This is a genomic window from Streptomyces sp. ID05-39B (genome assembly GCF_033794725.1).
GTDB classification, from domain to species: domain Bacteria; phylum Actinomycetota; class Actinomycetes; order Streptomycetales; family Streptomycetaceae; genus Streptomyces; species Streptomyces bobili.
This window is the reverse complement of record NZ_JARGEF010000035.1, coordinates 1-46,655: the sequence shown is the minus strand read 5'-3', so window position 1 is coordinate 46,655 and position 46,655 is coordinate 1. Positions and strand designations below refer to the sequence as shown.

The following is a 46,655-nucleotide window of genomic DNA, read 5'->3' as shown; positions in this document are numbered from 1 at the left end:
GCCCCAGCCCCAGCAGCCGCAGCGGCAGGCCCCGGAGCCCCGTCAGCCGCGCGAGCCGAGGCAGCGCAGCGCCAACCCGATGAAGATCCCCGGGCTCGGCTGCCTCAAGGGCTGTCTGTTCACGGTCGTCATCCTGGTCGTGGCCGGCTGGCTGATCTGGGAGCTGACCCCGCTCCAGGACTGGATCGGCACGGGCAAGGGCTACTGGGAGCAGCTCGGCGACTGGGTCGACACCGTGAGCGGCTGGGTCGGCAAGCTCGGCGATCTCGGCGGGGGCTCCGGCGGCGGGGCCTGAGCGGAGCGGTCGGCCCGTCCCGCGGGACCCGACCGCGAGTTTGGGGATTTGTCGACTCCTGACGGGTGATTTCCGTCTCCGTGGTGAGGATCGCCTCGGGGGGCGCGTAGTTTTGTCGGCCGGGGGCTGGGGGCCGGCTCCCGGATGGCGCAGCGTCGGCATCACGCGCCGGCATCCCGCGCCGGCATCACGCGTCTGTAGGAGCAGCCTTGGCACGGAAGATCGGCAGCCGGTACACCGCCCACCAGATCCTGGGACGCGGCAGCGCCGGCACGGTGTGGCTGGGCGAGGGGCCGGACGGCCCTGTCGCCGTCAAGCTGCTGCGCGAGGACCTCGCCTCCGACGAGGAGCTGGTGGGCCGCTTCGTGCAGGAGCGCACCGCCCTGCTCGGTCTGGAACACCCCAACGTGGTCTCCGTCCGTGACCTCGTCGTCGACGGCAACGACCTGGCGCTCGTCATGGACCTGGTCCGCGGCACCGACCTGCGGACCCGCCTCGACCGGGACCGCCGGCTCGCGCCCGAGGCCGCCGTGGCGATCGTCGCGGACGTCGCCGACGGGCTCGCCGCCGCGCACGCGGCCGGCATCGTCCACCGGGACGTCAAACCGGAGAACATCCTCCTCGACATGCAGGGCCCGCTCGGCCCCGGCGGCTCGCACCGCGCGCTGCTCACCGACTTCGGCGTCGCGAAGCTCATCGACACCCCCAAGCGGACCCGCGCCACGAAGATCATCGGCACGCCGGACTACCTCGCCCCCGAGATAGTCGAAGGCCTCCCCCCGCGCGCCTCGGTGGACATCTACGCGCTGGCCACCGTCCTGTACGAGCTGCTCGCGGGCTTCACGCCGTTCGGCGGCGGGCATCCCGGCGCGGTGCTGCGCCGGCACGTCACCGAGTCCGTCGCCCCGCTGCCCGGCATCCCCGACGAACTGTGGCAGCTGCTCGTGCAGTGCCTGGCCAAGGCCCCGGCCTCCCGGCTGCGGGCCTCGGAGGTGGCCGCCCGGCTGCGCGAGCAGCTGCCGACGCTGGCCGGGATGCCACCGCTGGACGTCGACGAGCCGGACGGCGAGGCGGCGGAGGACGAGACGCAGGGCGCCCGGACGGCCGGGCGAGGCGAGGCATCCGAGGAGCCGGCTCCCGCCGGGAGCGACGGGCGGGGGCGCCGGGGATCCGTGTCCCTGGTCCCCGGCGCCAAGCCGGACTCCAACCGCGACACCCACACGTCGATGCGGGTACCGGCACCGGACGAGCTGGCGGGCGGGGCCCACGGGACCGCACGGGTCCCCCGTGCGGCGGGCGCGCCGCGGCCGGGGTCGGCGCGCAATCGCACTCTTACGCGACGGCGTCGGCTGGTCACCGGTGCGGCCGTGGTGGCCCTCGCAGCTGCGGTCGGCGTGGGCACCTGGCTCGCCACGTCGGGTGACGACGCAGGAGCCAACCCCCAGGAGACGACGAGCACGTCTGCCCCGGCTGAGCCCTAGAGGCGCTGCCTGGAACGCCCCGAGCGGGTACACCGACGGGAATGGCCCGAGCGGGGTACGCCGATGCCCGGGGGCAGCAGGGTGCAGCGGCGGGGTCTCCGTGTTTGCCGCAACCGGTATCCGCTGCACTGCGCATCATCTGGGGGAGGCTCCTGTCACGCGCGGTGAAGTTCCGGGGGCGACGTATCCGGTGCGGGTGACAGGCGCGGACGGCCGAGTTGGCATCGGCGGAGACCGGGGCGTGCCAGTGGCGGGAAAGCGCTGATGCGATGAAGACCAAGGACGGTCTGCACTCCACGACGGCCGTGAGGAGAGCAGCCTGCCGGTCATGTCTTCACAGGTCATGTAGGTGCCACAGGCATCAGTACCTGCGACCCCGTGGCGGCATCGGTCCTTCTCTCGTTTCGCCCGCCGGGCCTCGGCTCACCTGATTGATCAAAACTGGCTGATTCATAGCACCAGGTGAGCAGGGGCTTTTGCGTGGCGTTGGGGCAATCAGGGGCTGTTGCGCTGAGTGGCATGTCCTTGACGGAAAGCGAGGGCAGTCATTGACTGTGGGCGATTTTTGAAGATCGTGTGACCTGGGGGCGGGGGTTCGGTGTCGATGGGGCGGGACAGCGACGGAACCGCAGGGCGTCGCAGACGCGACTGGCGCAGGGGGACGGGAGCCACGACAGCCTCCTTTGCCGTGCTGCTCGCGATGCTGGCGGTGCCGGTCCAGCAAGGGGCGGCGTTCGCCACCGAGGCGAACCCCGCCGTATCCGGATCCGAGGCACGGGACGCGCTGGCCGAGGCTCAGGAATCCGGCCGACGAGTGGAGGTGGCAGGGGAACGCTCGGAGCGGACGACGACTTACGCCAACCCGGACGGCTTCACCTTCACGCTTGAGGAGTCGGCTGTCCCTGTCCGGGTCAGCAGGCCGGGCGGTGGCTGGCAGGCGCCGGACGCGACTCTGGTGAAACGTTCCGACGGCTCGGTGGGGCCGAAGGCCGCCGCCGTGTCGATCGCGTTCTCGGCGGGTGGAAACAAGGCGCCGCTGGCCTCGATCGAGGACCAGGGCAAGTCGCTCGAACTGACGTGGGCCGGGGCGCTCCCGACCCCGCAGCTGGACGGCCCGAGCGCGCTGTACCCGGAGGTGCTCGCGGGCGTTGACCTGAAGGTGACCGCGACACCGGAGAGCTTCCAGCCCGTGTTCGTGGTGAAGACGCCTGAGGCCGCGGCGAACGACGAGTTGCACAAGCTCACCTTCGGACTCAAGGCCCAGGGCCTGGACGTCCGCGAAGGAGCGTCCGGCAACCTCGCGGCCGTCGACGACAGCGGACGTACGGTGTTCAAGGCGCCGCCCGCGCGGATGTGGGACTCGGCCGGCGAAGCCGCCTCGACGCAGACTCAGTTGGTGACGGCTGATACGCCGGGCACCGCTGAGGTCGAGCCGTCCGACCCGTCGGAGAGCGCGCCGTCGGGGTTAGGTCTGGAGCCTGGGCAGGGCGACGCCGTGGCCCGCATGGATGTGGCCGTCACGAAGGACTCGCTGTCGGTGGTGCCGGACGCGAAGATGCTCTCCACGACCGAGGAGTCGGCGTTCCCGCTCTTCATCGACCCGACCGTTTCGTGGGGCGAGTCGGAGCGGACCCTGCTGCGCAGCGACGGTTACGAGTCGTACGGCTGGTCCAACGGCGACGACGACCAGGGCAAGGGTGTCGGCAAGTGCGGTAGCTGGAAGGGCTACTACTGCGGTCCGGGCTACGTGCAGAAGCTGTACTTCGAGTTCTCCCCGGCCAGTCTGAAGGGCAAGCACATCCTGGATGCCACGTTCCGGGTGACCGAACCGTGGGCGTTCCAGTGCGACCCGCGCTGGGTGGACCTGGTCCGCACCAACAACATCTCCTCCGCCACCACGTGGTCGTCGCGGCCGGCCGAGCTGGATCTGATGGTGGACCGCCACATCTCGGCAGGACGCGGCTCGTTGTGCGACCCCGACTCGCCTGACGCGCCGGTCGAGTTCAACGACAACGCAGCGGAGACGAACGAGAACCTGACCCCGACCGTGCGCGACTTCGCTGCGGGCAAGTTCTCCCGTCTGACCCTCGAGATCAAGGCCCACGACGAGGGTGACACCGCTGCGTGGAAGCGGTTCAAGAACGATGCCACGCTCGCGGTGAAGTACGTGGGTCTGCCGGACACCCCCACCGAGGTAGGTGTGGTCGCAGGCTCGTCCTACGTCTGCGCGACCAACTCGGCTGTCCCGAACATCGTGTCCGACCCGACACCACTGGTTCAGGGCAAGCCGCGCACGGCAGCCGGTGGTTCCGTCGGCGCCAGCCTGAGGATTCGGTGGCGGACGGAGAAGTACGACGCCTCCACCTCGACATGGGTACTCGCCCACACCGACCTCGACAGCCCGACCTCCGGATACGTCGGCAACCTGGTCAGGCAGGCCAAAACTCTGCCCACCCTCACAGAAGGCGTGCTGTACCGACTGAAGGCACTGACTCTGTCCTCCTACGAGGACGGCACGAACCGGCTGAACTCCGGTTACAGCGCGCCTTGTTACTTCAAGGTCGACCCGACTGCGCCGAAGGCGCCACAGGTGGGCTTCGGCTCGCCGTACACGCAATGCACGACCAACGCCTGCGTGGCCGGTGGAGGGCCGGGTACCCCTGGCGCCTTCAGCTTCGCGCCCGCGGTGGGGGACACGAATATTGCTGCCTACCAGTACAAGCTCTCCTTGAACGCTGCGTGGTCGGCAGATCAGACCGGTTCGACCAAGACGGTCACGATCACTCCCGACAGCGCGGGGACTTACCGCCTGTACGTACGGGCCAAGGACAACGTCGGTCGCTACGGCGCGGAGTCCGTGGTCGATTTCCTGGTCGCCACGGGGCCGGGGCCGATCGGCCGGTGGAACTTCAGTGAGGCAAGCGGCGCCGCGCTGGACTCGGCGACGTCCGACGGTCAGGACAACGCCACGCTGGGCGGAGGAGCCGTGCGGGATGACAGGGGGCGCCGTGGGCTGATCAATCGTGACCCTCAGGGGCTTCCCCTGGAGACGCCGATCACTGATGCGGGGTTATCGCTGAACGGGTCCACTGCCTACGCGCAGACGGCTGCCCCGGCTCTTGAGACCCGCTCGGCCTTCACTCTTTCCGCTTGGGTTCGGCTGGAACGCAACGACCGCAATGCCGCCGTGCTCTCGACGAAGGACAGTGTCAGCAGTCCGTTCCTCCTGGAGTACGCGGTCGATAAGAAGACCTGGTTCTTCGGAATTCGTCAGCCGGGCCAGAGCGACTGGTACTTCGGCCAGTACGCGGCCTACCCTGCACAGGTCGGTGTATGGACGCACCTGACTGGCACTTATGATCCGGCGACCGACAAACTCATGCTTTATGTGGACGGCCGCAGCCAGTACCAAGGCCAGACCGTGGATGGCTCGTACTCGTCGACCGCGCCACTGGATTTCGGCCGCCACCAGCTCAGCACAGGACCCGGTTACTACTTCCAGGGTTCCATCGATGAGGTTGCTGTCTGGCAGCAGGCGCTGAGTGCTCAGCAGGTCGCCGAAGAAGCTGAGTTGCTTACCTCTGATGGATACGCCGGTGTGGAATTGATGGCGGACTGGAGTGCGGACCGTGGGAGCAACGGAACCGTCGACGATACGACGTCGGGCTACGGCAAACGCCTGACACTGTCGGGCGGGGCGTCGCTGGAAGACGGCGACATCGTGCTTGACGGTGTCGACGGCTCAGCAAGCACGCCGGGACCGTTGGTGTCGGAGCATGCGTCGTTCACGGTGACGACGTTGGTCCAATTGGACACCGCGAAGCTTCTGCCGAAGGACATCGGCTATGTGGGACAGGTGTTGGGCCAACCCGCTGCGGACGGTTCGTCATGGGGTTTCTGGTACGAACTGACCGGCAAGCAGACCGGGCTCAACGAAGACACCGGTGAGGAGAGCACTGTGCCGGTCGGCAAGTGGCACTTCGGCCGACTGGACAGTGCCGGCAACTTCACATCGGTGATCTCGGACAAGGATGTGGCGTTGGACAGCCAGGTGCGGCTGACCGGCATCTACAACTCTCTGAACGGGACGATCAGTCTCTACCTCGGTTACAACCAGAACGGTGACGCCCGGGCGTTCACTGTGAAGCTCGGCAGCGGTGACTTCGCCATCGGGGCGGAATCTACGGGTACCACGTGGCGGCATCACCTGCCTGCCCGCGTTCGGGAAGTTCGGCTCTGGGCCGGGGCAATGGCCAGCAGCGCACAGATCGAGGAAACCGTAGGCGACTGACCGGTAAATGAGTGACGGAGGTCGTACTGGGTGAGTTGGCGTTCGCCCAGTACGACTCGACAGGCGCCGTACTTCGGTTTGGCGATGAATTTCTCGACTTTCTTACGAGACCGGGTGGGGCGGACAGCGATGCGCTTTGGCATAGGCACCTCAAGACGAAATGGTGGCGGTGACCAGCACCGTCGGAGACGGTTGCTGGCGCAGTCACTGACTCTGGCACTGGTGGTGCCTCTGGGGGTGGCGCAGGTAGCCCAAGCCGCCGGTCCCGGTGGTCTGGGGCGGCCCGACGTGCCCGAGTCCCGGGTGAGTAAAGTCAAGGCGTTCGACGACCCTGGCGCGAAGAAGGCCAGGCAGCGGGTTTCCGAGGACAAGAAGGCGAATACAGAGCAAGCCGAGCGTGCCCAGTCGCAGCAGAAGTCCGCATGGCCGGCAAAGGGCGAGGCGGAGCTCGCCCTCACAGGCGGCAAGGCGGGGAAGGCGGACCCGGCCGGTATTCCGGTGACGATAGCGCCGCCATCCAGTGGCGGGGTCCCGGCCAGCGGCACCGCACGAGTGAAGCTGCTGGACCAAGGGGCTGCCCGCAAGGCAGGCGTTGTCGGCATTCTGCTGACTGCTGAGGCGGACACCTCGGGCACCGCTGAAATGAGTGTGGACTACAGCGGCTTCGCGGCGGCCATCGGCGGAGGCTGGGCCCAGCGGTTGCGTCTGGTGCAACTGCCGAGCTGTGCGCTGACCACCCCCCAGAGGACCGAGTGCCGCGCGCAGCGGCCGCTTTCGTCGGACAACGACATCGTCCACCAGTCCGTATCGGCCGACGTCCGCCTGGCTGGATCCGCGAGCGGCGCGTCTACGCAGCTTCTTCGAGCCACGGGAAGCACTTCGGGCGCCACCGTCCTGGCACTCACCGCTGCCAGCACCGGAACCGGCGCGTCACCCAAGGGGGCCGGAGACTATTCGGCCACACCTCTGTCGGAATCCTCGTCGTGGCAGGCGGGCGGCAGCTCTGGCGCGTTCACCTGGTCGTATGACTTCACGATGCCTCCCGCGGCAGCGGGCCCGGTACCGCCGCTGTCGTTGTCGTACGACTCGGGCAGCGTCGACGGCCGCACCGCCACCACCAACAACCAGGCGACGGCGGTCGGTGAGGGTTTCGGACTCACCGAGTCCTTCATCGAGCGCACCTACGGCTCCTGCGACGACGACGGCCACACGGACGTCTTCGACCAGTGCTGGAAGTACGACAACGCCCGACTGGTGCTGAACGGCAAGGCCAGCCGACTGGTCAGGAACGACGGCAGCGGCCAATGGCGGCTGGAGAACGACGACGCCTCCAAGGTCACCCGCGCCACGGGCGCCGACAACGGCGACGACAACGGCGAGTACTGGACCGTCGTCACCGGCGACGGCACCAAGTACGTCTTCGGTCTGGACAAGCTGACCGGCGCCGACACCCAGCGCACCCACTCCGCCTGGACCGCGCCGGTCTTCGGTGACGACTCGGGTGAGCCCGGCTACTCCGCGGGCGACGCCTTCGCCGACCGCGCCCTGACGCAGGCCTGGCGATGGAACCTCGACTACGTCGAGGACACCAGCGGCAACGCCTCCACCTACTGGTACGCCAAGGAATCGAACCACTACAAGAAGAACAAGGCGACCACGGCGAACGCCGCCTACACGCGCGGCGGCTACCTCACCCGCGTCGAGTACGGCCTGCGCGCCGGCGCTCTGTTCACCGACAAGGCAGACGCCAAGGTCACCTTCTCCCACGCCGAGCGCTGCACCGCCACGGACTGCTCCAGCCTGACCAAGGACACCGCGGACAACTGGCCGGACGTACCCTTCGACGCGATCTGTACAAGCGGCGACACCGAGTGCAACTCGGCCGGAACATCCTTCTTCTCCCGCAAGCGCCTGACCGGAATCGACACCTTCTCCTACAACGCCACCACGGTCGCCTACGACCCCGTGGACTCCTGGGACCTGACCCAGCAGTACCTCGACGGCGGAGACATCGGCGACAGCTCCGACCAGGTACTTACCCTGAAGTCCCTGAAGCGGACGGGCAAGGCCGGCGCCACACCGATCGCCCTCAATCCGATCTCATTCACTTACCAGATGCGCCCCAACCGGGTCGACGCCACCGACGACATCCTGCCGCTGACCCGGCCCCGCGTTTCCACCGTCACGTCGGAAACCGGCGCGATCACCACGGTGACTTTGTCGGGCGAGGAGTGCGTACGCGGCGAGGTACTGGGCGCGACTCCGGACTCCAACAGCCGTTCCTGCTATCCCCAGTTCTGGCACATCAACGGCGCCGAAGACGCCGCGATCGACTGGTTCCACAAGTACCGCGTCCTGGCCGTGACCGCCTCCGACGCCGCCACCGCCGGTGAGACGGTCGAGCACGCCTACTCCTACAGCGGCGCGGCCTGGCACCACAGCAACGAGCCGTTCACCCCGGCGGAGGAGCGCACCTGGTCGGACTGGCGCGGCTATCGCCACGTCACCGTCTGGTCCGGCGCCACGGACGCCACCCGATCCCGTACGGTCTCCCTCTACTTGCAGGGCATGCACGGTGACAAGAACAAGGACGGCACCACCAAGTCCGTCTCCGTCGCCCCACTCGCTTCCCCAACTCTTGGTGCCGCCTCCTTCACCGACAGCAACCAGTACGCAGGCCAACTCCGCCAGCAGGTCACCTACGACGGCACCACAGCGATCTCGGCGACGATCACCGACCCCTGGTCGCAGGAGACCGCCCGGCAGACGGTGCCCGGCGCCGGCGACCACGTGGCTCGCTTCGTCCGCACCCAGAAAACACGCAGCTACACCTACCTGACCGTCTCCCAGACCTGGCGAGAGCGCCAGAGCACCACGTCCTACGACAGCTACGGCATGCCCGTCACGGTCGAGGACTCAGGTCAAGTCGGCAAGGCCTCCGACGAGACCTGCACCCGCACGTGGTACGCCCGCAACACCGACCTCGGAATCACCAGCCTGACCTCGCGCACCCGCACAGTGGCCCGCACCTGCGCGACCGCGGACACCGACCTGAATCTGCCGGTGAACAGAAGCACGCGCGGCGACGTCCTGACCGACACCGCCATGCTCTACGACAACCCCAGCGCCGCTACCTGGTCCGCTGCCCAGAAGCCCACCAAGGGTCAGCCGACCTGGACGGGCCGCGCCACGGGTTACGTCACCACCCTCGACCTCAACGGCGAAAGAATCCCCGCCGGCTGGCAAACGGCTGCCACGACCACGTATGACAGCCTCGGGCGTCCGCAGAGCATTGCGAACGCAGCCGGCAAGACCAGCACCACGACGTACCTGCCCACGGACGCCGGGCCGCTGACGAGGACGGTCACCGCCGACCCCAAGGGGTTCAAAACGACCAGCTACCTGGATCCACGCCGTGGCCAGGCCCTGCGGGTCTACGACGTGAACCTCAAGAAGACCGAAAGCTCCTACGACGCCCTCGGACGCATGACCGCGGTGTGGCAGCCCAACCGGAGCAGCGGCGCAGGCGACGCGGCCAGCGTGACCTTCACGTACCACCTCGACAACACCAAGCCGTCATGGGTGTCGACCTCAGCCCTGAAGAAGGACGGCAAGACCTACAACACCACCTACACGCTCTACGACGCGCTCCTGCGCCCCCTGCAGACCCAGTCGCCCACGCCCCAAGGCGGCCGCCTCCTGACGGACACGCGCTACGACACGCGCGGCCTGGCCTACGAGACGTACGCGGACATCTTCGACACCAGTAGCTCACCCAACGGCACCTACACCCGTGCCGAGTACGGTGAGGCCCCTGCTCAGACCCAGACGGTGTTCGACGGAGCGGGCCGTCCCAGAACAAGTTCCCTCCACGTCTTCGGCGTCAAGAAGTGGACCACGTGCACGAATTACACCGGTGACTCCGTCGCCACGACCGCTCTGGAGGGCGGCTCGGCCCAGCGCACCATCACCGACGTCCGCGGCCAGACCACCGAAACTCGCGCATACGTGGGTGCCATCCCGGCGGACGACTCCTTCGGCACCGGCCCCAGCACCTCGTACAGCACCACGCGCTTCACCTACACGCTGGACGGAAAGCAGAAGACGGTCACGGGTCCGGACGGAGCCACCTGGTCCTACGACTACGACCTGTACGGCCGTCAGATCAGCGCCCGGGATCCGGACAAGGGGACGACGGGCACCGAATACGACGAGCTCGACCGCGTCATCAAAGCCACGGACGCACGCGGTACCTCCCTCATCACCGGGTACGACGAACTGAACCGGATCACCGCCACGTGGACCGGTTCGCAGACAGAGGCCAATCAGCTCACCGGCTACACCTACGACACGATCCTCAAGGGCCTGCCCTCATCCTCCACACGCTACGTCGGAGGCAAGACGGGCGCGGCGTACACACGGGCCGTCACCGACTACGACAGCTTGAGCCGCCCCACGGCCAGCCAGCTCCAGTTGCCTGCCAGTGATCCATTCGTACAGGCGGGCCAGCCGGCGACGCTTTCCTACGAGTCCTACTACAACCTCGACGGCACCCTGCAGAACAGCCGCGAGCCCGCGATGGGCGGCCTGGGGTCGGAGATCACCGGCTTCACCTATGACGAACTGGGCGACCTGACCGCCATCACCGGGACGACCGGCTACCTCGGCAACGTCTCCTACTCGGCACTTGCCCAGCCACAACAGCTCACCCTGGGCGTTGGTGGCACGGGAAACAAGAACATCTACGTCACCAACACCTACGAGGAGGGCACCGGCCGCCTCACCCGCAGCAGTGTCACCGACCAAACGCACCCGTACATGCTGCAAGACCTCAACTACACGTTCGACCAAGCCGGCAACGTCACCCGAATCAGCGACCCCACCATCCTGGGCGGCACCAGCAGCGCAGACACCCAGTGCTTCGCCTACGACGGCCACCAACGCCTGATCGAAGCCTGGACACCGTCCTCCCAGAAATGCGAAGACGCACGCAGCGCCGCCAGCCTCTCGGGGCCGGGCCCGTACTGGACCAGCTACGGGTACAACGACGCAGGTCAGCGCACCAGTGAAACCACCAACAAGACCAGTGGCGCCACAAAGACGACCTACTGCTACACCAAGCCCGCACAGCCGCACACGCTGACCGGAACCACGACCGGCACCGACTGCACGGCTCCGCAGCGCTCCTACGGCTACGACGTCACCGGCAACACCACCCAGCGTCCCGGAGCCACCGCCGCCCAGAGCCTGCTCTGGTCCGACGAGGGCAAGCTCAGCAAGCTGACCGAGAACGGCCGCGCCACCGACTACCTCTACGACGCAGCCGGCACCCTGCTGATCCGCAACACCCAGAACGGCGAACGCGTCCTGTACGCCGGCGCCACCGAACTCCACCTGCGCGCCGACGGCACCACATGGGCCCAGCGGTACTACTCCGCAGGCGGCATCACAGCAGCCTTCCGCTCCAACGAATCAGGGACCAACAAACTCACCTACCTCACCGGTGACCACCACGGCACATCCTCACTGGCAATCAACCCCGACACGGCACAAAGCTTCACCAAGCGCTACACCACTCCCTTCGGCGCCGACCGCGGCACACCGCTGTACGGCCCCTGGCCCGACGACAAGAGCTTCCTCGGCAAGACCCGGGACACCACCACGGGGCTGACCCATGTCGGTGCCCGCGAATACGACGCCGCCATCGGCCAGTTCATCAGCGTCGACCCCATCTTGGCCACCGACCAGCCGCAGTCCCTCAACGGCTACAGCTATGCCAACAACAACCCTGTCACGGGCAGCGACCCGACCGGCCTCTGGTGCGACAGCTGCAACGGCGGCGCCGGCTGGACCCGCCCCGACGGCGGAACTACGGGAGACCCGAACGGGGGGAAGGACACCGACGGCACCGTACGGGGTACGCCGCACGGCGGAGGCGGTACGGCGTCGGCGGGCGGCGGTGGCAGTTTGGGTAGTCCCGCCTGTGGTGTAGTGCCCCTTGCCCCGTGCGCGAGTCCCCTCGGACCTGTGGTGGGCCCTGCGCCGACCTCTATGCCCTATATTCCGCCAATCCTTGCGTCTCCGGGGTATTTGGAGGCCCGGCAGTGCGCCATGATCCCTGTGCTGGTCACTTGCAATCCCGAGGACGCGGTACTCGGCGGTGGTGACGACGACTTCCGGACGATCGGCCTGAAGTGGGCGGCAGGGCTCCTCGACGGTGCCACCAACTACGGGGAGGACAGCCGTGTCGCACAGCAGGTCGGTATGAGCGACATCACGGCCGCACAGCGTTCCGAGATTTCGCGACTTTGGCGTCAGGGTAAGCTTGAGGGAGACCTTGAGCCGTATTCAATAGGTAAGAAAGGCACCTCGGAAAAGATCGCCCAATTCCTCGCCGATCAGTGGTCAATCGCCACCGGGGATCACAACACGTCAACGGCCGTACTCGGTTCGTACACGTCTCATTACAAGATTCTTCGCGCCAACTCCACTGGTATACAAGCGCGGATAACCATCGAGAACAGCATGACGATGTCTTCATTCGCTCATATCGCGACAGGGTATGGAACAGCAGCTGACCGGGCAGTGCAGCGCCACGATCATGATGGGATCATTGCGAGTCGCCCCTTCACTTCGGGGTCGGCGATGCAATCGCACTACATGTCCATTACTTTCCGTGTGATGATTCCCCACTAACGGAGCGGGCGGACTCGTGAGCAAGGTTTTGACGCAAGCGGGCTCAAGGCGCGGCGGTGTTCCGAGGTGGGTGGTCTCGAGACGGGGTGGTTTGTTGCTCATCGCGACATTCCTCGCATCCGGCTGTTACGCCTCTACCGGATATGACGCGTATCCAAAAGGAAAATTGGTTCACAGTGCTTCTCTTGTGCGTGATTGGGTGGACGAGGAAACCAGGCTGACTTTGAACGCGGACGGGTCCTTCTCAGCTGATCGGCTGAGCTTGGAATACTTCGAGTGTTCCGCAAGCGGCGTGCAGACGATGTCGGGTGCCGGGACATGGAGCACAGTTGAAGGGCGCGAGTCGACCTCCGTACTCCTTGGCTTTAGTAGCGGCTGTTCCGCCACGCTGTGGGCCGGCGAGTCCAGCGGTAAGGCAGTCCTTTGGAGTGCGGACAAGGGTGGACATGAGGGACTGGTCCTTCAGTCCGTTCAGCCGTAGATCGGATCGGTCGCCGTAGTTCACGCACTCGCTGGTCAACGACCCAGCGCACCTTCGGTGCGTGCCCGGGGCGTGGTAAATGCTGGGCGCGCACCGGAGGTGCTTCTGTCTGCCCTGACGTGGGCTGGCCCGAGGGTGCCGGTCAAGTACGCCGCCGCCGTCTGGGATGCCAAAGAGGACGCTGGATCTCCGACGCCGAGATCGCCGAGGTCCGGTCCCCTTCGCCGCGTCACGATGTTCTTGGCACGTACCCCGAGGTCAGGGTCACCGTCGAACGAAGCGGTCGTGCGGAAGTGCCGACGCGGGCGCTCACCACGCTCCACCTCGGCCCACTCGCGCAGCAGCTCTATGGCATCCATCAGCCGGTCCTCCGGCAGAGCATCCAGCAGACAGTGTGCTTTGTCGCGAACGGTCATACCGGCCAGTATGCGGTCCGTCCGCGATGCCGCCCGGGCCCCGGTCTTTCAGGCGCTTCGGCAGCCTCGGAAGAGACGGATTCGGCTGAGGGCGGCACGTGACGGCAACGACCCCACTCACCCACGGACACCCACGGACACCCACGGACTGGTCAGGTCGAGCAGTCCTCAGGCTCGCCTGTCTGCCGGACGGCCACTGGGTTGCACGGTGGCGGTGGCTCCTGATCGGCCACTGCCGGAGCCCGGTGCTTGGCGGAGCCGTTACGCTGGAGGGGTGGCAGTCGTCGATGTATCCGAAGAGCTCAAGTCCCTCTCCTCGACCATGGAGTCGATCGAGGCCGTTCTGGACCTCGACAAGCTGAGGGCAGATATCGCCGTGCTCGAGGAGCAGGCGGCAGCGCCGTCCCTGTGGGACAACCCGGACGAGGCGCAGAAGATCACCAGCAAGCTGTCCCACCTCCAGGCCGAGGTCAGGAAGGCCGACGCGCTGCGCGGCCGGATCGACGATCTCTCCGTCATGTTCGAGATGGCCGAGGAGGAGGACGACCCGGACGCCCGCGCCGAGGCCGAGTCCGAGATGGTCTCCGTCAAGAAGGCGCTGGACGAGCTGGAGGTCCGCACGCTGCTCAGCGGTGAGTACGACTCCCGCGAGGCCCTCGTCAACATCCGCGCCGAGGCCGGTGGCGTCGACGCCGCCGACTTCGCCGAGAAGCTCCAGCGGATGTACCTGCGGTGGGCGGAGCAGAAGGGCTACAAGACCGAGATCTACGAGACCTCGTACGCGGAAGAGGCCGGCATCAAGTCGACCACCTTCGCCGTGCAGATCCCGTACGCCTACGGCCAGCTCTCCGTCGAGCAGGGCACGCACCGGCTCGTGCGTATCTCGCCCTTCGACAACCAGGGGCGCCGCCAGACCTCCTTCGCGGGCGTCGAGATCCTGCCCGTGGTCGAGAAGACCGACCACATCGAGATCGACGAGTCCGAGCTGCGGGTGGACGTCTACCGCTCCTCCGGCCCCGGCGGCCAGGGCGTCAACACCACCGACTCCGCGGTGCGGCTGACCCACCTCCCCACCGGCATCGTCGTCTCCTGTCAGAACGAGCGGTCGCAGATCCAGAACAAGGCCTCCGCGATGAACGTCCTCCAGGCCAAGCTGCTCGAGCGGCGCCGCCAGGAGGAGCAGGAGAAGATGAACGCCCTCAAGGGCGACGGCGGCAACTCCTGGGGCAACCAGATGCGTTCGTACGTCCTGCACCCGTACCAGATGGTCAAGGACCTGCGCACCGACTTCGAGGTCGGTAACCCCGAGGCCGTTTTCAACGGTGAGATCGACGGGTTCCTGGAGGCCGGCATTCGCTGGCGCAAGCAGCAGGAGAAGTAACTTTGTCGACAAGGCAACTGCCCCCGCGATGGGGGTGGTTGCCTTTTCGTTTGCCCGCGACTCCCGGCATGTCTGGGTTTTACATCACACTCACACCTTCAATGCCCGGCAAAGCGTGCCGAGTTGGACATTGCGTGCGCAACGCCCTTGACGTTGCTATGAAAAATGGGAAAGGTGCAGTCTGGCATGCGTATCTCTGGGGCGCATGTGAACCGGGGGCTTCAGCACTTCTGGCTACCCCCGTCGATCACCGCCCTGGGCGCGGCCTCATCGACGAATTCCGGCTACTGGGGGTAGCAACCATATGACCAAGAAGACGCGCGTCCGTATCGCGCGCATCGCCGCGGGCGCAGTGATCGCCGCGGGCGCCTCGCTGACGGTGGCGGGCGTCGCCTCGGCCGCCGGCGACGAGGGCGGCCTGAGCGGGCTTGTCTCGACGGCCGGCGGCCCCGACGTCACCACGCAGGACGGCGAAGACCCGATCTGTGACATCGTCGCCGACCCCGAGTGCGATGACGAGGAGCCCGAGAACCCCGGTGGGGAGAACCCGGGTGGGGAGAACCCGGGTGGGGAGAACCCCGGTGGGGAAAACCCCGGTGGGGAGAACCCGGGTAGCAATGGGGGCTCGGGCAACAACGGTGGCTCGGGGAACAACGGCGGCTCGGGGAACAACGGCGGCTCCAGCACCACCGGCGGCTCCAGCACCACCGGTGGATCCACCTCCGGCGGTTCCACCACGGGTGGCGGTTCCACCTCCGGTGGCTCGACGGCCGGCGGCACCGGCGGTTCCGGTACCACCCCCGACGGCACCGCCGCTCAGGAGGTCGGCAGCTCCGCGCTGACCGACACCTCGGACGCGACCTCGGACAACGCCGCCCAGGGTGGTGGCAAGGAGCTGGCCGAGACCGGCGCCGGGCAGACCACGTTCCTGATCATCGGCGCTGCCACGATGATCGTCGGCGGCATCGGCTTCCGTGTGCTTCCGCGTCTCGCGGAGGGCCGCGGCGGGGCTGCTGCCTGACAGTAGGCAGCCGTACCGGTACGTGACGTACGCGCGAAGGGCCCGGAGCTGGAAAGCTCCGGGCCCTTCGGCGTCGTACGGGGGCTACGCGGTCTGGTGGGCGAGCAGTGCCATCGCTGCCACCAGCACCGCCAGCAGCGCGATCAGCGCCATCGGGTTCAGTCCCGCGAAGAAGTTGTTGTCCTGCTGCAGCCGCTCGCGATTCGCGCGGCAGACCCTGCACCGGCCCTCGTTCACGGGCGCGGCGCAGTTGGCGCACACCAGCCGGTCGTACGTCATGCGCTCGCCCTCCTTGCACCGGTTCCACAGACACAACGCCCGCTGCGACGCAAACGTTCCCCTCCACTGTGCCAGGTTCCGCCGGATTCAGCGCGGGGTCCCGGCGGGAGCTGCCTCACAGGGCAGCGGCCGTACAAAAACGCACAAGCCGCACGCAACCGTGACCGCTGCCTGCGCACGTGTCCCCGGTTCGCGTATGGTCACGCTCATCTACCCCCGGCGACCCGTGGTGCATCCGTGATCCGATTCGACAATGTCTCCAAGGTCTACCCCAAGCAGACCCGCCCCGCACTCAGGGAAGTGTCCCTGGAAGTGGAGAAGGGCGAGTTCGTGTTCCTCGTGGGGTCCTCCGGCTCCGGAAAGTCCACCTTTTTGCGGCTGGTCCTCCGAGAGGAACGGTGCAGCCACGGTCAGGTGCACGTCCTGGGCAAGGACCTCGCGCGCCTGTCCAACTGGAAGGTGCCGCAGATGCGCCGCCAGTTGGGGACGGTCTTCCAGGACTTCCGCCTGCTGCCCAACAAGACGGTCGCCGAGAACGTCGCCTTCGCGCAGGAGGTGATCGGCAAGTCCCGCGGCGAGATCCGCAAGTCCGTGCCGCAGGTGCTCGATCTCGTCGGGCTCGGCGGCAAGGAGGACCGGATGCCCGGTGAGCTGTCCGGTGGTGAGCAGCAGCGGGTGGCGATCGCCCGCGCCTTCGTGAACCGGCCCAAACTGCTGATCGCGGACGAGCCCACCGGCAACCTCGACCCGCAGACCTCCGTCGGCATCATGAAGCTGCTGGACCGGATCAACCGGACCGGTACGACCGTGGTGATGGCGACGCACGACCAGAACATCGTGGACCAGATGCGCAAGCGCGTCATCGAGCTGGAGCAGGGCCGACTCGTCCGCGACCAGGCGCGCGGCGTCTACGGCTACCAGCACTGACCGCGACCGTCCACGGAAAGGCTTGAACAACCCGCCATGCGCGCCCAGTTCGTACTGTCCGAGATCGGTGTCGGTCTCCGTCGCAATCTGACGATGACGTTCGCCGTCGTCGTCTCCGTCGCCCTGTCGCTCGCCCTGTTCGGCGGGTCGCTCCTGATGAGCGACCAGGTCAGCACGATGAAGGGCTACTGGTACGACAAGGTCAACGTCTCGGTCTACCTCTGCAACAAGAGCGACGCCGAGTCGGACCCCAACTGCGCCAAGGGCGCGGTGACCGAGGACCAGAAGAAGCAGATCAAGACCGACCTCGACAAGATGTCGGTCGTCGACTCGGTGACGTACGAGTCGCAGGACGAGGCCTACAAGCACTACAAGGAGCAGTTCGGCGACTCACCACTGGCCGCCTCCCTCACGCCGGACCAGATGCAGGAGTCGTACCGGATCAAGCTCAAGGACCCGGAGAAGTACAAGGTCGTCGCGACCGCCTTCGACGGGCGGGACGGCGTGCAGTCCGTGCAGGACCAGAAGGGCATCCTGGACAACCTCTTCAAGCTGCTGAACGGCATGAACTGGGCCGCCCGCGCGGTGATGGCGCTGATGCTCGTCGTGGCGCTCATGCTGATCGTCAACACCGTGCGCGTCTCGGCGTTCAGCCGGCGGCGCGAGACGGGGATCATGCGCCTGGTCGGCGCCTCGGGCTTCTACATCCAGGCGCCGTTCATCGCGGAGGCCGCCGTCGCCGGACTGATCGGCGGCACGGTCGCCTGCGGATTCCTGGTGCTCGCCCGGTACTTCCTCATCGACCACGGGCTGGCCCTGGCCGACCAGCTGACGCTGATCAACTTCATCGGCTGGGACGCGGTCCTGACGAAGCTTCCGCTGATCCTCGCCACCAGCCTGCTGATGCCCGCGCTTGCCGCGTTCTTCGCGCTGCGCAAGTACCTGAAGGTGTGACACATGCCAAGGGGGTCGTACGGTCAAGCGACCGTACGGCCCCTTCGCGTTCCCCTAGACTCACCGCCATGTCAGGCCGCGAACCGCTCTGTTCGCCCCGCCGCTTCGGCCGCGGGGCGGCTCTGACCTTTATGTTCGCGAGCGTGCTCGTCGCGGGCGCGGCGACCGGCTCGCTGCCCGACAACGGCGGCAGGGCCGCGTCCGGAGCGGCCCGTGCCACCGTTCCCACCAGCCCCCCGGAGGCTGTGACCAGGGCCGCCGAGGAAGCGATGGCCGACGGAAAGTCGCCCCTGGAGGCCGCCGAACGTGCCGTGAGCCGCAGCGGGGACCGCTGGGCGGCGGTGTACTCCGAGGGCGAGTACGAGCAGTTCGCGGAGTCCCTGGACGGGCTGTACACCGGCGTCGGTCTGGAGGCGCGGCGCGAGCGGGACGGCCGGATCGAGGTCACCAGGGTGCAGGCCGGTTCCCCCGCGGACGCCGCCGGGATCCGTGCCGGGGACCGGCTGCGCAGCGTCGACGGAAGCACCGTCGACGGACGGCCGGTCACCGACGTCGTCTCCTTACTGCGCGGTGACGCGACGGACGCGGTCGCCGGTACGACCGTCCGGCTCGGCCTGGAACGCGGCACGCGCGTGTGGACCCGGACACTGCGCCGGGCCCGTCTGTCCACCGACTCGGTCACCGTGCGCACCCTTGCCGGGGGCGTCACCGTCATCAGGATCACCGCGTTCACCAAGGGCGTCGGGGGCGCCGTCCGTACCGCCGTCGACGCGGCCCCGGCCGGCGCCGGGATCGTCCTGGACCTGCGCGGCAACTCCGGCGGTCTGGTCACCGAGGCCGTCTCCACCGCCTCCGTCTTCCTCGACGGCGGCCTCGTCGCCACGTACGACGTCGACGGCGAGCAGCGCGCCCTGCACGCCGACTCCGGCGGCGACACCACGCGCCCCCTGGTGGCGCTGGTCGACGGCGGCACGATGAGCGCGGCCGAGCTGCTCACCGGCGCCCTGCGGGACCGGGGCCGGGCGGTCGTGGTCGGCTCGCGCACCTTCGGCAAGGGCTCGGTCCAGATGCCGAGCCGGCTGCCCGACGGTTCGGTGGCCGAGCTGACCGTCGGCCACTACAGGACCCCCTCCGGCCGGAGCGTCGACGGTACGGGCGTCACCCCCGACCTGGACGCGGACGACGGGGCGCTGGAGCGGGCCGAGACCGTGCTGAGCGGGCTCGGGGACGCTTCGTGAGGGTCCGCTCACGCCCCTCGTAATCGGCTTTCCCTCAAGGGCCCCGCAGGTGCGAAAATGGCCGGACTATGAACAAGGCAATGTACGTACCCAAGGAGTCCCAGCCGAAGCAGGGCAAGCCGGCCGAGGACAAGACCAAGGGCCGGCGCAAGATCGTCGCGCAGAACAAGAAGGCCCGGCACGACTACGCGATCATCGACGTCTACGAGGCCGGGCTCGTGCTCACCGGCACCGAGGTGAAGTCGCTGCGCCAGGGGCGTGCCTCGCTGGCCGACGGCTTCGTGCAGATCGAGGGCGACGAGGCGTGGCTGCACAACGCGCACATCCCTGAGTACAGCCAGGGCAGCTGGACCAACCACTCCGCGCGCCGCAAGCGGAAGCTGCTGCTGCACCGCGAGGAGATCGACAAGCTGTCGTCGAAGTCGGAGGAGACGGGACACACGATCGTGCCGCTCGTCCTGTACTTCAAGGACGGCCGCGCGAAGGCGGAGATCGCCCTCGCGCGAGGCAAGAAGGAGTACGACAAGCGTCAGACCCTGCGGGAGAAGCAGGACCGGCGGGAGTCGGACCGGGTGATCGCGGCGGCCAAGCGGAAGCAGCGGGCGGCCCAGTAGCGGCCCAGTAGCGGGCCGGCGCCGCCGGGGCCCGGCCGGGCGCCGGGAATAGGCTGGCATCGCGGTGCGTTGGTCACGTACGATGGCATCAGTCCTCCGCAGAGGGGACGAGCCGCCCCCTCGGGGGCATTGAAAAATCAACATGGGGATGATCGGTTTCGACAGCGGCTGTTGAAGCAGGGGAAGCGTGTCGAGGAAGCGGCAATGATCTCGTTAACCATATGTCGCAAAAAATAATCGCCAATTCCAAGAGCGATTCCCAGTCCTTCGCCCTCGCTGCCTAATAAGCAGTGAGTGAAGGACCCTTAATGGGTGTCAGCCCGGGAGTGTTCCCGACCCGGATCCTGGCATAATCTAGGGGACTAAACCATTGCGCCCGGTCACGGGGTGCGATGGGAAATCAAACAGTGACTGGGCCCGTCGGCGACTTGTTCGCGTGATCGCCGGGGCCGAGAAAATCGCAGCGAACTGCGCACGGAGAAGCCCTGATTCTGCACCGTTGGACGCGGGTTCGATTCCCGCCATCTCCACCACCCCATGTGAACAGAGAACCCCGCCTCCCTCCCCAGGGAGGCGGGGTTCTCTGCTGTGTGCCGTCCTCAGCCCAGGGCCCGGGGTCCCGTGCTCGCCCGCCGTGTGAGGCGGGGCGGCAGCAGGGTCGCCTCCGGCACCTCCTCGCCGGCCAGCTTCCTCATCAGCAGGTCCACCGCCCGCGCGCCCAGCTCCGCGGCCGGCAGAGCGATGGAGGTGACGGGCACCGGCAGGCCCTCGGCGAGTGCGTCGGGGCAGATCGCGGTGACCGACAGATCGCCGGGGACGCGCAGGCCCAGCCGTGCGAAGGCGTCGACCAGGGGCTCCAGGACCGCCTCGTTGTGGACGACCACGCCGGTCAGCGCGGGCTGGTCGCGCAGCAGCTGTTCGGCGACCCGGCGGGCGGCGGCGGGCGTCGCCTCGCACGGATGCACGGCGGAGGCCAGCCCGGCCCGGTCGGCCGCTCCGGTGAAGCCCTGCACCACCCGCTGCGCGAACGCCGTGCCCCGCACATACACCTCCGGCGGCGACCCGACCAGCGCCACCACCTGGTGTCCCAGCCCCGCGAGATGTTCCACGCAGGCCTCGCCCGCCGCCCGGAAGTCGAGATCGATGCAGGTCAGCCCGGCCGCCTCGGACGGGAACCCGATCATCACGGACGGCCGGCCCAGGGAGCGCAGCAGTGGCAGCCGGGGGTCACGGAGCTGGACGTCCATCAGGATCAGGGCGTCCACCAGGGCGGTGTCCGCGACCCTGCGCAGTCCCTCCTCGCCCTCCTCCTGGGTGAGCAGCAGCACGTCGTGGTCGTGGCCGCGGGCGGCCGTCACCACCGACACCGCGAACCGCATGACGACCGGGACGTCGATGCCGGCCCGCAGCGGCACCACCAGCGCCAGCACGTTGGAGCGGCTGCCGCCCAGGGCGCGGGCGCCCGCGTGCGGGCGGTAACCCAGCTCGCGGACGGCCGCCTCGACGCGCTGCCGGGTCTCCTCGGAGATCGGGCGCTTGCGGCTGAGGGCGTACGACACGGTGCTGGGGGAGACCCCGGCCCGCCGCGCCACATCGGTGATCTTCACCATCGGTCCAGCTCCAGGGTGAGGAACCCGGTGCCCGCCTCGGCGTGCGCCAGCCGGTCTCCGGCCGCCAGCGCCCAGGGGGCGACCGGGTCACCGCAGGAAGCCCGCAGGGTGTCCCCCTCGCGGACGACGGTGAAGGTGACCTCGCCGGCCCGCACGGTCACCCGCGCCCCGCGCTCCAGGCCGTACGTCCGCAGGGTGACCCCGTGGGCGTGCGCGTAGTCGGGGCGGTCGGCGTGGGCGCCCACCGGGAGCACCGCGCCCGGCCGGACCAGCAGCGGCACGCTCATGGCGTCGTGGCGCTCGCGCACCCAGCGCGGCCCGGTCACCGTCCGCCCGGTGACGTAGTGGGTCCAGGTGCCCTCGGGCACGTAGTAGGTGACGTCCCCCTCGTCGCTGAAGACGGGGGCCACCAGCAGGTCGGGGCCGAGCATGTACTGCCGTTCCAGGTGGGCGCAGCCCGGGTCGTCGGGGAACTCCAGGACCATCGCCCGCATGACGGGCGTGCCCTCCTCGTGGGCGACGCGGGCGGCCTCGTACAGGTAGGGCATGAGCCGCAGCTTCAGCCGGGTGAAGTGCCGCAGTACGTCCACGGACTCCTCGTCGAACAGCCACGGCACGCGGTAGGAGGAGCTGCCGTGCAGCCTGCTGTGCGAGGACAGCAGTCCGAAGGCCAGCCACCGCTTGAACAGGGCGGGGGTCGGTGTGCCCTCGAAGCCGCCGATGTCGTGGCTCCAGAAGCCGAACCCGGACATGCCGAGGGACAGTCCGCCGCGCAGCGACTCCGCCATCGAGGCGTAGGTCGCCTCGCTGTCGCCGCCCCAGTGCACCGGGAACTGCTGGCTGCCGGCCGTCGCCGACCGTCCGAACACCACGGCCTCGCCCTCGCCGCGGTGCTTGCGCAGCACCTCGAAGACGGTCCGGTTGTAGAGGTACGTGTAGTGGTTGTGCATCCGCTCCGGGTCGGAGCCGTCGGACCACTCCACGTCGAGGGGCACCCGCTCGCCGAAGTCGGTCTTGAAGCAGTCGACGCCCTGGGCGAGCAGGGCCTCCAGCTTGCCCGCGTACCAGTCGCGGGCGGCGGGGCTGGTGAAGTCGACGAGTGCCATGCCCGGCTGCCACAGGTCCCACTGCCAGACGCCGCCGTCAGGGCGTCTCAGGAGGTGTCCGAGGGCCCTGCCCTCCGCGAACAGCGGGGAGCGCTGGGCGATGTACGGGTTGATCCACACGCTGACGTGCAGGCCCTTCGCCTTCAGTCGGGCCAGCATCCCCGCCGGATCGGGGAACACCCGCGGGTCCCAGGTGAAGTCGCACCACTGGAACTCCCGCATCCAGAAGCAGTCGAAGTGGAAGACGGACAGCGGCAGTTCGCGGTCCCGCATGCCCTCGATGAAGGAGGTGACCGTCTCCTCGTCGTAGGAGGTCGTGAACGAGGTGGACAGCCACAGGCCGAAGGACCAGACGGGCGGCAGGGCGGGGCGGCCGGTGAGGGCGGTGTACCTGCGCAGGATCTCCTTCGGGGTGGGACCGTGGATGACGTAGTACGTCAGCTCCTGGGTCTCGGCGCTGAACTGCACGCGGGACACCGCCTCCGAGCCGACCTCGAAGGAGACCCTGCCGGGGTGGTCGACGAAGACGCCGTAGCCGGCGTCCGTCAGGTAGAACGGCACGTTCTTGTAGGCCTGTTCGGTGGCCGTGCCGCCGTCGGCGTTCCAGATGTCGACACTCTGGCCGTTCTTGACCAGGGGGCCGAACCGCTCGCCGAGGCCGTGGACGGTGGTGCCGACGCCGAGGTCGAGCTGTTCGCGCAGATAGTGGGCGCCGCTCGCGTCGCGCATGATGCCGAGGCCCTTCGGGCCGCTGGAGGTCAGTGAGCGCCCGTGGGCGAGGAACTCGACCCGCCAGGGGCCGGAGCGCGACACCCGCACCGACAGGTCGCCGGAGGTGAGGGTCGCGTGCCGGTCGTCGAGGGAGATCCGCGGGACGGTGTCCGTGCCGGTGAGGCCGAAGGCGGGCTCGCGGGACCGTTCGCCGGTGAGATGGGTCAGGGTGAGGCCGACGACGTCGGGCATCGGGCTGTGCGCCCGGATCGTCAGGACCGGTCCCGTCAGCAGGTCGCCGCGGGAGCGGACCGGGCGGGTCGGGGCGTGGATCTCCAGGACGCCGTCGGACTCGGCGACGTCGAGGACCTCGGCCGGGTGGGCGGCGGTGACGCCCTCGCGCAGGAGCCAGTAGCCATCGGTGAACTTCACGTGGGGGGTCCTTACTTCACGGCTCCGACCGCGCTGCCGCGGGTGAGCGTGCGCCGGAGGACGAGGGTGAGGAGGACGTCGGGGGTGTGGGAGGACGCCGAGGGCCCGGGGCGTGCCGTGGGCCGCGCGTCGTGCCTTCAACACCCTGTGCCTCCGGGGGAGTCGGATGGTTCTCGCGGCAGGGACGCTCGCCACGCGGCCGGACCGGGCGGGCCCGCCGCGTCGCAGCTGTCGTCCGTCGAATCGATTCGATGCCTGATGTCGAAGCGCTTCGACGGGCGAAGGTAGGTGGCTGCTGTGGGCACGTCAATGGCAGGTGCGTGATTCGGCCGGGTCCGGCCGGTCCTGGCCGGGCTTCTCCGGTTGGGCCCGTCGGACGGCCGCCAGGGAGATCAGCAGGGCCGTCGCCGCCGCCAGCACCGGTATGCCGTAGCCGGCTGCCGGGGAGGCGTGGTCGGTGACCCAGCCGCCGGCCGCGCTGCCGCAGGCGATGCCGCCGAGCAGGCCCGTCACCGCCAGGGTCATGCCCTCGTTGAGGCGTCCCTCGGGGGTGCGCTCCTGGACCAGCGCCATCGTGGTGACCATCGTCGGCGCGGTCGCCATCCCGGCCACCAGCAGCGCGCCGGCCAGCAGCGGCAGCGAACCGGCGACGGCCGCCGCGAGCAGCGGCAGGGTCAGCAGGACCGTCATCGCGGCCACGCTCCACGGATGCCGGCGCGCGGCCGGACCCACCGGCCGCAGCGTCCCGAACGCCAGCCCTGCGGCGCACGAGCCGGCCGCCTGGAGCGCGAGCACCACGCCTGCGGCGGCGGCGTGCCCGCGCGCGTCCGCGAACGCGATCGTGACGACCTCCGTCGCCCCGAACACCGCCCCCAGCGCGAGACAGCAGACCAGCAGGGGCAGGACGCCGGGCGCCCGCAGCGGCGGCGGTCCGGCCGCCGCACCGGGACGGGGCGGCGGCTCGGTCGCGCGCTGGGCGGCGAACACCAGGGTCCCGGTCACCAGCAGCACCGCCCCGGTCAGTGTGCCCGCCTCCGGGAAGAAGGTGCCGCACAGGAAGGCCGCGAGGACCGGGCCCAGCATGAAGCACAGCTCGTCGGCGGCCTGTTCGAAGGAGTTCGCGGTGTGCAGGGTGGCCGGGTCGCCCCGCAGGAGGTGGTTCCAGCGGGCCCGGGACATGCCACCGGTGTTGGGCGTGGTCGCGGTCGCGGCGTAGGCGGCGAACAGGGTCCAGTCCGGGGCGCCCCGGCGCACGCACACCACCAGGGCGAGGCTGCCGAGCACCGCGACCAGCGTGGCCGGTACGGCGATCCGGGCCTGCCCGTACCGGTCGACGAGCCGCGCCGTCCAGGGGGCGACCAGCGCGGTGGCGGCGAGCCCGGTCGCGGTGACGGCACCGGCGAGGGCGTACGAGCCGCGGGTGCCGGCGATCATCACCACCGCGCTCACGCTGAACATGCCCATGGGCAGGCGGGCCATGAGGTTCCCGGCGGTGAAGGCGCGGGCGCCGGGGACGGCGAAGAGAGCGCGGTAGGGGTTCGGTGGCGGCATGGGTTCACGGTCGCCCGCGGACGATCATGGGGTCCAACACCTGTTCGGGGCCGATTCACGCACCTGGGTTGTAAGACCGCCCGGCATGGGGAGGGAGCGAGGACGCCTGCCCCATGCCGGGCGGTCTAAATTCACCGGATGCCCGCTCATCTCGACCCCCGCCTGCTGCGCGCCTTCCTCGCCGTCGCCGAGGAACTCCACTTCACCCGCGCCGCGGCCCGTCTCTACGTCGCCCAGCAGGCCCTCAGCCGGGACGTGCGGCGGCTGGAGCGCGAGCTGGGTGCCGAACTGTTCGTGCGGACCACCCGGCAGGTGACGCTCACCGCCGACGGTGAGCGGCTGGTGCCCCACGCGCGCGAGGTGCTCCGCGCGCTGGACGACCTGCTCGCCGCGTTCGGCCCGGCCCGCCCGCTGCTGGTGGACCTCAACTCGCCGGGGCTGGCCACCGGCCGCCTGGTGCTGCACAGGGCCCGTGAACTCGCCCCGGAGCTGGAGCTGATGGCCCGCTTCGAGAGCGGTCTGACCGGCGCGGCCGTGGAGATCGTCGCGGGCCGGCTGGACGCGTCGTTCGGCCGGTACGCGGGCCTGGACCCGGTACTGCGGGCCCGGCTTGACCACCAGCTCGTGCGCTACGAGCCGATGGCGGTGCTGCTGCCCGAGGGACACCCGCTGGCCTCGTCGCAGGAGATACCGCTGTCCGCGCTGGCCGGGGAGCGGGTCTACGCGGGCGCCGGGAATCCGCGGACCCCGGAGTGGACCGACCTCGCCCGGCTCCTCTTCGAGGGGCGCGGCATCGAGGTCGCACCGCCCGTGCCGCTCGCCGTCGGTGAGGAGGAGTTCCGGCGGATCATGGCAAAGGACCCCTTTCCGATCCTCGCGGCAGTAGGTTTTCCGGCCATGCCTGGAGCGGTGCTGCGACCCCTGGTCGATCCGGTCCCCCTGTCCCCCGTGTCGCTGGTGTGGCGAAAGGGGCTGGTCCATCCGGCGCTCGATGTTCTACGCCGTGCGGCGGTCGAACTCGGGTTCGCGCGAGGGTGGCTGGAGCGTCCCGCCGGGGGATGGATTCCGGCCATCGACATGAACATGGCGTGTACCCATAAATGAGACATCGCACACATTGGCATCCCGGCTGCGCTAGATTCGTCGCCTGAGCACGCTGGGGTCGCTGGGGGTGCGCTGACCGGGTGGGGGCCCGGTTTCATCGGTATGTGCTCGCGGTCTCGGGCGCGCCTGGCAACCGACCTGTGGTGTCCCGTGGGGGGAAACGCGCACGTGAAGAATTGGCGGGAAGATGCCCAACCGGAGTGGCCGGAAGCGGCATCGCCGACCGGAAACGTACCGGCCGCGGAGGGAAGCGCCCAGGCGTTTCCCGGCGGCGTACGGCAGCCAGTGACGGGCGGTTCGGGGGAGAGTGACCGGGACGCGCTCCCGGACGCCGGCCTCGACGCCGAGGGCGGAGCATTACCCGGATACCGGGATGAACTCGGGCAGAGCGGCGACTCGTCGCCCTCGAACGCCCTTTCCGAAAACGAACGGTTGAACGGCGGGCTCCGGGACCCCTGGGAGGAGGCCGGAGAAGCGTCCGTCGTCCTGTCGGGCACGGACGCGGAGCGCAACGACCCCGACGAGGTGACGGTCCAGCTCGACTCCCCGCACCGGCCGACGAGCAAGCGCGGCGACGCCCCGGACGCCTCCGACGCACCCGTGTTCGTCGACGAGACCGGCCGACGCGGCCGTACCTTCCGGCGGATCGGCATCACCGTGGGACTCGCCTGCGCCGCCTACGCCGTCGTCATCGTCGGCACGCTCCTGTCCGGCAACGCGGGAGCGCCCTGGCTGCCGGTACCGGGCCAGAAGGACGACGAGCCCGCCGCCCGGGTCGACACCTCCGACGAGCCCAGCTCCTCGCTCACCCCGACGCCGCCCGGCTTCGCGGCGCCCGGCTTCCCGGGCTTCCCGGGCTTCCCGGGCTTCCCGGCCGCCGGGCCGGCGTCCCTCCCCTCGGGGAAGGGCGCGGCGCCCAGCGCTTCGGGCAGCGCTGCCGTGCCGCCCAGCATGTCCGCCGCCGCACCGCGGCCCCCGCTGCCCAGCGCGTCCGGCCGGCCCAGCCCGGTCCTCAGCAGCGAGCCCCCGGCACCGGTGCCGAGCACCCCGGCCGCGTCGCCGCCGCCACCGCCCGAGCCGACTCCGCCGGTCACCGTGGAATCCACCCCGCCGCCCCAGCCCTCACCGGCGGGCGGTGCGGGCCCCGTGGTGGCGGGGGGCACGGCGGAGCCGGTGGTCACGGGCTCGGAGCCGGGGGGCGGTTCCGGCTCCGGCTCAGGTGAAGAGACCGGTACGGCCGCGGCCTCCGGTGCCGATCCGGGGGCGGGTTCCTCACCCCAGCCGAGTCCGGCGCAGGCCCCGTCATCGGCATCCCCGTCATCGGTGTCCCCGTCCGGTCCCGGCGACGCGCCCGAGCCGGCCGGGTCCCCGGGCACCGCCGCCTCCTGAGCCTCGTCCGACCTCGCCCCGTCACGCCGGCCGCGTCGCGCGCGCCTCTCGCCGCACCGGCCGGCCCATGGCCTCGTCGCGTACCGCCGTCGGATCTCCCTCCGGTCCGCCCGCCGGCACAGGCTCCGCCCGCCGGCACAGGCTCCGCCCGCCGGCACAGGCTCCGCCCGCCGGCACAGGCTCCGCCCGCCGGCACAGTCGTCCCCGCCCCGAGTCCGGGCGGCCCGTCCTCGTCTCCGAAAGAACGTCCCTCATGGCTCCACGCAGCAGCCGGCGCACGACCCGACGGTCCGCCGGACCCCTTGCACCCTCCTCCCCAGGGCCGGTCCCGTTCACCCCGGACGACGACGAGGGAGGCGGCGAACCGCTGCCGCCCGCACCGCTGCCGCCCTCGGCAGGCCGGCGCTCGAACCGGGGCCGCTCGCGTGGTCGCCGGCCGGCAGGCGGCCGGGTCCCCGCCGGGGGCGAGGCCTCGGCGGGTGCCGCCCGCAGGCGCCTGCGGCCACCCCTGCGCCTGCGCCATCTGCTGCCGCTCGTCGTGCTGTTCGCGATGATGGGGATGCTCCTGGTGCGCGGCTATGTGCACAGTGAGGTCCTCGCCGACCACCGCGTCCGCCCGGACGCCGCCGCCGACCTGGTGCCGCAGGCGATCCTCGACGGCGGGCCCGTCGTCGACACCCGTGGCGGACAGGCCACCAGCATCGACGTACCGGACCACCGGATCGTCCTCACCTTCGACGACGGTCCCGACCCCCGCTGGACACCGCAGGTCCTCGACGTCCTGGCGAAGCACCGCGCGCACGCCGTCTTCTTCATCACCGGGACGATGGCCAGCCGCTACCCCGACCTCGTGCGCCGGATGGTCGACGAGGGCCACGAGATCGGTCTGCACAGCTTCAACCACCCCGATCTCTCCTACCAGTCGACGAAGCGCATCGACTGGGAACTGACCCAGAACCAGCTCGCCCTCGCCGGTGCCGCCGGCATCCGTACCTCCCTGTTCCGCCCGCCGTACTCCGCCACCGCCTCCGCGCTGGACAACAACACCTGGCCGGTGACCCAGTACATCGGCAGCCGCGGCTACCTCACCGTCCTGACCGGCGACGACAGCGAGGACTGGCGCAGGCCGGGCGTCGAGGAGATCATCCGCAACTCCACGCCCGCCGACGGCGAGGGCGCGATCGTCCTGATGCACGACTCGGGCGGCGACCGCAGCCAGACCGTCCAGGCGCTCGACACCTACCTGCCCCGGCTGGCGCGGCAGGGCTACACGTTCGAGAACCTCACCGAGGCCCTCGACGCGCCCAGCGCGCACACCCGGGTCAGTGGCCTCGAACTGTGGAAGGGCCGGGCGTGGACCGCGCTGGTCACGGCCGCCGACGACCTCACCGGCATCCTCGTCGTCGGCCTCGCCGTCATCGGCGTCCTCGTCTTCGCCCGCTTCGGCATGATGCTGCTGCTGTCCGCGGTCCACACCCGTCGCACCCGCCGCCCCGACTTCGTGTGGGGCCCCAGCGCGCCGGTCACCGAACCGGTGTCGGTGCTGGTCCCGGCGTACAACGAGGCCAAGTGCATCGAGAGCACGGTCCGTTCACTGGTCAAGAGCGACCACCCGGTGGAGATCCTCGTCGTCGACGACGGCTCCTGCGACGGCACCGCCCGCATCGTCGAGGACCTGCGCCTGCCCGGCGTACGCGTGGTGCGCCAGCTCAACGCGGGCAAACCGGCCGCCCTCAACCGGGGCATCGCCAACGCCCGGCACGACCTCATCGTGATGATGGACGGCGACACCGTCTTCGAGCCGTCCACCGTACGGGAGTTGGTGCAGCCCTTCGCCGACCCGCGCGTCGGCGCCGTCGCCGGCAACGCCAAGGTCGGCAACAAGGACACCCTCATCGGCGCCTGGCAGCACATCGAGTACGTGATGGGCTTCAACCTCGACCGCCGTATGTACGACGTCCTGCGCTGCATGCCGACGATCCCCGGCGCGGTCGGCGCGTTCCGCCGCACGGCCCTGGACCGGGTCGGCGGCATGAGCGACGACACGCTCGCCGAGGACACCGACATCACCATGGCCCTGCACCGCGACGGCTGGAGGGTGGTGTACGCCGAGAAGGCCCGCGCCTGGACGGAGGCCCCCGAGTCGGTGCAGCAGCTGTGGTCCCAGCGCTACCGCTGGTGCTACGGCACGATGCAGGCGATCTGGAAGCACCGCCGCGCCCTGGTGGAACGCGGACCGTCGGGCCGTTTCGGCCGGGTCGGTCTGCCGCTGGTCTCCCTGTTCATGGTGGTGGCCCCGCTGCTGGCGCCCCTGATCGACCTGTTCCTGATCTACGGACTGCTGTTCGGCCCGACGGGCAGGACCATCGCGGCCTGGTTCGGCGTCCTCGCCGTCCAGGCGGTCTGCGCGGCGTACGCGTTCGTCCTGGACAAGGAGCGGCTGACCCCGTTGATCTCGCTGCCCCTGCAACAGCTCCTCTACCGCCAGCTGATGTACATCGTCCTGCTCCAGTCCTGGATCACGGCCCTCACCGGCGGCCGGCTGCGCTGGCAGAAACTGCGCCGGATGGGCCAGGTGGCGGCCCCGCCCGGCGAGGAGACGCGGACGGCCGGGGCAGCGGAAGCGGCAGTGGAGGAAGGGGCGGCCCGATGAGCACCCACCACTCCGACCTCCCGACGCGGACAACGCCCGAGGCGGCCCAGGAGACGGAGAAGACGGAGGAGACGGAGGAGGCAGCGGTACGGGAGAAACAACGGAAACCGGCTTCCCGCGACCGTTACTTCGACCTTCTCCGCGCGATCGCCCTCTTCCGGGTCGTCTTCTACCACCTCATGGGCTGGGCCTGGCTGCCCGTCGTCTTCCCGTCCATGGGCGTGATGTTCGCCCTGGCCGGCAATCTCATGGCCCGCTCCCTCGGCCGCCGCTCCGCCGCCGCCGTCGTCCGCGGCCGGCTCCGCCGCCTCCTGCCGCCCCTGTGGCTGCTCGGCGCGGTGGGCGTGACGGGCATGCTGCTGGGCGGCTGGGGCCCGAGCGAGGACGGCCACCCCCTGTGGTGGTGGCTCCACCTCGCTTTCTGGATCCTCCCGCTGAGCGACCCGCCGTACGGCGAGGGCCTGTCCGGCATCCACGGGCTGATCGGCGAGGACTGGGCCGTCGCCGTCGGCGTACCCCTGTGGTATCTGCGGGCCTACCTGTGGTTCGTGCTGCTGTCCCCGCTGCTGCTGCGCGCCCTGCGGGCGGCGCCCTGGCCGACCGTCCTGGCGCCGATCGCCCTGTCGGCGGCCCTGGAGTTCGGCGTCCTCACCGTCCCCGGCTGGCGGCTGGAGGCGGGACTCACCGACCTCGGCGCGTTCGGCGCGTGCTGGCTGCTGGGCATGGCCCACCAGGAGGGCGTCCTGCGCCGGCTGCCCCGGTACGTCGTCCCCTCCCTCGCGCCGATGGTGGCGTGCGCCGGACTCTGGTACGCCTCCACCCAGGGCTTCGAGGAGGGCCACGACCTCGACGACATGCCGTTCGCCCAGTCCCTGTGGTCCTTCGCCGCCGTGCTGCTCCTGCTGCATCTCAGCCCCGCCTGGCAGGAGTGGCCCCGCCGCCTGCGCCGCTGGGACCGCCTGATCACCCTCCTCAACTCACGTGCCGTGACGATCTACCTCTGGCACACCGTGGCCATCGTGGCCGTCGAGTCCCTCTGGGACCGCCTGTGGAGCATCGGTTTCCTGGAGACCGACGCCCACTGGATCCTGGTGAGCTCCTGGGCCCAGCTGCCTGCCGTATGGCTGCTGACCGCGGGTTGCGTCGTCTGCTTCGGCTGGATGGAGGACCTGGCGGCGGGCAGACACCCGAGGCTCTGGCCGGACGGACGCCCCGGAACCCACCGCGCCTGACCTCTCATCCGGCCCTCGCGCAAGGTGAGAGCAACGTTCCCTTCCGGTCACCCACCCAGCCACAGGCCGGAAACGCGCTCTCCCTACCTTCGGGACTCATCACCGCTCATCCCCGCGAAACACCCTGAGCCCGGAGCACGTGGAGGCGTCAATGACAGCCCCTGGTACAGCCCCCGCACCCCCGACCGACCCGAACACCTCCTCGGCCTCCTCGCAGGCCTCCTCGAAGAAGGGGAGCCGCTGGATCGAGGAGTGGGACCCGGAGAACGAGGCCTTCTGGAACGCGAAGGGCGAGAAGATCGCCCGCCGCAACCTCGTCTTCTCCGTCCTTTCCGAGCACATCGGGTTCTCGATCTGGACCCTGTGGTCGGTGCTGGTGCTCTTCATGGGCCCGGAGTACGGCCTGACCCCGGCCGACAAGTTCCTGCTCACCTCGATGGTGACCCTCGTCGGTGCCGTCGTCCGGGTGCCGTACACCTTCGCCGTCGCGGTGTTCGGCGGCCGGAACTGGACGATCATCTCCGCCGCGATGCTGCTCATCCCCGCGATCGCCGCGTTCACGGTGATGGAGCCGGGCACCTCGTTCAACACCTTCCTCCTCGTGGGCCTGCTGGCCGGCGTCGGCGGTGGCAACTTCGCCTCCTCGATGACGAACATCAACGCCTTCTTCCCGCTCCGCAAGAAGGGCTGGGCGCTCGGCCTGAACGCGGGCGGCGGCAACATCGGCGTGCCGGTGATCCAGCTGGCCGCCCTCGGCGTCATCGGCGCGAGCGGCGGACCGCGTGTGCTGCTCGGGATCTACATCCCGCTGATCCTCGTCGCCGCGGTCCTCGCCGCCCTCTTCATGGACAACCTCGCGTCCGTGAAGAACGACACCGGCGCCGCCGTCGACGCCGCGAAGGACGCCCACACCTGGATCATGTCGTTCCTCTACATCGGGACGTTCGGGTCGTTCATCGGATACTCCTTCGCCTTCGGCCAGGTGCTGACCAACCAGTTCGGCCGTACGCCGCTCCAGGCCGCCTACCTCACCTTCATCGGCCCGCTGCTCGGCTCCCTCATCCGTCCCGTCGGCGGCTGGCTCGCCGACCGCTACGGCGGGGCCCGCATCACTCTCTACAACTACGTCGGCATGGGCGCCGCCACCGCCGTCCTGGTCTTCGCCAGCATGCAGAAGTCGCTGCCCCTGTTCGTCTCCGTCTTCGTCGTCCTGTTCGTCCTCACCGGGCTCGGCAACGGGTCGACGTACAAGATGATCCCCGGCATCTTCCAGACGAAGGCCGTCGCGAAGGGGCTCGTGGGCGAGGAGGCGGCTGCCTACGGGCGCCGGCTCTCCGGTGCCTCCATGGGGCTCATCGGGGCCGTCGGCGCACTCGGCGGCGTCGGCATCAACCTCGCCTTCCGCCAGTCCTTCCTCTCCTACGGCTCCGGAACCGGCGCGTTCGTCGCCTTCCTCGCCTTCTACGGCGTGTGCTTCGTGGTCACCTGGGCCGTATACCTTCGACGCCCGGCCGGACGGATCACCGCCTCCGGTACCGCATCCGAGGCGAAGCCGCAGCTCAGCTACGCCGAGGTGTGACGTAACACCGGCGACATCAAGCCGAACCGAGCCTGTCACGCACCATTGGCAGGCTCGCTCGGCATGTAGGTCCATACGACTCCAGTGCGGGACGAGTGTTATGTACGAGCAGCAACAGCAGCGACCGGACCACGACCCGAGCAGCGAGGACGCCGAGCGGCACGGGCCCCTCGCCGGCTTCACGGTGGGGGTGACCGCCGCGCGCCGCGCCGACGAGCTCGGAGCGCTGCTCCAGCGGCGCGGGGCGGCGGTGCTGCACGCTCCCGCCCTGCGGATCGTGCCGCTCGCCGACGACAGCGAACTCCTCGCCGCCACCAAAGAACTCCTCGACCAGGCGCCCGACGTCGTGGTCGCCACCACCGCCATCGGCTTCCGCGGCTGGGTCGAGGCCGCCGACGGCTGGGGGCTCGGCGAACAGCTGATCGCCCGCCTCGCCGGCGTCGAACTGCTCGCCCGCGGACCCAAGGTCAAGGGTGCGATCCGCGCCGCGGGGCTCACCGAGGAATGGTCGCCGTCCAGCGAATCCATGGCCGAGGTGCTCGACCGGCTGCTGGAGGAGGGCGTCGAGGGCCGCCGCATCGCCGTCCAGCTGCACGGCGAACCGCTGCCCGGCTTCGTCGAGGCACTGCGGGTCGGCGGCGCGGAGGTCGTGGGCGTGCCCGTGTACCGGTGGATGCCGCCCGAGGACATCTCGCCCGTCGACCGGCTGCTCGACGCCACCGTCTCGCGCGGCCTGGACGCGGTCACCTTCACCAGCGCGCCAGCCGCCGCCTCGCTGCTGTCCCGGGCCGAGGAGCGGGGCCTGCTGCCCGACCTGCTGGCCGCGCTGCGCCACGACGTGCTGCCGGCCTGCGTCGGCCCCGTCACCGCGCTGCCCCTCCAGGCGGTCGGGGTGGACACCGTCTCGCCCGAACGTTTCCGGCTCGGGCCGCTCGTCCAACTGCTGTGCAAGGAACTGCCGGGCCGGGCCCGCGCCCTGCCCGTCGCGGGACACCGGGTCGAGATCCGCGGGCACGCCGTGCTGGTCGACGGCCGCCTCAAGCCCGTACCGCCCGCCGGGATGTCCCTGCTGCGGGCGCTGTCGAGGCGGCCGGGATGGGTCGTACCGCGCGCCGACCTGCTGCGGGCGCTGCCCGGGACGGGCAAGGACGAGCACGCCGTCGAGACGGCGATGGCCCGGCTGCGGACCGCCCTCGGGGCGCCGAAGCTGATCCAGACGGTGGTGAAGCGGGGGTACCGGCTGGCGCTGGACCCTGCGGCCGATGCGAAGTATTCGGACGGGTGAGTGGTGAACCGGGGTTCGTGTGCCGACGCGGGGGCTGCCGCCCCCGGACCCCCGCTTTCGGCCTGAACGGCCTCGTCCTCAATCGCCGGACGGGCTGAAATGCCGCACCCGGCGTCGAGAAGGACCCGCGGACCGGCTGCCGGAAACCGCAGGTGGGCTGAAATGCCGCACCCGGCGTCGAGAAGGACCCGCGGACCGGCTGCCGGAAACCGCAGGTGGGCTGAAATGCCGCACCCGGCGTCGAGAACGACCTGCGGACCGGCTGCCGGAAACCGCAGGTGGGCTGAAAGACACCCCCCTCCAGGGGGTTCCGGCGGGCCGCCCCCACGCGCCACTGTGAAAGGCGACGCTTTCCCCCGCAGCCTTTCCTCGGCGGTGACAGGCACATGGCACTGGGTACGGGCACGGCCCCCTACGACCTCCGCTTCGACGCCGGGCGGATCTGCCTGGACCTCCTCGCCACCGCCCACCCCCTCGAACGCCTCGACGCCCTCCCGCCGTTGTGCGCCTGGATCACCGGGTCCGCCCTGGTGCCGCCCGGTACCCCGCTGACCCATGCCGGCCCGTCCTGGCCGCTCGCCTTCCGGGAACTGCGGGGCAGCGTGCGCCAGTTGGTGTCCGGGTGGCTCCGCGGCGAAGCGCGGTCGGCGTACGATCCCGCCCTCGCCCACGTCAACTCCGTCGCCCGTACCGCGCCCCCGGTACCCCGTGCCGTACGTGCGCGGGACGGGGCGCTCGTGCGGGAGTTGGAGACGGAGCCGGAGTGCGCGGCGCTGCTCGCGGTGGTCGCGCGGGACGCGGTGGAGCTGCTCACCGATCCGGTCGCGCGGGCGGCGCTGCGTCAGTGCGCGGGGGACAACTGCCCGATCGTGTACGTCGACATGTCCCGTGGGCGGCGCAGGCGCTGGTGTTCCAGCGAGGTCTGCGGGAACCGGGAACGGGTCGCCCGGCACCGCCGTCGCGCGGCGCTCGCCCGAGCCTGACTCCGGGGGACGGCCAAGTGGGCTGTCCGGTATGGGGTGTTCGTGACGGCGACCTCGACGTGATTTCGCTTACATGCCGTTTACCCGCGCCCGTTGCCGGGCAGGCCGGCCCGGCTCCTCATGTGTGGGGGAAATGTAAAGAAAGAGGGGTGGGAATGTGCCCCGTTGTTCCCCTTGTCACGTCAACCCGCAGAAATCTGTCCCTCCGGTTTGAACACTCGCAGGACCACATCCGTACCGCTGGGGGAGCGACCGACTCGGGGGAACCCCCGGACACCGGAGGTGGGCGTGCGCAAGGATGCGGCCGTGGCCAATGAACGTGGATCGAGGGCCCGACATCGCATGTCCCAGCCCTCGGAGCCTGATGAGGATCTGATGCGTGCTCTGTATCGGGAGCATGCCGGACCCCTCCTTGCGTATGTCCTGCGCCTGGTTGCCGGTGACCGGCAGCGCGCGGAGGACGTCGTGCAGGAGACACTCATCCGTGCCTGGAAGAACGCCGGTCAGCTCAACCGGGCTACCGGATCGGTACGCCCCTGGCTGGTGACGGTCGCACGTCGCATCGTCATCGACGGCCACCGCAGCCGGCAGGCCCGGCCGCAGGAGGTCGACCCGTCGCCGCTGGAGGTCATCCCCGCGGAGGACGAGATCGACAAGGCGCTGTGGCTGATGACGCTGTCAGACGCTCTCGACGACCTGACCCCGGCCCACCGGGAGGTGCTCGTCGAGACGTATTTCAAGGGGCGTACCGTCAACGAGGCGGCCGAGACGCTGGGCATACCCAGCGGCACCGTGCGCTCACGGGTTTTCTATGCACTGCGGTCGATGAAGCTGGCTCTCGAGGAGCGGGGGGTGACGGCGTGATGAGTGTTTACGGGGGATTCGGAACGGGCGGTTCGGGTATGTCTGGCCCCATGCAGGGATCTATGCAGGGATCTCCGAGCCCGAGCGAACACGAGACCGTGGGCGCCTACGCCCTGGGAATTCTCGACGACGCCGAGGCAACCGCTTTCGAGGCGCATCTCGCCGGGTGCGAGTGGTGCGCCCAGCAGCTCGACGAACTCGCCGGGATGGAACCGATGCTGGCCGCGCTCGCGGACCTGCCGGGTGCCGGGACCCCCGCGATCGGCGAGTCCCTGTCCGCCAGGCCGGGCCCGCGACTGGTCGAGAAGCTCGTCGTCGAGGTATCCGACCGCCGCGTCCAGAAGCGCCGGCGCAGCCTCTACATGATCGCGGCCGGTGTCGCGCTGGTCATCGGCGGACCGCTCGTGGCCGTGGCGGCCAGTGGCGGCGACGACAGCGGCGGCAGTGGCATCGAGGCGGGCGTGAGCCCCGCGAAGTCGGCCTTCGAGACGCTCTCCGACAAGGTCACCGGCACCGACCCGGGCACCAAGGTCACCGCGACCGTCGCCATGGGCGAGAAGGCCTGGGGCACCGAGGCCGTGGTCGAACTGAAGAACGTGGCGGGTCCCAACAAGTGCTCGCTCATCGCCGTCGGCAAGAACGGCGAACGTGAGACCATCTCGTCCTGGTCCGTCCCGGAATGGGGCTACGGCCTGCCCAACGCCAAGACCGAACAGGCCAAGAACCCGCTGTACGTCCAGGGCGGCGCCGCGTTCACCCCGAACGAGATCGACCACTTCGAGGTCATGACCTTCGACGGAAAGAAGCTCGTCGAGGTCGACGCGGCGTAGCCCGCAGCGGCCCCCTTCGCGTACGGTTGACGGCTGCCCAGCACGTCAGAAGGGGGCCCGGTGGCCGCTCAGGCTCAGCAGGAAACCGCGGTCGACTCGGTTCAGGACCACTCAGTTCGTGACCGTGAGATCAGCGTCGAACAAGAACATCTGGACCGGGTGTACCGGCGCCTCGAGGAGAAGATCCACGAGGCCGAGTTCCTCATGCACGACGCGGCCCGCCGCGGCCAGGTCGGCACCCCCGGTGCCCTGGCCGAGCGGGACGCGCAGGTGTTCAGGGCGGGGGTCCACCTCAACCGCCTCAACAACGAGTTCGAGGACTTCCTCTTCGGCCGGATCGACCTGCTTCCCGGCAAGGACGGCAAGAAGGGGCCCGACGGCGCCTACACCGCCGTCGAGCCCGCCGACGGCGCGATCCGCGCCGACAACACCGCCGACATCGCCGAGACGCTGCACATCGGGCGCATCGGCGTCCTCGACGAGGAGTACGCCCCGCTGGTCATCGACTGGCGGGCCCCGGCCGCCGCGCCGTTCTACCGCTCCACGCCGGTCGATCCCGGCCGGGTCGTGCGCCGCCGGGTCATCCGGTCCAAGGGCCGCCGCGTCCTCGGGGTCGAGGACGACCTGATGCGCCCGCAGCTGACGGCCCGCCTCGACGGCCGCGAGCTGCCCGTCATCGGCGACGGCGCCCTCATGGCCGCCCTCGGCCAGGCCCGCAGCCACACCATGCGCGACATCGTCGCCTCCATCCAGGCCGAACAGGACATGGTCATCCGTGCCCCGGCCGCCTCCGTCACCTATGTCGAGGGCGGCCCCGGCACCGGCAAGACCGCCGTCGCCCTGCACCGGGCCGCGTACCTCCTCTACCAGGACCGGCGCCGGTACGCGGGCGGCATCCTGATCGTCTCCCCGACCCCGCTGCTGGTGGCGTACACCGAGGGCGTCCTGCCCTCACTCGGCGAGGAGGGCCAGGTCGCGATCCGCGCCATCGGCTCCCTGGTCGACGGCCTGGAGGCCAAGCTGTACGACTCCCCGGCGGTGGCCCGCGCCAAGGGGTCGTACCGGATGCTGAAGGTGCTGCGCAAGGCCGCGCGCGGGGCGCTCGACGTGGGGCCGCCCCCCGGTGCGCCGGCCGGACAGCTCGCCTTCGGGGAGGACGACGAGGTCCGGCCGCCCGCCCCGGCCGGTACGCCCGACCGGCTGCGCGTCGTCGCCTTCGGGCGGCGGCTGGAGCTGGAGGCCGGGGACCTCGGCCGGATCAGGGAGAGCGCCCTCAGCGGCACCGCGCCGGTGAACCTGCTGCGTCCGCGCGCCCGCAAGCTCCTCCTGGACGCCCTGTGGGAGCGCTCCGGCGCCTCCGGCCGGCACAGCGACCCCGAGCTGGCCGCCGAGCTGCGCTCCTCCTTCGACGAGGACGTGACGGGCGAGGACTCCTTCAGCGCGTTCCTCGACGCCTGGTGGCCCGAGCTGACCCCGAAGTCGGTCCTCGCCGCCATGTCCGACGAGCGCCGGCTCGGCCGCTGGGCCCGCCGGATCCTCAACCCCGGCGAGGTCCGAAAGGTCGCCCGCTCGCTGAAGCGCGAGGGCCACTCGGTGCACGACATCGCGATGCTCGACGAGCTCCAGGCGATCCTCGGCGCCCCGGCCCGCCCTCGCAAGAGACGCGAGTACGACCCGCTGGACCAGCTCACCGGCCTGGAGGAGTTGATGCCCGTGCGCGAGGAGACGCAGCGCGAGCGGGCCGAGCGCCTCGCCCAGGAGCGCACCGAGTACGCGCACGTCATCGTCGACGAGGCCCAGGACCTCACGCCGATGCAGTGGCGTATGGTCGGCCGCCGCGGCCGGCACGCCACCTGGACGGTCGTCGGCGACCCGGCCCAGTCCTCCTGGTCCGACCCCGAGGAGGCCGCCGAGGCCCGCGACGAGGCCCTCGGCAGCCGTCCCCGCCGCCGCTTCCAGCTCACCGTGAACTACCGCAACCCCGCGGAGATCGCCGAGCTGGCCGCGAAGGTGCTGGCGCTGGCGATGCCCGGCGCCGAATCCCCGTCGGCGGTCAGGTCGACGGGGGTCGTGCCCCGCTTCCGGGCGGTGACGGACACCCTGGGCGCCACCGTCCGGGCGGAGTCCCAGCGTCTCCTGGACCGGGTCGACGGCACCGTCGGCGTCGTCGTGGCCATGAACCGCCGCGAGGAGGCCCGGCGCTGGCTCGCCGGACTTGGCGACCGCGTGGTGGCCCTCGGCAGCCTGGAGGCCAAGGGCCTGGAGTACGACGCGACGGTGGTCGTCTCCCCGGCCGAGATCGCCGACGAGTCCCCGGCCGGCCTGCGGGTCCTGTACGTGGCTCTGACCAGGGCGACCCAGCAGCTCACGGTCGTCTCGGCGGACCGCGACGAACCCGACGGGAGCGGGGTGCCCGATCTTCTGAGGGACTGACGGGAGACCGGTCGCGTACCGATTCCCGAGAAGGTTCCCTCGCGGGAATGGTCTTCCGGGATCCGTTTGTTAGCCTGGGTGTGACACCGGCTCGATCCAAGCCCCCGGGCCCAACCTTCGTCGCTACGAGCGACCACTTGCCGCGAGGCGAGCATGGCGGGTCGGTGTCATAGACAGACGAGAGAGGCCCACGTCCGTGTGACGTGGGCCTCTTTCGTTGTGAACTCAACGTTCGCAACCCGGGGGAGCTAACGCCTACCCGGCAGTAGGTGCGACGATCGGACCGCATCCAGCGTCACAGGTGGCTGCGTCTTCCCGGGGGGCGACCCCCGGACCCCCAGCAGAGAAGCAGGTCGGTGGGGATGACCGGCGCGGACACCACGCGGCACACCTGAGTGAAAGCAGAGGAAGTCGGCCATGGCAACGGCGCCCAGCGTCTCCTACTCGATGACGGTCCGGCTGGAGGTGCCCGCGAGCGGAACCGCGGTCTCCCAGCTCACCGGGGCCGTCGAGTCCCACGGAGGCTCGGTCACCGGCCTCGACGTCACGGCTTCCGGCCACGAGAAGCTCCGTATCGACGTCACGATCGCGGCCACCTCCACCGCGCACGCCGACGAGATCGTCGAGCAGCTCGGCGGCATCGAGGGCGTCACCCTGGGCAAGGTTTCGGACCGTACGTTCCTGATGCACCTCGGCGGCAAGATCGAGATGGCGTCCAAGCATCCGATCCGCAACCGTGACGACCTCTCGATGATCTACACGCCGGGCGTGGCGCGGGTCTGCATGGCGATCGCCGAGAACCCCGAGGACGCCCGGCGCCTCACCATCAAGCGCAACTCCGTTGCGGTCGTGACGGACGGCTCGGCGGTGCTGGGCCTCGGCAACATCGGCCCGATGGCCGCCCTGCCGGTCATGGAGGGCAAGGCCGCCCTCTTCAAGCGGTTCGCCGGCATCGACGCCTGGCCGATCTGCCTGGACACCCAGGACACCGACGCGATCGTCGAGATCGTCAAGGCGATCGCCCCGGGCTTCGCCGGCATCAACCTGGAGGACATCTCCGCCCCCCGCTGCTTCGAGATCGAGGCCCGGCTGCGCGAGGCCCTCGACATCCCCGTCTTCCACGACGACCAGCACGGCACGGCGATCGTCGTCCTCGCCTCGCTGACGAACGCCCTGCGTGTCGCGGGCAAGGCCATCGAGAACATCCGCGTCGTCATGTCCGGCGCGGGCGCGGCCGGTACGGCCATCCTCAAGCTGCTGATCGCGGCCGGCGTGAAGAACGCCGTGGTCGCCGACATCCACGGCGTGGTCCACGCGGGCCGCGAGGACCTCGTCGACGCCGCCCCCGGCTCGGCACTGCGCTGGATCGCCGACAACACCAACCCCGAGGGCCTCACCGGCACGCTGAAGGAGGCCGTGCGCGGCGCGGACGTCTTCATCGGCGTCTCCGCCCCGAACGTCCTGGACGGCGACGACGTGGCGGCCATGGCCGACGACGCGATCGTGTTCGCGCTCGCGAACCCGGACCCCGAGGTGGACCCGGCCCTCGCCCGCCAGACGGCCGCGGTCGTGGCCACCGGCCGCTCCGACTTCCCGAACCAGATCAACAACGTGCTGGTCTTCCCGGGTGTGTTCCGCGGTCTGCTGGACGCCCAGTCCCGCACCGTCAACACGGAGATGATGCTCGCCGCCGCGAAGGCCCTCGCCGAGGTGGTGACCGACGACGAGCTGAACGCGAACTACATCATCCCCAGCGTCTTCAACGACAAGGTCGCCGGCGCGGTGGCCGGGGCCGTGCGGGAGGCCGCCAAGGCCGCGGGGGCCAACGCCTGACCCCCTTGGTGTGCCTTGGTGTGCGGGGGTTGTGACGATCGCCACGACGTGCCGTGGAACCGGCGCGTCGTGGAACCCTTTACGCCTGAAGGCCATCTATGGTAGGCCGCCAGCCAGTGGCGCTTTTCGTGTGACTCCCAAGGGTGTTCTCACGACTCCTGCGGGTGCCGGATTGGCTTTCCCGCCGCAGGTGGGGGCAGGATGCGTGTCTGGGCGCGAGGGTCTGACAAGGGACCCGGGTCCGGGGACGTCCGAAGACCCTGGCAGCATCGGCTTCGCTGTGCCCAACATGCGGCTCCGCCGCGTGGCACGCCTCAACGGCAAGAAGAACACGGGAGTAAGAACATGAACCGCAGTGAGCTGGTGGCCGCGCTGGCCGACCGCGCCGAGGTGACCCGCAAGGACGCCGACGCCGTGCTGGCCGCGTTCGCCGAGGTCGTCGGCGACATCGTCTCCAAGGGCGACGAGAAGGTCACCATCCCCGGCTTCCTGACCTTCGAGCGCACCCACCGTGCCGCTCGCACCGCGCGGAACCCGCAGACCGGCGACCCGATCCAGATCCCGGCCGGCTACAGCGTGAAGGTCTCCGCGGGCAGCAAGCTCAAGGAAGCGGCCAAGGGCAAGTAAGCCTCACCAGTACGCAGCGGGACGCGTACGAGGCGCCGTGAACGCCGATGGGGCGGCCACCCGAGTCCGGGTGGCCGCCCCATCGGCGTATGCGGGACGTGGGCCGTCCGAGTGCCTTGCCCGGCAACTCGACCTTCTCGCGCCCGACTCCACCAGCTCGTCCATGCTGGGCCTGTCCGGGCCTGTCCGGGCCTGTCCGGGGGCTGCGACGTCAGCGGCTCCGCCGCGGGCCCCCGGACCCCCAGCCGTGAACGGTGCCGGCCCTGAGGCTGCGGTCAGCCGAGTGCCTTGCCCGGCAGTTCGACCTTCGCGCCCAGCTCCACCAGCTTGTCCATGAAGTTCTCGTAGCCGCGGTTGATCAGGTCGATGCCGTGGACCCGGGACGTGCCCTGGGCCGCGAGGGCGGCGATCAGGTAGGAGAAGCCGCCGCGCAGGTCGGGGATGACCAGGTCGGCGCCCTGCAGTTTGGTCGGGCCCGACACGACCGCCGAGTGCAGGAAGTTGCGCTGGCCGAAGCGGCAGTCGGAACCACCCAGGCACTCGCGGTACAGCTGGATGTGAGCGCCCATCTGGTTGAGCGCGGAGGTGAAGCCCAGCCGCGACTCGTAGACCGTCTCGTGGACGATGGACAGGCCCGTGGCCTGGGTGAGGGCGACGACCAGCGGCTGCTGCCAGTCGGTCTGGAAGCCCGGGTGGACGTCCGTCTCCAGGGCGATCGACTTCAACTGGCCGCCGGGGTGCCAGAAGCGGATGCCCTCGTCGTCGATCTGGAAGGCGCCGCCGACCTTGCGGTAGGTGTTCAGGAACGTCATCATCGAGCGCTGCTGGGCGCCGCGGACGTAGATGTCACCCTCGGTCGCCAGCGCCGCGGAGGCCCAGGAGGCGGCCTCCAGACGGTCCGAGAGGGCGGCGTGGTTGTAGCCGCCGAGCTTGTCCACACCGGTGATGCGGATCGTGCGGTCGGTGTCCATCGCGATGATGGCGCCCATTTTCTGCAGGACGCAGATCAGGTCCTCGATCTCCGGCTCCACGGCCGCGTTCGCGAGTTCCGTGACGCCCTCGGCGAGGACGGCCGTCAGCAGCACCTGCTCGGTGGCGCCGACGGACGGGTACGGCAGCACGATCTTCGTGCCGCGCAGCCGCTGCGGGGCCTCCAGGTACTGGCCGTCCTCCCGCTTCTCGATCTTCGCGCCGAACTGCCGCAGCACGTCGAAGTGGAAGTCGATGGGCCGGCCGCCGATGTCGCAGCCGCCCAGGCCCGGGATGAAGGCGTGACCGAGGCGGTGCAGCAGCGGGCCGCAGAACAGGATCGGGATCCGGCTCGACCCCGCGTGCGCGTCGATGTCGGCGACGTTGGCGCTCTCGACGTAGGTCGGGTCGAGCACCAGCTCACCCGGCTCCTCGCCCGGACGGACCGTCACCCCGTGCAATTGCAGGAGCCCGCGTACGACCCGCACGTCACGGATGTCCGGAACGTTGCGCAGTCGGCTCGGCTCACTGCCCAGGAGGGCGGCGACCATGGCCTTCGGTACGAGGTTCTTCGCACCGCGGACACGGATCTCGCCCTGAAGCGGGGTTCCGCCGTGGACAAGCAGGACGTCGTCTGAGCCGTTGACGGTCATGTATCTCGCGTTCCGTGGAGTGGGGCAGGGCCGAAGAGGACAGAGTAATCGCCGTGGGGCCCCGTCCCGTAAGCCCGAGGACGCCTCAGGGACGTCATAGCTGTGTCACAACACGAACCGTTGGCCGCCGGGCACATGGCGTCACGGAGGCCCCGCCGGAGTGCCGTGCGCCCGGACCGCCTCCATGCGCCCGGCCTGCCCTCACTCCGGTACCCCGGTTGCCTCCCCACGCGTGGGGAAGATGGGGGATCATGTCTGGCATGACCGAGGTGTCCTCGCTCACAGGGCGGCTGCTCGTGGCAACCCCCGCCCTGGCGGACCCGAACTTCGACCGCGCGGTGGTGCTCCTTCTCGACCACGACGAGGAGGGCTCGCTCGGTGTCGTCCTCAACCGCCCTACGCCGGTGGGCGTCGTGGACATCCTGGAGGACTGGGCGGCCCTCACCGGTGAGCCGGGTGTCGTCTTCCAGGGCGGCCCGGTCTCCCTGGACTCGGCGCTGGGCGTGGCCGTGATCCCCGGCGGCACCGCCGTGGACGGCGCGCCGCTCGGCTGGCGGCGGGTGCACGGGGCGATCGGCCTCGTCGATCTGGAGGCCCCGCCGGAACTGCTCGCCTCGGCCCTCGGCTCCCTGCGCATCTTCGCCGGGTACGCCGGCTGGGGCCCCGGCCAGCTGGAGGACGAGCTGGTGGAGGGCGCCTGGTACGTGGTGGAGTCCGAGCCCGGTGACGTGTCCTCGCCGTCCCCGGAGACCCTCTGGCGTGACGTTCTGCGCCGGCAGCGCAACGAGCTGGCGATGGTGGCGACGTACCCGGACGACCCTTCGCTCAACTGACGGGTGTGACCTTCAGTACCCTTGGCGGTATGAGCACTCTTGAGCCCGAGCGCGGCACCGGAACGGGGACCCTCGTAGAGCCGACGCCGCAGGTGTCGCACGGCGACGGTGACCACGAGCGCTTCGCGCACTACGTCCAGAAGGACAAGATCATGGCGAGCGCGCTCGACGGGACTCCCGTCGTGGCGCTCTGCGGCAAGGTGTGGGTGCCCGGCCGCGACCCGAAGAAGTACCCGGTGTGTCCCATGTGCAAGGAGATCTACGAGTCCATGGGTTCCGGTGGCGACGACGGCAAGGGCAAGGGCAAGGGCGACAAGTAGCCGGTAGCCCGGTGGCCGTCTGATTTTCCCGGAGGCCCTCAAGGTGTGCTTCACGCACCTTGAGGGCCTCCGTGCCGTTTTGCGGCCGGGGCCGCGTTGCACGGGGTGCGTCGCCTGGTCACAGAGTGGTGGAGACCTCTTGTGGTGGCGTTCGCGAAGTCCCTAGCCTCCCGAGTGTTGTGCACAGCGAAACCATCATTGCGCATGTTGCAACGCTCTCGGAGGAATGCTCCATGAAGCCGTCCGTTCGCATCGCCGCGCTGCTGGCCGTCCTGGTCACCGCCGCCTGCGCCCCACAGACCTCCGCCAACTCCTCCTCCGCCGAGGACGACAAGAGCGGCACGCTGCGCGTGTGGCTCTTCCAGGAAGTCGGCAACGACCCCAAGCGAAAGGTCGTCGACTCCGTCGTCGCCGACTTCGAGAAGGCCCACGACGGCACCGACGTGCAGGTCGAGTACATCCCCGTCGACACCCGCGCCCAGCGCGTCAAGGCCGCCCTCAACGACCCCGGGTCCGCGCCCGACGTCATGGAGTTCGGCAACACCGACACCGCCGGCTATGTGAAGGACGGCGGTCTCCTCGACGTCACCCGGGAGTTCACCTCCTGGTCCGAGACCAAGAGCACCGACCCCACGGCCCGCGGGTCCGTCACCGTCGACGGCCGGATCTACGGCGCCCCCCTCTACGTCGGCGTCCGCGCCCTCTACTACCGCACGGACGTGTTCAGGGAACTCGGCCTCCCCGTCCCGCGGACCATGGCCGAACTCGCCGCCACCGCCCGCACGATCCGCGCCGCGAAGCCCGAGCTGTACGGCCTCGTCGTCGGCGGCGCCTACACCTACGGCGCGCTGCCCTTCGTCTGGGCCAACGGCGGCGAACTCGCCACCGGCAAGGGCGGCTCGTACGCCTCCGCCATCGACAGCGCCGCAGCCCGCAAGGGCATCACGGCGTACACCTCGCTGTTCGGCGACGACAACTGTCCCGCCGCCAAGTGCGCGGGCATGGGCGGCAACGACACGATCACCGCCTTCGCCGCGGGCAAGGCCGGCATGGCGATCGGCGGCGACTTCAGCCACACCGCCGTCGAGGCCGGCCGGGTGAAGGGCAAATACGCCGTCGTCCCGCTGCCCGGCGTCACCGCCGGCTCGGTCGCGCCGGCCTTCGCGGGCGGCAACAACATCGGCGTCCTCAGGAGCACGTCCCACCGCACCCTCGCCGTGCGGCTGATGGAGGCGCTCGCCTCCAAGCGGACCCAGGCGAGGCTGTTCGACGCGATGGGCTTCCTGCCGACCTTCACGGACGTCCGTGAAGCGGCGGCGGCACGCAAGCCGTACGTGAAGCCGTTCGTGGAGACCCTGGCGGCGGGCACCAGGTTCGTGCCGGCCTCGCCCGCCTGGTCGCAGATCGACTCCCAACTGGTCCTGCCGACCATGTTCCAGGAGGTCGTCAGCGGCCGGAAGGACGTGGCGGCGGCCTCGGAGGCGGCCGCCAAGAAGATGGACGCGGCGTTCGGCAGCGTGGGCTGAGCCGATGACCGCGCACGACACGGTGGCCGTGGACAAGCGCCCCGCGCCCTCCACGGCC

Annotated in this window: 30 protein-coding genes, 1 other RNA gene and 1 pseudogene; 26 read left to right on the top strand and 6 right to left on the bottom strand. The window is 69.8% G+C overall.

Annotation, left to right across the window (positions count from 1 at the left end; all coding sequences use genetic code 11):
* The 4 genes and pseudogenes from P1P75_RS11250 to P1P75_RS11235 form a co-directional block, all read left to right on the top strand.
* Positions 1–295: pseudogene (locus P1P75_RS11250) on the top strand (serine/threonine protein kinase); the annotation flags it as partial.
* Positions 296–504: 209 nt separating this feature from the next.
* Positions 505–1,776: a serine/threonine-protein kinase gene (locus P1P75_RS11245; protein WP_319254124.1), complete on the top strand. Its 1,272-nt coding sequence runs from the start codon at positions 505–507 to the stop codon at positions 1,774–1,776.
* Between the two features lie 700 nt (positions 1,777–2,476).
* Complete coding sequence (locus tag P1P75_RS11240) at positions 2,477–6,067, top strand: LamG-like jellyroll fold domain-containing protein (RefSeq protein ID WP_319254128.1); 3,591 nt, start codon at positions 2,477–2,479, stop codon at positions 6,065–6,067.
* A 129-nt stretch (positions 6,068–6,196) separates the two neighbouring features.
* Complete coding sequence (locus tag P1P75_RS11235) at positions 6,197–12,763, top strand: RHS repeat-associated core domain-containing protein (protein WP_319254122.1); 6,567 nt, start codon at positions 6,197–6,199, stop codon at positions 12,761–12,763.
* Between the two features lie 516 nt (positions 12,764–13,279).
* On the opposite strand, the gene P1P75_RS11230 is transcribed toward P1P75_RS11235, so the two are convergent.
* Positions 13,280–13,660, bottom strand: coding sequence for a hypothetical protein (locus P1P75_RS11230; RefSeq protein ID WP_319254120.1), 381 nt, complete (start codon positions 13,658–13,660; stop codon positions 13,280–13,282).
* Positions 13,661–13,934: 274 nt separating this feature from the next.
* Between P1P75_RS11230 and prfB the strand changes: the two genes are divergently transcribed.
* Together prfB and P1P75_RS11220 are read left to right on the top strand one after the other, a co-directional pair.
* A complete protein-coding gene (prfB, locus tag P1P75_RS11225; RefSeq protein WP_319254118.1) occupies positions 13,935–15,041 on the top strand; it encodes a peptide chain release factor 2 in 1,107 nt (368 codons plus the stop codon).
* A 304-nt stretch (positions 15,042–15,345) separates the two neighbouring features.
* Positions 15,346–16,062: a hypothetical protein gene (locus P1P75_RS11220; RefSeq protein ID WP_319254116.1), complete on the top strand. Its 717-nt coding sequence runs from the start codon at positions 15,346–15,348 to the stop codon at positions 16,060–16,062.
* An 84-nt stretch (positions 16,063–16,146) separates the two neighbouring features.
* Here the strand turns inward: P1P75_RS11220 and P1P75_RS11215 are convergent, their stop codons facing one another.
* Entirely contained in the window at positions 16,147–16,341 is a 195-nt protein-coding gene (locus P1P75_RS11215) for a hypothetical protein (protein WP_319254114.1), read from the bottom strand.
* A 237-nt stretch (positions 16,342–16,578) separates the two neighbouring features.
* On the opposite strand from P1P75_RS11215, the gene ftsE reads away from it, so the two are divergent.
* The 5 genes from ftsE to ssrA all read left to right on the top strand — a co-directional run bounded on the left by ftsE (position 16,579) and on the right by ssrA (position 20,607).
* The gene (gene ftsE / locus P1P75_RS11210) at positions 16,579–17,268 is read left to right on the top strand and encodes a cell division ATP-binding protein FtsE (protein ID WP_086769235.1); all 690 of its coding nucleotides are present in this window, start codon (positions 16,579–16,581) and stop codon (positions 17,266–17,268) included.
* Positions 17,269–17,304: 36 nt separating this feature from the next.
* A complete protein-coding gene (gene ftsX, locus P1P75_RS11205; RefSeq protein WP_319254112.1) occupies positions 17,305–18,222 on the top strand; it encodes a permease-like cell division protein FtsX in 918 nt (305 codons plus the stop codon).
* A 68-nt stretch (positions 18,223–18,290) separates the two neighbouring features.
* The gene (locus P1P75_RS11200; RefSeq protein ID WP_319254110.1) at positions 18,291–19,460 is read left to right on the top strand and encodes a S41 family peptidase; all 1,170 of its coding nucleotides are present in this window, start codon (positions 18,291–18,293) and stop codon (positions 19,458–19,460) included.
* Positions 19,461–19,540: 80 nt separating this feature from the next.
* A complete protein-coding gene (gene smpB / locus P1P75_RS11195) occupies positions 19,541–20,074 on the top strand; it encodes an SsrA-binding protein SmpB (protein WP_319254107.1) in 534 nt (177 codons plus the stop codon).
* A 144-nt stretch (positions 20,075–20,218) separates the two neighbouring features.
* Positions 20,219–20,607: a transfer-messenger RNA gene (gene ssrA, locus P1P75_RS11190) on the top strand.
* Between the two features lie 66 nt (positions 20,608–20,673).
* On the opposite strand, the gene P1P75_RS11185 is transcribed toward ssrA, so the two are convergent.
* The 3 genes from P1P75_RS11185 to P1P75_RS11175 all read right to left on the bottom strand — a co-directional run bounded on the left by P1P75_RS11185 (position 20,674) and on the right by P1P75_RS11175 (position 25,484).
* On the bottom strand, positions 20,674–21,684 hold the full coding sequence (locus P1P75_RS11185; RefSeq protein WP_319254105.1) for a LacI family DNA-binding transcriptional regulator: 1,011 nt from the start codon (positions 21,682–21,684) through the stop codon (positions 20,674–20,676).
* Complete coding sequence (gene yicI, locus P1P75_RS11180) at positions 21,678–23,933, bottom strand: alpha-xylosidase (protein WP_319254104.1); 2,256 nt, start codon at positions 23,931–23,933, stop codon at positions 21,678–21,680. Before yicI ends, P1P75_RS11185 begins: the two co-directional genes overlap by 7 nt.
* A 306-nt stretch (positions 23,934–24,239) precedes the next feature.
* Positions 24,240–25,484 (bottom strand): MFS transporter, encoded by a 1,245-nt coding sequence (locus tag P1P75_RS11175; protein WP_319254102.1) that lies wholly within the window; start codon positions 25,482–25,484, stop codon positions 24,240–24,242.
* A gap of 138 nt (positions 25,485–25,622) precedes the next feature.
* Between P1P75_RS11175 and P1P75_RS11170 the strand changes: the two genes are divergently transcribed.
* The 12 genes from P1P75_RS11170 to P1P75_RS11115 all read left to right on the top strand — a co-directional run bounded on the left by P1P75_RS11170 (position 25,623) and on the right by P1P75_RS11115 (position 42,296).
* On the top strand, positions 25,623–26,588 hold the full coding sequence (locus tag P1P75_RS11170) for a LysR family transcriptional regulator (protein WP_319254100.1): 966 nt from the start codon (positions 25,623–25,625) through the stop codon (positions 26,586–26,588).
* Between the two features lie 432 nt (positions 26,589–27,020).
* Positions 27,021–27,977 (top strand): translation initiation factor IF-2, encoded by a 957-nt coding sequence (locus P1P75_RS11165; protein ID WP_319254098.1) that lies wholly within the window; start codon positions 27,021–27,023, stop codon positions 27,975–27,977.
* A 550-nt stretch (positions 27,978–28,527) separates the two neighbouring features.
* The gene (locus P1P75_RS11160) at positions 28,528–30,630 is read left to right on the top strand and encodes a bifunctional polysaccharide deacetylase/glycosyltransferase family 2 protein (RefSeq protein ID WP_319254126.1); all 2,103 of its coding nucleotides are present in this window, start codon (positions 28,528–28,530) and stop codon (positions 30,628–30,630) included.
* Complete coding sequence (locus P1P75_RS11155; protein ID WP_319254096.1) at positions 30,627–31,862, top strand: acyltransferase family protein; 1,236 nt, start codon at positions 30,627–30,629, stop codon at positions 31,860–31,862. The genes P1P75_RS11160 and P1P75_RS11155 overlap by 4 nt, the downstream gene beginning before the upstream one ends.
* A gap of 151 nt (positions 31,863–32,013) precedes the next feature.
* The gene (locus P1P75_RS11150; RefSeq protein WP_319254094.1) at positions 32,014–33,441 is read left to right on the top strand and encodes a nitrate/nitrite transporter; all 1,428 of its coding nucleotides are present in this window, start codon (positions 32,014–32,016) and stop codon (positions 33,439–33,441) included.
* Positions 33,442–33,541: 100 nt separating this feature from the next.
* On the top strand, positions 33,542–34,726 hold the full coding sequence (locus P1P75_RS11145) for a uroporphyrinogen-III synthase (protein WP_319254092.1): 1,185 nt from the start codon (positions 33,542–33,544) through the stop codon (positions 34,724–34,726).
* Between the two features lie 386 nt (positions 34,727–35,112).
* Positions 35,113–35,709 (top strand): CGNR zinc finger domain-containing protein, encoded by a 597-nt coding sequence (locus P1P75_RS11140; protein WP_319254090.1) that lies wholly within the window; start codon positions 35,113–35,115, stop codon positions 35,707–35,709.
* Positions 35,710–36,051: 342 nt separating this feature from the next.
* A complete protein-coding gene (locus tag P1P75_RS11135) occupies positions 36,052–36,573 on the top strand; it encodes a sigma-70 family RNA polymerase sigma factor (RefSeq protein ID WP_044471680.1) in 522 nt (173 codons plus the stop codon).
* 50 nt (positions 36,574–36,623) lie between these two features.
* Positions 36,624–37,403 (top strand): zf-HC2 domain-containing protein, encoded by a 780-nt coding sequence (locus P1P75_RS11130; protein WP_319180948.1) that lies wholly within the window; start codon positions 36,624–36,626, stop codon positions 37,401–37,403.
* A gap of 60 nt (positions 37,404–37,463) precedes the next feature.
* The gene (locus P1P75_RS11125; protein ID WP_319254088.1) at positions 37,464–39,836 is read left to right on the top strand and encodes a UvrD-helicase domain-containing protein; all 2,373 of its coding nucleotides are present in this window, start codon (positions 37,464–37,466) and stop codon (positions 39,834–39,836) included.
* Between the two features lie 417 nt (positions 39,837–40,253).
* Positions 40,254–41,669, top strand: a complete 1,416-nt coding sequence (locus tag P1P75_RS11120; RefSeq protein ID WP_319254086.1) for an NAD-dependent malic enzyme — start codon at positions 40,254–40,256, stop codon at positions 41,667–41,669.
* Between the two features lie 345 nt (positions 41,670–42,014).
* Entirely contained in the window at positions 42,015–42,296 is a 282-nt protein-coding gene (locus P1P75_RS11115; protein ID WP_004000874.1) for an HU family DNA-binding protein, read from the top strand.
* Positions 42,297–42,571: 275 nt separating this feature from the next.
* Here the strand turns inward: P1P75_RS11115 and murA are convergent, their stop codons facing one another.
* The gene (gene murA, locus P1P75_RS11110; protein ID WP_319254078.1) at positions 42,572–43,918 is read right to left on the bottom strand and encodes a UDP-N-acetylglucosamine 1-carboxyvinyltransferase; all 1,347 of its coding nucleotides are present in this window, start codon (positions 43,916–43,918) and stop codon (positions 42,572–42,574) included.
* 260 nt (positions 43,919–44,178) lie between these two features.
* On the opposite strand from murA, the gene P1P75_RS11105 reads away from it, so the two are divergent.
* From P1P75_RS11105 to P1P75_RS11095, 3 genes are all read left to right on the top strand, one after another.
* Positions 44,179–44,751 carry a YqgE/AlgH family protein gene (locus tag P1P75_RS11105; RefSeq protein ID WP_319254076.1) on the top strand — a complete coding sequence of 191 codons (573 nt, stop codon included), beginning with the start codon at positions 44,179–44,181 and terminating at the stop codon, positions 44,749–44,751.
* A 29-nt stretch (positions 44,752–44,780) separates the two neighbouring features.
* Positions 44,781–45,071 (top strand): DUF3039 domain-containing protein, encoded by a 291-nt coding sequence (locus P1P75_RS11100; protein ID WP_086770502.1) that lies wholly within the window; start codon positions 44,781–44,783, stop codon positions 45,069–45,071.
* Between the two features lie 233 nt (positions 45,072–45,304).
* Positions 45,305–46,597, top strand: coding sequence for an extracellular solute-binding protein (locus P1P75_RS11095; protein WP_319254074.1), 1,293 nt, complete (start codon positions 45,305–45,307; stop codon positions 46,595–46,597).
* Positions 46,598–46,655: the final 58 nt, after the last annotated feature.

Excerpts from the sequence above, each read along its gene's own strand:
- P1P75_RS11150 (WP_319254094.1), top strand. The coding sequence starts at position 32,014 with ATGACAGCCCCTGGTACAGCCCCCGCACCCCCGACCGACCCGAACACC.
- P1P75_RS11200 (WP_319254110.1), top strand. The coding sequence starts at position 18,291 with ATGTCAGGCCGCGAACCGCTCTGTTCGCCCCGCCGCTTCGGCCGCGGG.
- P1P75_RS11155 (WP_319254096.1), top strand. The coding sequence starts at position 30,627 with ATGAGCACCCACCACTCCGACCTCCCGACGCGGACAACGCCCGAGGCG.
- P1P75_RS11095 (WP_319254074.1), top strand. The coding sequence starts at position 45,305 with ATGAAGCCGTCCGTTCGCATCGCCGCGCTGCTGGCCGTCCTGGTCACC.
- ftsX (WP_319254112.1), top strand. The coding sequence starts at position 17,305 with ATGCGCGCCCAGTTCGTACTGTCCGAGATCGGTGTCGGTCTCCGTCGC.
- P1P75_RS11135 (WP_044471680.1), top strand. The coding sequence starts at position 36,052 with ATGTCCCAGCCCTCGGAGCCTGATGAGGATCTGATGCGTGCTCTGTAT.
- P1P75_RS11145 (WP_319254092.1), top strand. The coding sequence starts at position 33,542 with ATGTACGAGCAGCAACAGCAGCGACCGGACCACGACCCGAGCAGCGAG.
- P1P75_RS11140 (WP_319254090.1), top strand. The coding sequence starts at position 35,113 with ATGGCACTGGGTACGGGCACGGCCCCCTACGACCTCCGCTTCGACGCC.
- smpB (WP_319254107.1), top strand. The coding sequence starts at position 19,541 with ATGTACGTACCCAAGGAGTCCCAGCCGAAGCAGGGCAAGCCGGCCGAG.
- P1P75_RS11130 (WP_319180948.1), top strand. The coding sequence starts at position 36,624 with ATGCAGGGATCTATGCAGGGATCTCCGAGCCCGAGCGAACACGAGACC.
- P1P75_RS11230 (WP_319254120.1), bottom strand. The coding sequence starts at position 13,660 with ATGACCGTTCGCGACAAAGCACACTGTCTGCTGGATGCTCTGCCGGAG.
- P1P75_RS11160 (WP_319254126.1), top strand. The coding sequence starts at position 28,528 with ATGATGGGGATGCTCCTGGTGCGCGGCTATGTGCACAGTGAGGTCCTC.
- P1P75_RS11185 (WP_319254105.1), bottom strand. The coding sequence starts at position 21,684 with ATGGTGAAGATCACCGATGTGGCGCGGCGGGCCGGGGTCTCCCCCAGC.
- P1P75_RS11175 (WP_319254102.1), bottom strand. The coding sequence starts at position 25,484 with ATGCCGCCACCGAACCCCTACCGCGCTCTCTTCGCCGTCCCCGGCGCC.
- P1P75_RS11240 (WP_319254128.1), top strand. The coding sequence starts at position 2,477 with ATGCTGGCGGTGCCGGTCCAGCAAGGGGCGGCGTTCGCCACCGAGGCG.
- P1P75_RS11235 (WP_319254122.1), top strand. The coding sequence starts at position 6,197 with ATGCGCTTTGGCATAGGCACCTCAAGACGAAATGGTGGCGGTGACCAG.
- P1P75_RS11105 (WP_319254076.1), top strand. The coding sequence starts at position 44,179 with ATGACCGAGGTGTCCTCGCTCACAGGGCGGCTGCTCGTGGCAACCCCC.
- P1P75_RS11220 (WP_319254116.1), top strand. The coding sequence starts at position 15,346 with ATGACCAAGAAGACGCGCGTCCGTATCGCGCGCATCGCCGCGGGCGCA.
- murA (WP_319254078.1), bottom strand. The coding sequence starts at position 43,918 with ATGACCGTCAACGGCTCAGACGACGTCCTGCTTGTCCACGGCGGAACC.
- P1P75_RS11215 (WP_319254114.1), bottom strand. The coding sequence starts at position 16,341 with ATGACGTACGACCGGCTGGTGTGCGCCAACTGCGCCGCGCCCGTGAAC.
- P1P75_RS11120 (WP_319254086.1), top strand. The coding sequence starts at position 40,254 with ATGGCAACGGCGCCCAGCGTCTCCTACTCGATGACGGTCCGGCTGGAG.
- P1P75_RS11100 (WP_086770502.1), top strand. The coding sequence starts at position 44,781 with ATGAGCACTCTTGAGCCCGAGCGCGGCACCGGAACGGGGACCCTCGTA.
- P1P75_RS11115 (WP_004000874.1), top strand. The coding sequence starts at position 42,015 with ATGAACCGCAGTGAGCTGGTGGCCGCGCTGGCCGACCGCGCCGAGGTG.
- P1P75_RS11170 (WP_319254100.1), top strand. The coding sequence starts at position 25,623 with ATGCCCGCTCATCTCGACCCCCGCCTGCTGCGCGCCTTCCTCGCCGTC.